Genomic DNA, 56120 nt, shown 5'->3' with positions numbered 1-56120 from the left:
AAAGTACGGCGATGCGGGAATGACGCGGGGATACGAGCTGTGCAAGGAGCTGATTGCCGACGGCGTGCCGTTTAGCGCCCTGTTTGCCTGTAACGACGATATGGCGCTGGGTGCGTCCAAAGCGTTACACCAGGCGGGGCTTAAAATTCCGCAGGATATTTCGCTGTTCGGCTTTGACGATGCCCCAAGCGCGAAATGGCTGGAGCCTGCGCTCTCGTCGGTTTATCTGCCCATCGACAATATGATTGTCACGGCCATCGATCAGGCGATCCGGCTGGCAAAAAACCAGCCGGTCGATGCCATCCCGCCGTTTACCGGCACGCTGGTCTTACGCGATTCGGTCACGACGGGGCCGTACTTTAATCAGATGAGTTCTAAAGCCAGCAGTTCCTGAATGGTCTGGCGACGACGGATCAGCCGTGCCTTGCCGTTATCAAACAGCACTTCCGGCAGCAGCGGGCGGCTGTTGTAGTTAGATGACATCGACGCCCCGTAGGCACCGGTATCATGCAGCACAAGATAATCACCCGGTTTGACCTCTGGCAGCGCGCGAGTCTCCACTTTGCCGCCTTCCTGCTGAGTGAACACGTCACCCGATTCGCACAGCGGCCCTGCAACGACCGTCTCAACCCGCGGCGCCTGCGTTAAATCGCGGCCGTCGGCAGCCAGGGCGGTAATGTGGTGATAGCTGCCATACATGGACGGACGCATCAGATCGTTAAAGCCTGCGTCAATCAATACGAAGTGCCGAGACCCCATCTCTTTCACGCTGCGCACCTGTGAAACCAGCACACCGGCTTCCGCCACCAGGAAACGACCCGGCTCAATTTCCAGCTTCACCGCGTGACCAAGATGCGCGGCAATTTGATCGCGCGCGGCGCTCCACAGACCGTAATAGTGATCGGTATCGATCGCCTCTTCCCCTTCGCGATAGGGAATGGATAGACCGCCACCGGCAGAGATCGCCTCCAGATCCTGACCGAAGTCGACAACCTGGCGCACCATCGCGCCGCACACCTGCTCCAGGTGGCCGTAATCGACGCCAGAGCCAATGTGCATATGAATACCCACCAGCTTCAGATTGTAGCGCTGTAATACTTCCAGCGCGGCAGGCATATCGGCATACCAGATCCCGTGCTTGCTGTTTTCGCCGCCGGTATTGGTTTTTTGGCTGTGCCCATGACCAAAGCCCGGATTCACCCGCAGCCAGACGCGATGGCCGGGAGAAACCTGACCCAGCTGCTCCAGCATATCCACAGAACCGGCATTTACCGGGATCTTCAGTTCGTGGACGCGCGCAAGCGTCGCATCGTCGATCACATCGGCGGTAAAGACGATCGCGTCGCCGTCAGCTTTCGGATCGAATCCCGCCGCCAGCGCGCGCTCGATTTCGCCCAGTGAGACGGAGTCGACCTTCACGCCCTGCTCACGCATCAGGCGCAGAATATGGATATTAGAGCAGGCCTTCTGGGCAAAACGCACCACGTCAAACTGATGCAGGGCGGCGATCTTCTCGCGAACGATCTGCGCGTCGTAGACCCACACCGGGCAGCCAAACTCGGCGGGCAGGCGCAGCAGGTTGTCGGCGTTCAAATCGGTATCAGTCTGGTTCAGCGGGCGTGGCATGGTCTTCTCCGGATAAATGCGTTTTGATGATTACGCCACAGCGCGAAGAGAATAAAAAATATCGTTTTATCGCGAGTCTATGCAAAAATGATATGGACAGTAATCTGCTTTCAGGTGCCCTATGCCCGCCGTCAATTTACGCCACATCGAGATTTTTCACGCCGTGATGACTACCGGCAATCTCACCGAAGCCGCACAGATGCTGCATACCTCGCAGCCGACGGTGAGCCGCGAGCTGGCGCGCTTCGAGAAAGTGCTGGGGCTGAAGCTGTTCGAACGCACCCGGGGCAGGCTTCACCCGACGGTGCAAGGGCTACGCCTGTTCGAGGAAGTTCAGCGCTCCTGGTACGGGCTGGACAGAATAGTGAGCGCTGCGGAAAGCCTGCGCGAGTTTCGCCAGGGCGAGCTGTCGATCGTCTGCCTGCCCGTCTTTTCGCAATCTTTTTTGCCGATGCTGCTGCAACCCTTCCTGGCCCGATACCCGGAGGTCAACCTCACCATCGTGCCTCAGGAATCCCCCCTGCTTGAAGAGTGGCTTTCGGCTCAGCGCCATGATTTAGGCCTGACCGAAACCCTCTCCACGCCAGCGGGAACGGCGCGCACGGAGTTGCTCTCGTTAGATGAAGTGTGCGTTCTGCCCGCCGGGCATCGGCTTGCCGGTAAGGCGGTGCTCACACCGGAGGATTTTCACGGGGAAAACTACATTAGCCTGTCGCAAACCGACAGCTACAGACAGCTGCTGGATACGCTGTTTGCCGAGCATCAGGTCAAACGGCGAATGGTGGTGGAAACGCACAGCGCGGCTTCGATTTGCGCGATGGTGCGTGCAGGCGTCGGCGTCGCGGTGGTGAATCCGCTCACGGCGCTGGACTATGCCGGAGGCGGGATCGTCATCCGCCGCTTTAGCGTGTCCGTCCCGTTCACCGTGAGCCTGATCCGCCCGCTGCACCGTCCGGCTTCCGCGCTGGTGGACGCGTTCACCGAACACTTAACAGAGCACGCGCGTCAGGTGGCGCTTCGCTTACCTGACCTGCAAAACCCGTTATGACAGCATAAACGCCACGACATCCGCCGCATGTATGGCGGCGGTATCAAATACCGGGACAGGGCTTTGCTCGACGGGCACCAGTAAACCGATCTCGGTGCAGCCGAATATCACCCCTTCGGCCCCCTGCTGCGCGAGTTTATCAATGACGCTGACGTAATACGCGCGGGAAGAATCGCTGAAGGTACCAAGGCAGAGCTCGTCAAAGATAATCTGATTGATGCGCGCCCGATCCTCTTCATCAGGGATCAGGCTTTCGATCCCGAATTCACCGTGCAAACGTCCGCGATAAAAATCCTGTTCCATGGTGTAGCGTGTACCCAAAAGCGCTACGCGGCGCATCCCGGAGGCCGCAATCGCACGCCCGGTCGCGTCCGCGATATGCAGAAACGGCAGCGAGCAGCGGTCCTCAATGTGCGACGCCACTTTGTGCATGGTATTGGTACAAAGCACTATCCCCTCGGCGCCGGCGCGTTCCAGCCCCAGCGCAGCCTGGGCCAGGATCTCCCCGGCTTTATCCCACTCACCGCTCGACTGGCAGGCTTCGATTTCATGGAAATCAACGCTGTGCAGCAGCAGGCTTGCGGAGTGCAGACCACCCAGTCGCTGCTTTACCCCTTCGTTAATCAGGCGATAATAAGGGATTGTCGATTCCCAGCTCATTCCACCTAACAGGCCGATCGTTTTCATCATCCCTCCTTATCTTTGGTCTCTTTTTTTAACACAACCGATGCCCATAAAAAAAGGCGCTCTATTCAGCGCCTTTTTAAACTTCAGAATTTATTCCGTCACCGGCTCTGGCTTCGGAGCACGGGTGAGCATCGCCTCGCGCAGCAAAACGCTACCGCAGGCAAACAGGCCCCCCATGAGCGCCGCCAGAAGGACAATCAGAGCCTTGCTCGGGCCATCCTTTTTCACCGGCATGGAAGGCGAAAGCTGATACCTGAATGGCTCAAGTTTAACATCGGAAAAGGAGAGCTTTTTCAGCTGTGCGAGGTGGTATTCACGGTTCTGGAACTCTGCATTCAGCTCGGTCACGTCCTTCAGATTTTTTTCAATCTGCAGCTTTTGCGCGATCCCGTCAGCGCCGAGCGCAACGGAGTAGTCCGGGTCATCTTTTACGGCCTGCCCGTTGCTGTAAACCGGCTTTTTGATGCCTGCGGCATTTGCCACTTCCAGCGAATAATTCAGTCGCTGCAGGTTGGCATTGTGAACATTGGTCAGACGGACACGATCCAGTTCCAGCTGCTGCTCAACCACCTTCGTTTTCAGGGCGATCTGGTTGCGAATATTCTGCACCGTCTCTTTTTCAACAATAGCCGCGATATGACCGATATATCCCGACAGGACGGCTTGCGCATCTTCGGCTGTCGGAGCTGAGAAGCTTAATGTCCATGAAACATAAGGTGCGTTATCCACGTCTTTTGCCTGAACGTTATTCACCGCTTTCAGTCGGTCTGAAATGTTGTCTATCGCACGATGCAATTCTATGGGATCAACCTCGGCCCCATTCAACAGCGATATCACGTAAGGAGAGGTCGTCATGTACTCTTCGAACAATGACTGTGACTGGAACTTTTTAATAAACAGGTCAAAGAGTTGCGGACGGGTAATCTTCACGTCCACATCAAGTACCTGTAACGTCACCATCATTTGATGCAGCGGGTTCCACTGCAGCTGTTCTGCCGGGGTGATCACCGCTTTACTGGTCCAGTGCTGCGGCAGTAAAAATGAAAGGGCCAGCCCCGCCAACGCGAAAGCAAAGATAATGGTGGCGATACGTTTTTTCGCCGCCAGAAGGAGCGCAAAGAGTCCCAGAAGATCTATCTCTTTTTCGCTTAAAGCCGGGGCGGTATAACGGGGAAAGTCGAGGTCCGTACTTTTTTTGAAATCCATCTCTGACATAGTGATTCTTCTTTTTCCGGATGCAACGCATCTTTTCACAATTGATAGCGGTGGCCCGATAATACAACAACATAAGAAAAATCCTAATGCCAGATACCTCTCGCTGTCTACTCCCTACCAGAGTTAGTAGTGAGCTTAATCACATTATTATTGTGATTAAGCCACCTTTTCCTTTTCAGTTTCGGTAAGTATTAAAACCTTCGGTTAGGAAAAAGAATCACACACCGATGTTACGCAGTTTCTCCCCTGCCATCAGCCTGCGTTCGATGTGTTCCAGCGTCACGCCTTTGGTTTCCGGGATTAGCCAGAACGTGACGCCAATAAACGCGACGTTCAACACCGTGTAGAGCCAGAAGGTTCCGGCAGCACCAATTGAATCCAGCAGCGTCAGGAACGTCGCGCCGATGATCATGTTCGACACCCAGTTGGTGGTCGTAGAACAGGTGATGCCAAAGTCACGGCATTTAAGCGGCTGAATTTCGGAACACAGGATCCACACCACGGGCGCGGCGCTCATCGCGTAACCTGCGATACACATCATGGTCATCCCGACAGAAAGCCAGGAAAGCCCGCTTGAGGCCGTGCCGTTATCAAACTGCATCAGGCAGTAGCCGAGGATCAGCGTGCCGATCGCCATCACGCTGAAGCCGATTTTCAGCGCCGGTTTACGCCCGGCTTTGTCCACGGTGAATACCGCAATGAACGTGGCGAACATAAAGGTCAGCCCGACCACCAGAGTCGCGATCATCTGCTGTTCCGTAGTGGTAAACCCGGCCATTTTAAAAATGCGCGGCGCGTAGTACATGATGATGTTCATCCCGGTAAACTGCTGCATCGCCTGCAGCAGCATGCCGAGGAAGACCGCACGGCGCACGTTGCGGTTGATCTTAAACAGCGCCCAGCCCCCCTGCTTCAGCTTCAGGCTTTCGCGGATCTCGTTCAGCTCTTCGCGCGCTTTTTCCGAGGTATCGCGCAGCATGCGCAGGACCTCTTCTGCCTCCACGTGGCGCCCTTTTTGCGCCAGCCAGCGCGGACTGTTTGGCAGGAAAACCACCAGGACGATCAGCACCAGCGCCGGTAAGGCCAGCACGCCCAGCATCGCGCGCCAGTTGCCGCTGTAGCTGAAGTAGGTGTCAGACAGGAACGCCAGCACAATACCCAGCGTGACCATCAGCTGATACATGCTGATCATCTTGCCGCGCACGTTCTCGCTCGCCATTTCGGAGAGATAAAGCGGCGCGGTGTAGGAGGCAATCCCCACCGCTACGCCCAGCAGCACGCGGGAGAGCAGCAGCACTTCTACGTTTGTCGCAAACGCGGAGCCGATCGAACCCGCGACGAACAGGATTGCCCCGACCATCAGGCTGTATTTGCGCCCCAGGCGGAACGACAGCCAGCCGTTAAACAGCGCGCCGATGGCCGCGCCGAGCATCATGCTGCTCACCACCCACTCCTGCAGACGGTTACTGAGGGTAAAGTGATCGGTAATAAACGGTAATGCGCCGGCAATGACGCCGATGTCCAGTCCAAACAACAGGCCCGCCACGGCGGCGGCAATGGAGACAAACTGATTCATGCGCCGGGTGTCACGCAGCGCAGCGGGCATTAGGGTAGAGTCATTTATAGATGTCATATTTTTCCTGCCTCAACAGCAAAATTCGTTAACTGAAATTACGAGAAAGCGAGGAAAAGTGTCAGGCTGGAAATCGCGAAGTTATGGATTATTCCGCTACGGCATACGGTTCTGTGATGGACATTACAATTTCAACTCGTGGCGAATAATCACGTATTTTTACTAATCATCTAATATTTAAGCAATAAAAGTGTGATTGCCGTCATTTATGATTTTTCAGTATGGATTTTTCATCTTTAGCGATATGGACTAAGCCAATTTTTGCGCAAAAAAAACCTCCGCCCAGGGGCAGAGGTTCTTAATACAGGTGGAATTAACGCGCCAGCCAGCCGCCGTCTACAGCCACGGTGTAACCGTTGATGTAATCCGACGCCGGGGAGGCCAGGAAGACAATCGGCCCCATCAGATCGCTCGGCAGGCCCCAGCGTCCCGCAGGAATACGCTCCAGGATCGCCGCGCTGCGCTCTTCGTCTGCGCGAAGCTGCTGCGTGTTGTTGGTCGCCATGTAGCCCGGCGCAATCGCATTCACATTGATATTATGTTTCGCCCATTCGTTCGCCAGCAGGCGGGTCACGCCCATTACGGCGCTTTTGGACGCGGTGTAAGACGGCACGCGAATGCCGCCCTGGAACGAGAGCATAGAGGCAATATTAACGATCTTGCCGCCTTTCCCCTGCGCAATAAAATGCTTCGCCGCCGCCTGGGACATAAAAAATACGCTCTTGATGTTCAAATCCATCACGTCGTCCCAGTCGCGCTCGCTGAAGCTGATCGCGTCTTCGCGGCGGATCAGCCCGGCGTTGTTCACCAGAATGTCGATATGACCGAATTCAGCCACCGCGCGGTCCAGCAGTTCAGGAATGGCATCGATTTTACGCAGGTCAGCGGTCAGGCTCAGGAAACGGCGGCCCAGGGCCGTCACGCGTTCGATGGTGTCAGTCGGTTCAACGATATTAATCCCGACGATATCGCAGCCCGCTTCCGCCAGCCCTAACGCCATCCCCTGACCCAGCCCGGTGTCGCACCCGGAAACCACAGCCACTTTCCCCTGCAGAGAGAATGCATCCAGAATCATGTTTATTCCTTACTCTTTCAGAGCCTGTCACTCACAGGCAGGTTTATGCTTCACTGCCCGCGACTAGCGCAGATCGCCGACCGCAACATGGTCCATATCATCAAAGACCTGGTTTTCGCCCACCATTCCCCAGATAAAGGTGTAGGCTTTCGTCCCTACGCCGGAGTGAATAGACCAGCTCGGTGAAATCACCGCCTGCTCGTTGTGCATCACGATATGGCGCGTTTCCTGCGGCTGTCCCATCATGTGGAACACGCAGGCGTCATCATCCATATTGAAGTAGAAGTAGACTTCCATGCGGCGTTCGTGGGTATGGCACGGCATGGTGTTCCACAGGTTGCCCGGCGCCAGTTCGGTCAATCCCATGCTGAGCTGGCAGGTCTCCAGCACGTCCGGCACGAAGTATTTATTGATGGTGCGGCGGTTGCTGGTGAGGTTGTCGCCCAGCGTCACGGGTGCGACGTCTGCCGTGGTCACTTTTTTGGTTGGGTAGGTGCTGTGTGCCGGTGCACAGTTGTAGTAAAACTTCGCAGGCTTACTGCCGTCGATGCTGGCAAAGACCACGTCTTTCGCCCCTTTCCCAACGTACAGCGCCTCGCGATGGCCAATCTCATAGCACTGTCCGTCTACGGTGATGGTGCCCGGCCCGCCGATGTTAATCACCCCCAGCTCGCGACGCTCGAGGAAATAGCTCACGCCCAGCTGTTTACCGACCTCACCGCCCACGGAGACGCTGTTCGTGACGGGCATAATTCCGCCCACAATAATGCGGTCGATATGGCTGTAAACCATGGTGTACCTGTCGGCCTCGAATACCTGCTCGACTAAAAATGCATTGCGCAGCCCCTGAGTATCCAGCGTTTTGGCGTGCGCACTGTGGATGCTTTCTCTGACGTCCACGGTAACCTCCAGATGTGGTCATGCCCGAAGGCGGAAATAAACGAAACAGCGTTCCGTTTTTCATAATGAACACATACTATCGGCATAAAGCGGGCTTTTCAATTATATTTAAAACAACGTTTCATTTTTATTTTTGTTTATAACGAAAATGATGTTCGGATCACATTTAAGCCGCAGGGAGAAAAAGAACACGAAAAAAAACCTCCCGGAGGAGGTCATTTTCAATAAGGAGAGGTTAGCGTTCGATGGCCAGCGCCACCCCTTGCCCGCCGCCTATACAGAGTGTGGCAATCCCTTTCCGGGCGTTGCGCTTTTTCATTTCGTGGACCAGCGAAACCAGGATCCGGCAGCCGGACGCGCCGATAGGATGACCCAGCGCGATCGCGCCGCCGTTAACGTTGACCCGCAGGGGATCCCACTCCAGCATTTTTCCGACGGAGATCGCCTGCGCGGCATAGGCTTCGTTCACTTCGATCAGATCCACATCCGAAAGCTGCCACCCCGCGCGTTCCAGACAGCGGCGTGTCGCATAGACCGGCGCGATCCCCATTAACGCAGGATCAACCCCCACGCTGGCGAACGCCTTAATGCGGGCCAGCACGGGGAGATCGAGTTCAAGGGCTTTGCTTTCGCTCATCATCATGACGGCGGCAGCGCCGTCGTTAATGGAAGAGGCATTTCCCGCCGTCACCGAGCCCTGCATTTCAAACGCGGGATTCAGCCTCGCCAGGCCTTCCGCGCTGGCGTCGGTGCGCGGCTGTTCATCGGTATCCACGACGACAGGCTCGCCGCTCTGACGCTGCGTGCTGACCGGGACAATTTCGTCGCGAAAACGGCCGGAATCAATCGCCGCACGCGCTTTTTGCTGCGAGCTTAGCGCATAGGCATCCTGCACCTCACGGCTGATGCCGTACTCGCGCGCCAGGTTTTCCGCCGTCACGCCCATATGGTAGTCATTGAACGCATCCCACAGCCCGTCATGCACCAGGCTGTCGAGCAGCTGACTGTTGCCCAGCTGTGCGCCGGTACGGCTGTCGGTCAACACGTGCGGCGCGCGGCTCATATTCTCCTGCCCGCCGGCAATGATCACATCCGCCTCACCACACTGAATGGCTTGCGTAGCAAGATGCAGCGCTTTTAATCCTGAGCCACAGACGTCGTTAATGGTGATGGCGGAGACGGTATTGGGCAACCCGCCCTTCAGCGCCGCCTGACGCGCAGGGTTTTGCCCGGCACCGGCCGTGAGAACCTGTCCCAGAATCACCTCATCAACTTCATGTGCTGCGATCCCGCTACGTTCCACCAGCGCTTTAACCACTACGCTCCCCAGGTCAACCGCCGAGTGACGCGCAAGCGCTCCCTGAAAACAGCCGATAGCTGTACGCAACGCACCCACTATTACGACATCTTTCATCACGACCTCTGTGTTAAATGACATGACGATAGTAGAGGATTGTTACTGGCAATTATCTTAAATGTTTAAAAATAGTGAGTTTAATCACAAGGATCAGCGCGCATCCTGCAGATACTGCCGCAGCCAGCTTCCGGCAACGCCGGGAGGGGATCGTTTATTCCACAGCAGATCGATGCCGATCGCCCGCGGCCAGCCGGGAACATCAAGCTGTACCAGGGATTTCGCGGCGGCAAATTCATCCACCAGCGCACAGGGCAATACGCACCAGCCAAATCCCTGTACCGCCATACTCAAGAGTAACAGGTAATTCGGTGCTGACCAGACGGGCCCGCGCGCGATCTCAGCCTCGCGCTCAAGATAGGTGCTCAGCCGCAGCTCGCGCCATCCGTGCAGTTCGTCACGCTGGACGTCATGTTGTCCGGCCAGCGGATGCGTGGTCGCAACATAGATCGCCATGCGGGTCTGCATCGGCAGGCGGGTGACGCCAATATCCGTAGGGTAACCGTCTCGCGCCTCCGTCAGGCCAACCTGCGCTCGCTCCTTTTGCAGCAGATCGATCACGTCCTCTTCCTCACCAATCAGACATTCGAATTCCGTATGGGGAAAACACGCGTCAAACTGTTTCATCATATCTTCCAGCACGTCCGGGTTGAGGGTATCGGAAAGGACAAACGTCAGACGCGCCTCCGTTTGCGCCGTTAGCGACACCGCCAGCTCGTCCAGCCGCGTGCTGGCGGCCAGGATGGCCTGCACGTAGCCCAGCACCTGTTCTCCCTGGACCGTTAACACCGGCTGGCGCGCCGAGCGGTCAAACAGCTCGAAACCCAGATCGGCCTCAAGATTGGCAATGGACGTGCTGATCGTCGACTGGCTTTTACGCAGCCGGCGTGCGGCGGCAGAAAAAGAGCCCGCCGCAACGGTCTCGACAAACGCATTAAGGGCTTCCGGTGAATAGCGCATAACCTATCTATTTTTACGATGGATACTATCTTTAACATATCATCTTTAGCGATGAAAATAGGCAGCATCAACGCCCATACCGGTGAATTAATGAGGTCTATGACTATGCAACATCAGGATGCACTCCAACGTAAACTGCCGGAGCGGATCTTTCATGCTGTCTGTTTTGAAGGGATTGCAACGGCGATCCTCGCCCCTACGGCGGCGTGGCTCATGCAGCGTTCCGTGGTGGAGATGGGTGGGTTGACCATTATTCTGGCCACCACCGCCATGCTGTGGAACATTATTTATAACTTCGGCTTCGACCGTTTCTGGCCGGTTCAGCGCGTCAAACGTACGGCAAAAGTGCGTGCGCTGCATGCGCTGGGGTTCGAATGCGGGTTTATTGTGATTGGCGTGTCGATTGTCGCCGCAGTGCTTGGCGTCACCCTGCTTCAGGCATTCACACTTGAGATAGGTTTCTTCCTGTTCTTCCTGCCGTACACCATGTTCTATAACTGGGCGTACGATAACCTGCGCGAGAAATTTCTTAAGCGTCGCCAGCAACGGCGCGCCCTGGCAGGCTAAACCGCCTCTGGCCGGACGCTCGTTCCGGCCAAACGCCTTCGAAGCAACTGCGCTCTATGTGCATAACTATGGTAAATTACACTCCATTCCGATGGTTTGATAGTTGATACGTTGCTCTAATGTCGAAAATTTGGTCAAAAGATGAGACTCTCTGGAGTTTCGCTCTCTATGGCACGGCCGTGGGCGCAGGAACGCTGTTCTTGCCCATTCAGCTGGGCTCCGCAGGCGCTATTGTCCTGTTTATTACCGCCCTTGTGGCCTACCCCTTAACCTACTGGCCGCACAGAGCGCTGGCGCAATTTATCCTGTCGTCAAAAACAAAAGGCAATGAAGGGATCACCGGCGCCGTCTCGCACTACTACGGCAGGAAGATTGGCAATCTGATCACCACGCTCTATTTCATCGCCTTCTTTGTGGTGGTGCAGATTTATGCCGTGGCCATCACCAACTCGCTCACGGAACAACTGGCAAAACACCTGACGGTGGATACCGCCGTTCGCGTGCTGGTCAGCCTGGGGGTGGTGCTGGTTCTGAATCTGATCTTCCTGATGGGACGCCATATCACGATAAAAGTGATGGGCTTCCTGGTGTTTCCGCTGATCGCCTATTTCCTGTTTGTCTCGCTCTATCTCATCGGCAGCTGGCAACCCTCGCTGCTGACCAGCCAGATGGCCGTCGATCGTCACACCCTGCATCAGGTATGGATTTCGATTCCGGTGATGGTGTTTGCGTTCAGCCATACCCCGATTATCTCAACGTTTGCCGTTGACCGTCGTGAGAAGTTTGCCGACGGCGCCATGGATAAATGCAAGAAAATCATGAAGGTGGCGTACCTGATTATCTGCCTGAGCGTGCTGTTCTTTGTCTTCAGCTGCCTGCTCTCTATTCCGCCGTCGTACATTGTGGCCGCCAAAGAGCAAGGGGTAACGATCCTGTCCGCGCTGTCGATGATGCCTTCTTCACCGGCGTGGCTGGGCATTTCCGGAATTATCGTGGCGATTATTGCGATGTCGAAGTCGTTCCTCGGCACCTATTTTGGAGTGATTGAAGGGGCGACGGAGATCGTGAAGTCATCGCTCAATCAGGTGGGCGTGAAAAAGAGCCGCGCCTTTAACCGCGCGATTTCCATTATGGGGGTGTCGTTAATCACCTTTGCCGTCTGCTGCATTAACCCGAACGCCATTTCGATGATTTACGCCATCAGCGGCCCGCTTATCGCCATGATCCTGTTTATCATGCCGACGCTGTCGACGTATCTGATCCCGTCGCTGAAACAGTACCGTTCCATTGGCAACCTGCTGACGCTGATCGTCGGCGTGCTGTGCGTGTCGGTGATGTTTGTCGGCTAATCCCCTTTCCTGCCCGGCGCTCTGCCGGGCAGGCCATTCAGTTTTGGCCTGCTGCTTACAGCGGAAAAGGCCTGTCCTGCACCACCGTTTTCATGACAAGCGTTGAGCGAAGATGCTGCACGCCAGGCATGGCGGAGAGCTTCTCGTCGTAGAGCTTCTGGAAAGCCGACAGGTCGCGGGTCACGACGTGCATCAGATAATCGGGATCGCCAAATAGGCGCTGTGCCAGCACGATCTGCGGAATTTCCTCCACCGCCGCTTCAAACGCGCTAACCGCCTTGCGGTCACCCTCCTTCAGCGTCGCGAACACTATCGCCAGGAAGTTAAACCCCATTTTGGCGGGGTCGAGGCTGGCCCGGTATCCCGTTATGGCCCCGCTTTGCTCCAGCGCCCGCACGCGACGATGGCACGGCGAAAGGCTCAGGTTCACCCGCTCAGCCAGCTCGGTAAGCGACAGGCGGCCGTCAGACTGCAGCTCAGCAAGAATTTTTCGATCGATGCTATCCATGTGGAAGATTTTCTCATTTTTACCGTGTTATGAGCATAACATTGAAAGCCTATTTCGCAGGGTTAGCGATATTCTTTTTCGCAACGTATAACGCACTGCGGGAGTTTTCAGGACGATGGAAATGAGTATTGTGGCCGGCTTTTGGGTGGTTTCTTTTCTGCTCATCATGACCCCGGGCGCCGACTGGGCCTACGCCATTAGCGCCGGGATCAACGGCCGCCGCGTGGTACCGGCGGTGATGGGGTTGATGTCCGGGCATCTGCTAGCCACGCTGATTGTGGTGGCTGGCGTGGGGGTACTGATTGCTCAACATCCGCTGGCGTTAGCCGGGCTGACCGTGACGGGAGCCCTGTATCTCCTGTGGCTTGGCATAACGTTGCTGCGACACCCGGCCGCACCGGAAAAGGCCACCCAACACGCGGGAAACTGGACGCAGTGGGCGGTGAAAGGGCTCTGCATTAGCGGCCTTAACCCGAAAGTTTTTTTACTGTTCCTGGCCCTGCTTCCGCAATTTACAGACCCGACCGGAAGCTGGTCGATAGCGATGCAAATGTCCGCGCTTGGCGTGATGCACCTCATCACCTGTACGCTGGTCTACCTGCTGGTGGGGTATGGTTCGAAAGCGGTGCTGGCGACCCGGCCACAGGCGGCGCGTCTGGTAAGCAGGGCGTCGGGAGGGTTGATGGTGCTGATCGCGTTGGTGTTGCTGTTTGAGCAGGTGAGATAAAAAAACACCGGCCATCGCCGGTGTTAGTTACGCCCGAATATCGTCATATTCCCGCGTTTTATCAAACTCGTGTTTCGCGAACGGGCACAGCGGAATAATTTTACGGTTCTCGCCGCGCATCTTCTCCACCACTTTCGCCACCAGCTGTTTACCGACGCCCTGCCCTTTCAGGCTCTCATCCACATCGGTATGCTCGATAATGCTCAGGTGCTCGCCGGTCGGTACGAAGACAATCTCCGCGACCTGATTGCCGTTCGCATCATTCACGTAAAACTTGTTATGGCCTTCCAGAATATCCATAGTTCCTCGCTTATTTTTGGCGATACTTCAGCGCACCGCTCGGGCAGGTATCAATCACGCGTACAACCGTTTCAACGTCCACTTCATCGGGGATAATCCACGGCTTACGTTTCAGATTAAACAGCTTTGCGCTCCCACGCACGCAGTTACCCGAGTGTTTGCAAATCCCGGTATTGAAGTAAACGTCAATTTTCTCGCCGGTATAGGCCCGGTAACCCGCATCCAGTAGTTCTTTATCCATGACATTGCCTCTGTAATTATTATCGTGCTGAATGAAGCATAGCCCCACGGGATCCTGATGGCTATAAGGCCGAAAACGAAAAGCCAGGTCACAACTCTTTTCTCACCAGATTGCGTCCGCTATTGGCACATGTCAGGCTCCGCAAATATCTCTCTTTTACAGGGCTAGCGCAGGTTGAATGAAACGCAGACTCTCTTTTCAGGTAAAGCTGTTTTTAGCGCTGGTGTGCTTCTCCTGCCTGCTGTTAGTTCTGCTGGGAACAATCCTGTTTCATTTTATTGACCGACAGCTCCATCACGATCTCGGCCAGCGCGCCCGGGTTCAGGCCAGCCAGATCGCGCTGATGCCGGGTCTGGCGGCTATGGTTACGGCCAGAGATATCCCCGGCATCGCCCGATTAATTCAGCCCCTGCGCGCCGAAAGCGATGCCAGCTACATTGTGATTGGCGATACCGGGGAGCAGCACCTTTATCATTCGGAATCCCCGGAGCGTATTAATTTACCGATGATCGGCGGGGATAATGCGGAGGTGTTAAAGGGTAAAACCATTATTTCCGTGCGTCAGGGCGGGATTGGCGTGTCGCTTCGCAGCAAAGCTCCCATCTTCAACGCACAGCATCAGGTGATTGGCATTGTCTCGGTCGGCTATCTGACCTCGTATATTGCCAACATTAACGCCCGCATTCTCTGGCAGTCCGGGTTATACGGCGCAGGCCTTCTGCTGCTGCTGTTTATTTTCTCCTGGCTGTTTACCCGCAATCTCAAAAAACAGATGTTTCGACTGGAGCCAAAAGATATCGCTCAGCTGGTGTTGCAGCAACGCGCGCTATTAGAAGCCATGTACGAAGGGGTATTTGCCGTCAACGGCGAGAAGCAGCTGATTCTAATTAACCGCGCGGCGCGAGAAATGCTGGATATTCGGCAAAGTGAGAAAGACCTTATCGGCAAACCGCTGGAAGACATTTTGCAGACGTCGCCGGGCTTTTTATCCCAGCGCTACGCCTCGGTGAGCAGCGGGAGCCACGACCAAATTGCGGTGCTTAACCAGCGGGAGGTGATCGTCAACCGCGTAGCGATTGAGGTCGAACCGGGCGTTGAAAGCGGCTGGGTGTACAGCTTTCGCGACAAAAATGACATTAACACGCTCAGCAGCCAGCTTAGCCAAATCAAACGCTATGCGGATAACCTGCGCATCATGCGCCACGAACAGCTGAACTGGACCGCCACTCTCGTCGGGTTACTGCAGATGAAACACTATGACGAGGCGATCCGTTACATCCAGGTGCAGTCAGAAGGCGCGCAGCGCGTGCTGGATTTTGTCTCAGCCCATTTTGTCTCTCCGGCGCTGTGCGGGCTGCTGCTCGGAAAATACGTCAGCGCGCGCGAAAAAGGCATCGAGCTGCTGTTTGATCCCGCCTGCCAGCTCACACGCATGCCTGCCGCGCTGAGTGAAACGGAGCTGATGTCCATTATTGGTAATCTGCTGGATAACGCCGTGGAGGCGACCCTCAACGCGCCGGTCCACGCGCCGGTAGAACTCTACATTTCTGACCGTAACCAGGAGCTGCTGATCGAGGTGGCCGACCGGGGCTGTGGGGTGGACGATGCGATGAAGCCGCATATTTTCCGCCAGGGGTTCAGCAGCAAACCGGACAGCGAAAACGATATTGTGGGCACCGAACACGGTATTGGCCTGTTTTTGGTGGCAGGATATATCGACAAGGCCGGCGGCAGTATTGAGATTGCCGACAACACGCCGCAGGGCACTATTTTTTCCGTGTTTATTCCGAATGGGCAACAGCATGACCCGACCACTTGACGTTGTGATCGTTGAGGATGAGCCGCACCTGGCGGAGCTGCATCGCGAGTATATTGAGCAAAATTTTCATTTGCGCGTGGCGGGCATCGCCGCGTCGATTGAGCAGGCGTGCAGCCTGATTCGTCAGCATCAGCCGCGGCTTATCCTGCTGGACAACTATCTCCCGGACGGTAAAGGCGTGGAGCTCATCGATAACCCGCTGCTGAAAAGCTACGAATGCTCGGTGATCTTCATCACCGCCGCCAGCGATATGCAGACCTGCAGCCACGCCATGCGCAGCGGCGCGTTTGACTACCTGATTAAGCCCGTCTTTTTCCAGCGCCTGCACGCCTCGCTGGAGCGCTTTATGCGCTTCATCCACACCGTGCAGCAGGTGAAGGTTGTCGATCAGCATGCGCTGGATCGCCTGTTTAACCTGCCTGCTGCAGAAGCCTCCATTGCGCCGTCGACGAAGGGCATTGAGCCCCAAACGCTGGAACGGATTAAACGCCTGTTCGCCGAGCGTCCCGACAACGCAATGTCGGTTGAAGAGGTGGTGGATAACGTGGGGATCAGCAAAACCACGGGACGACGCTACCTTGAATACTGCGTGGAGAGCGGGTTAATCAGCGTCGAAATGCTGTACGGCAATATTGGTCATCCGCGAAGGTTATACCGCAAAGCGCCCGATAAACCGTAATCCAGAACCGTTCGTAGGCTAACGTTCGCGGATTTTATGGTGTTAATTGCTGAAACGACGGCGACAATCACACTTCGGAATCATCACCCGCTCCCCCCTATTGTGGGTGGAGCCCGATACGCTATGTTGACAATTAGTTCCTCAAATGTAACTAAAAGGTTAACTATAATGTCGAACACGTTCCGAATTTCTCTGCTTACCGCTACCGTACTGTTCTCTGCTTCTGCACTGTCAGCCCTGCCGCAGGGCTATCCTGCTGAGTATCAGAAAGTTGTTGATGCCGCAACGAAAGAGGGCAAGGTTGTTATTTACTCTACCACCGACATCAAAGCCGCCGGGCCGCTGATCCAGGGCTTCGAAAAAACCTACCCGGGCATTAAAGTTGAATACAACGATATGAACAGCACCGAGCTGTACAACCGTTTCATCAGCGAACAGGCCTCCGGTGGCGTGAGCGGCGACGTGGTCTGGAGCTCCTCAATGGACACCGGCCTGAAGCTCGCCACCGACTACGCCATGGAGTACAAATCTCCGGAGCAAAGCCAGCTGCCGAAATGGGCGGTCTGGAAAGATAAGGCATACGGTACTACCTATGAGCCGGTGGTCTTTATCTACAACAAGCGTCTGATCCCGGCCGGTGACGTGCCGGATTCTCACGCCGCGCTGGCGAAGCTGATTGCCAGCCAGACGGATAAATTCAAGAGCAAAGTCACCACCTACGACATCGAAAAATCGGGTCTGGGCTTTATGCTCTCGGTTCAGGATCACAACGCCGATCCTAATTACTTCAAAACCCTGGCCGACGTCGCCAAAGGCGGCTTATCGGTACAGTCGTCTACCGGCACCATGATGGAGCGCGTCTCCTCCGGTGAAAACCTGATCGGCTTCAACATCCTCGGCTCCTACGCGGAAGCGCGTGCGAAGAACGATCCGTCGCTCGGCATTTCCTATCCAAAAGATTACACCCTGGTGCTGTCGCGCGTGTCGTTCATCAGCCAGCAGGCGCAAAACGGCAACGCCGCGAAGCTGTGGCTGGACTATGTGCTGTCTGAACAAGGGCAGAACATTCTGGCCAATCAGGCAGACATTCCCTCCATTCGTAACGATATCGAAGGCAAGAATGATATCGACGGCCTGACCAAAATCCTCGGCAACGCGCTGAAGCCGATCCCGGTTGATGAAACGCTGCTGGAATACCTGCAGCCGAAAAAACGCCTGGAGTACATCAAAGAGTGGCGTACCGCCGCCGGTAAATAAGCGTCTGAGCGCGGCGCAGGCCGCCGCGCTCCCTTATCGACTGAGTTCGTTTTTCTGGGCTGCAACACCAGGGATACCCCATGAATACATTACGCAGAAAGTGGCAAAGCCTGCCGCGAGGCATCGTCGTGCTGATAACCGCCCTGGTTATCTACACGCCGCTGTCGTTTATCGTGATACAGAGCTTCCTGTCCGCCCCGTTCTTTTCGCCGTCAAAAGAGTGGAGCTTTGAATCATTTGAATTTATTTTCACCGACCCTGATTTTTATAAGGCCCTGAAAAGCGGCTTTATTCTTGCTTTCGGGCTGGTCTTTATCTCCATTCCGCTGGGCGGCGTGCTGGCGTTTCTGATGGTGCGTACCGACCTGCCCGGCCGTCGGTTGATTGAGCCGCTGATCCTGGTCCCGATTTTCGTTTCACCGATGGTGCTGGGCTTCGGCTACGTGGTGGCCGCCGGTCCGGTGGGCTTTCTCTCCCAGTGGGCTGAGGCGCTGATTGGCTTTGTGCCGTGGAATATCTACGACATGTCGAGCATTGTGGTCATTGCCGGCCTGACGCACGTCCCGCACGCCTATCTGTATATCTCGTCAGCGCTACGCAGCGTGGGCTCCGATGTGGAAGAAGCCGCGCGCACCGCGGGGGCGTCGCCCTGGCAGGTGATGACCTCCGTCAGCCTGCCGATGGTGCGCCCGTCCATTCTGTACGCCACCGTGCTGCTGTTCTTCCTGGGGCTGGAAGTGTTTGGCCTGATGCTGGTGCTCGGCGACCCGGAAGGCAACATGGTGCTGGCGACCTATCTCTATAAGCTGACGAACAAGATGGGCACCCCATCCTATAACCTGATGGCAGCGGTTGCCGTGGTGCTGATCTGCATCACCATCCCGCTGGTGATGCTCCAGCGTCGCCTGATGCGTACCGCCAACCGCTTCGTCACCATGAAGGGGAAAGCCTCGCAGGCCCGCGCGCTACCGCTGGGTAAATGGCGCTGGGTGGCTGGCGGGGTGATTGCCTTCTGGCTTACCGTCACCATCGGCGTTCCGCTGCTCGGCGTGGTATTGCGCGCGTTTATCTCCAACTGGGGCGTGGGCGTTTCGCTGTGGGACGAGCTTTCTCTGAACACCTTCCGCACCATCTGGGCGCAGCCCAACCTGCTGCGCGCCATCGTCAACTCCATGGCGATTGGCGTGATTGGCGGCGCGCTGGCCGTGGTGTGCTACCTGTTTGTCGGCATTGCCATGCACCGCAAGCCGGATAACACCACGCGTTTCCTGGACTACAGCGTGCTGGTGCCGCGCGCCGTGCCTGGCCTGCTGGCGGGTCTGGCGTTCCTGTGGGTGTTCCTGTTCCTGCCGATGTGGCTGGATAACTCGCTGAAATCCGGCTGGCTTTCCGGGTTCGCCTGGACCGACTGGATGCGCGAAAACGTCATCGTCTGGCTACGTTCGCTGCGCAGCACCATTTTCAGCGTCTGGCTGGCCTATACCGTGGTGTGGATGGCTTACGGGCTGAGGCTTATCTCTTCCACGCTGCTGCAGGTGGGGCCGGAGCTTGAAGAAGCGGCGCGCAGCACCGGGGCGACGCGCGGGCAGATCACCCGCCACGTCACCATTCCGCTCTCCCGCTACGGTCTTATCGGTTCGTGGCTGCTGATGTTCCTGATCTTTGAGCGCGAATACTCAACGGGTGTGTACCTGCTTTCACCCGGCACGGAAACCATCGGCTCGATGCTGGTTTCCCTCTGGGCCGCGGGTGCCATCGATATCGTGGCGGCGCTCTCTTTCATTAACATCCTGCTGGTCGTGGTAGGTCTGGGCATTGCCCTTCGTTTCGGAGTGAAAATACATGATTGAATTAGCGGTTGACGATCTGCACTTAACCTACGGCGACAATCCTGTTTTAAAAGGTGTCTCCATGAACCTGAAGCGTGGCGAAGTGGTCTCCCTGTTAGGCCCCTCCGGCAGCGGTAAAACCACCCTGCTGCGCGCCGTTGCGGGTCTGGAAAAACCGACGCAGGGATCGATTGTCATTGGCAACAATAAAGTTTACGACGGCACGCCGCGCAGCGAGGTCCCGGCGGAAGAGCGTAACCTGGGGCTGGTTTTCCAGTCCTATGCCCTGTGGCCGCACAAGACCGTATTCGAGAACGTGGCCTATCCGCTCAAGCTGCGTAAAGTTCCGGCCAAAGAGATCCAGCAGCGCGTGCAGGGCGTGCTGGACCAGCTGGGTCTGGGCCATCTTGGTAAACGTCACCCGCACCAGCTCTCCGGTGGGCAGCAGCAGCGCGTGGCGATTGGCCGTGCGCTGGTGTACAACCCGCCGGTGATTTTGCTGGACGAGCCGCTCTCTAACCTCGACGCCAAGCTGCGCGAAGAGGCCCGCGTGTTCCTGCGCGAGCTGATTATCAAGCTCGGGTTATCGGCACTGATGGTGACGCACGACCAGAACGAAGCGATGTCCATTTCCGATCGTATCCTGCTGCTGAACAACGGCAAAATTGAGCAACAGGGCACGCCGCAGGAGATGTACGGCTCGCCGAAAACGCTGTTTACCGCCGAGTTTATGGGCAGCAACAACCGCCTGCACGGCAAGGTCACCGAAGTACGCGACGGCAAAGCGCGTATTGAAGGGAAAGGCTGGGTGCTGTGGGGCCAGGCCGGCGAAGGGGTGCAGAGCGGTGAAGAAGCCACGGCGGTGATCCGCGTCGAGCGCGTGGCGGTGGTCGAGGGGCCAGGGGAAAATCAGCTTGAGCTGCCGCTGCTCACCAGCATGTATCTCGGCGACCGGTGGGAGTACCTGTTCCGCACGGTGGGAGATGATTTTGTCATTCGCGCGTATGGGCATGAGGTTCGGGATCCGCAGCACTGCCATCTTTCGCTGCCGGAGAAGCATGTTTGGGTGTTTCCGAAAAATTAAAAAAACGACGGGTTATTGGTCGGGTAAGGCAATGCCTTCACCCGACGTTTATCGACTAATTAGACAACCCTTGCCCGGCAGCGCTGCGCTTACCGGGCCTATCAAAACTTAAGACGTCCCGTTAAATGGACGCTTCCTGGCGATTACTCAAGGTCAGCGTGTCTCTTAAACATCGTGTCGCTGGTTTCGCCGAGCTGGGCCATCAGCTCAAGCACGATTGCGTCATAGGCGATAAAGCAGAGCTGCTCAAAAGCCGATCCCATGGGTTGGGAAAAAGCACCGTCTTCACGATCGTTGTCTTCTTTTACGGTGCCAGGCAACACAAGCGTGCTTTTGGCCAGTTTGCCGATTGTGGACTCGGCTTTCATCGTAACAAGCGCCACATCCACGCCGCAGGCTACGGCCTTCTGCGCCAGGCTCACAAGACTGCTGGTCTCACCGCTGCCGGAGCCAATAATGACCAGGTCGCCCGGTTTCGTATGAGGAGAAGAAATTTCGCCTACAACGCTTACTGAAAAACCGAGGTGGAGAAGACGGTTTGCAAAGCCGCGGATGGCGATGCCGCTACGACCCGCGCCCTGCAGAAAGATATGCCTGGCATTCTTAATCTGTGCGACAAATTGGGCTGCCTGGGCATCATCAATTTTCATCGCATTTTGCTGCAGCTCGCTCAGGATATTTAAGGTATTTTGTTGAACGCTCATGTGATTCCCTCCCTTTAAGCGATGGTACGGCCACCATCCATCAGAATGGTTTGCCCCTGGATGTACGAGTTGTCTTTATCCGCCAAAAAGATTGCCAGGTTAGCCACATCGTCAATGGTGCCAAGGCGGCGCACCGGAATTTTTTCCAGAACAGCATCAAGATCGGCCTGGGTAGGATAATTGACGCGCATCATTTCACCGGTATCAATCAGGCGTGGAGCGATAGCGTTAACATTGACACCCTTAGGCCCCAGTTCTTTTGCCAGGCCGCGAATCAATCCCTCACCGCCTGCTTTACTGGCCGGGTAACTTACACCGCCACCAGTGCCGGAAAGCGCGGAGCCAGATGAGATATAAACGATAGATCCACGGTTAGTGGTGAAGTCGTCGTAGAACGCCTTAACGGTGTTAAACAGGCCTGTAAGGTTAATTGCAATTGTTTTATTCCACTCTTCAAAAGTGATGTTATTAACCTTATTAGCAAACGCCACGCCCGCGTTTAATACCAAAATATCAATACGTCCGAAGGTTTGAAAAACCTGCTCGCGAACGTTTTCCAGAGCCTTCGGATCGGATACATCGGTTTTAACGAATAAGGATTTAACATTACCGAAAGTTAACTCTTCGGCCGTCTTTTTACCATTTCCTTCATTGTAATCGACAATGACAGTATGAGCCCCACGGTCAGCGAATTGCTTAGCAATACCTTTACCGATTCCATGTGCCCCACCGGTTACTAGCGCGACTTTACCTTCAAAATTACTCATTTCACTATACTCCTCAAAATCTCAGGAAAAAGGGGAGGACAACTCCCCTTTCAGGCAATTGGTGATTTAATTAATGCTAATAATAGCGTGCAGGGTTACTGGGTTTATTTGGTACCAAACTGCTATTGGATCGCTACCCTTAATTCCTGATAGCTTTCTCGGGGTGCATCATTAAATAATGCACCACCAACAACAATTAAATCAGCACCCGCTTCTTTTACCTTTTTAGCAATTTCAGCGTTAACGCCGCCATCAACTTCAATCTGAATATTGCGTCCGGCGACCATCTGTTTAGTGTTTCTGATCTTCTCCAGGCTTTTTTCAATAAATGTCTGGCCTGGCTGACCTGGGTTAATGGTCATAATTAAAATGTAATCAATATCATCGAGAAGATATTCAATTACGTGTTCCGGCGTCCCCGGATTGAGTACTACGCCAGCTTTGCGCCCCGCTTTTTTGATCTTCTGAATAATATAATGCACGTGTGGCGTTGATTCATAATGAACAGAAATCATTTCCGCGCCGGTTTTAATAACATCATCAACATGTCTTTCCGGATTAGCCAGCATCATATGTACATCAAATATCATTGAGCTGGCTTTTTTCATTGCCGCAATTTGATTAGGACCGAAAGCAATATTACTTACGTAAGTGCCATCCATTAAATCAACATGCAGAATTTCGGTATTTTCCGTTTCCAGAAACTGAAGTTCTTCCTGCAAACGTAATATGTTTGCACCAAATATTGATGGTAAAATTTGTGCCATTTTAGTCAACTCCGTAAATTAATGGGTAACCGTGCTCAACCAGTAGGTGAGAATCTCCCAAGGGCCGGTTAATACGAAGTCCGTACCCTGACCATTCAGGCCGACGCCAGCACCGCTCAGGAACTGAGTTGCACCGGGCGCGACATATCCCCCCAGATACATAACCACCACGCAGAACAGTAAGGTTGAGATAATCGAGCGAATAACGTTGCCGTTACTGACCATGACCGTCATGGTCGTCATGTAGATAATTGACATCAGCACGCCGATTGGGAATATCTGAATACCCGGTAAAACCAGCGCACAAAGCATTGTCAGAGGGATGGTAATAACGGTGACGGTAACCGTCGCTGGGTCGCCAAGCGCCAGGGCGCAGTCCATCCCGATATTCAGTTCCGCATCTTTACCCATCTGCTTTTGCATGATTTCTTTAGCGCTCTTACCTATCGGGTTAAGCCCTTCCATAAGGACCCCAACCACTTTTGGCAACAGCACCATGACGCCAGCCACGCCCATCGCCATTGGCACGATGGTTGTAATAGGTTGTTTGGTTAACAATCCCAGGAGACAACCGACAATCACGCCGATGATTGCGGGTTCACCGAATACACCCAGTCGCTTCTGAACGCTCTCTAAATCCACATCCAGCTTGTTTAAACCTGGAATGAAATCGATAATTTTGTTAACAACCCATGCAAATGGAAGTGTCCATCCGATGTGGATCATCGTGGTACAGGTCGTTCCCTCCAGGCCGTAGTATTTCTGCCATCTTGGCGCAATAAGATCGCCAATAAACAGCGCGGCTACGCTAAGAGCCACGGCGACACCCAGCCCAAGGAAAAAGCTGTCAAAGACGAAATACGCAAGCGCCCCCGGAACAAGGAAATGCATGTAGTTCCAGATGTCCACATTGAGAGTTTTGGTAAGCTTCAGACGAACCAGGATCAGGTTCAGGATAATGCCAATAGGAATAACCATTGCGGCAAACGGGGCAACCCACGCAGCTGCGCCAACGGCAGGCCATCCAATATCAGCCACGGTGAATCCGCTGCCAATTTTTGAGTAATACGCAATTGCTGGCTGCAGGGCTGTGTTTAGCAACCCAACAACCAGTCCCAGACCGATGAAACCGATACCGACAGTGATGCCAGATTTAATGGCAGCACCAATTTTCATTCGAAAAACCAGACCTAAAAGGAAAATAACAAGCGGCAATATTGCTGTAGCGCCCATGCTTGTAATAGTAAACATGATGCTTTTTAACATTTCCATTTAACCATCCCCCGTCTTTTTCAGACTTTAGCCTTTGGAAATTTCGCTTAACAGTTCGCCTAATTTTTGACGCAACGCGGCTTCGTTAATACCGGTAATAAAACCTGCGACGCTCATGTGCGGCTTACCAATATCGCCTTTATAATTATTCGTTGTCAGGACAACATCAGCGCTTTGCATTTCAGAGGCCAGTTCGGACATACTGCATTTATTAATCTTAACGTTGGCAATGCCGTATTCAGCACAAACCGATTTAACTTCATCAGCGGCTAGTGTGGAGGTTGCTACACCGCTTCCGCAGGCTACGAGGATAGTAATCATGGTAAAATCTCCGGGTAATTGTTATTTAATTATCGTGTTAATAAACAATGCCTGTGCTTCTTCAGCAGGAAGCTCCAGCATCTGGTGGTAAAAATCAGTTAGCTGAAGATGGTTAAACAGCGCCTTCAACAATTGCAGTTGATCTGCAGGTTGAGTAACAACCAGGTTGACAACCAGGCGAACCCATAATTTTTCATCGCCATCTGCCTGATTAACTTCAATTTCTTGTGGCAAACGGATGATATATATTGCCGGGCTGACGGCGTGCTGGCTATCGCAATGTGGAATGGCGACAGCATAGCCATCAAGTAAAATCCCGGTTGGGTAATCGGCTTCACGTTCACGCAGCGCCTGGAGGTAAGTCTCTTTGACGATCCCCTCGGCCTGATGTTTCTTGTGAATGTGCTCCAGCACTTCATCATACGTTTTGTATGCCGCCCCATCCGCGACACTGATAGAAATTGTACCCACTTTTTTCTCCTCACCTTATCAAATGCTCATGTGAGCACTTAACTAATCACATGAGCAGTTATAGCACATCGGTGATTTGCTAAAATGGGGAGCTTGCAAAAGTTATATCTTGATCACAATAAATCACATAAGCGCACAATAAGATGCGCTCATGTGAGCATTAATTGGCGAGAGACAATCCGGGAAAAACATGTAAGTTAATGATATTTATCGGATTTCATTAACTCACTTTATGCTGGAGAGACTTTTAAGATAGCGATACGCAAAATGCTCTTATGAGCAGAGCGTCAGGTTGATGTTGTTTCTGCGGGACAACGGCACATACTATGTACCGTTAATGGAGTTATTGGATTAAAAATCAGCAGGTTATTACTGTCGTATGCTTCGCAACCTCGGCAATACCGTCTTTATCAGCAATATCATTAGTGATCAGCGCGGTAATCTCAGACCAGTCGCAGATCTTAAACAAGCTGCTTCGCTGGAACTTAGTGTAATCGCCTAAGATATATTTCTTCTCGGAATGGGCAATGATCGTTCGATCAAGAAAGGCATCCGAAGAGGATGGAGTGGACGGGCCCGTCATATTGTTGAAGCCGTCGGTACCGATAAAGCAGAGATCGACGTTAATATCATTAATCATTGACACAGCCCACCCGCCAAAGACAGAAGAGCTTTTCTTCCTCAGTTCTCCGCCGAACAGAAAGACCTGGTTATCTGACTCGATCAGCACGCTGGCCACCGGGAGAGAATCGGTAAAAATTTTAAAGCCAGATTTCATGCACAACAGATTGGCCAGTTCATAGTTAGAGCTCCCTGTACCAATGATCATTGAGCTATTGGGGGGAATAAAGTCCAGCGCTTTCCTGGCTATAGCTTGTTTGAAGGTACTGTTTTCTTTTTCCCTGACCTGGAAAGGATGCTCGACAGCCCCCTGCTTTAAGGTTGCCCCTCCATGGCTTTTAACCAGCAGCCCTTTTTTTTCAAGATAAGTGAGATCTTTGCGGATGGTTTCATAAGTGACTTCATACTTTTTGGCCAAGTCGCTCACGTACACGGTACCCGCCGAAATAATCTCTTCCAGGATCAATTTTCTCCTTTCTTCAACCAGGTACATCCTTCCCCCTATAACCTTTCAGCTCAATGCAATGAAACGAATCATAGCACAGAAGATGCAAACTAAAACAAACACAAGGAGAGGACAAATAGCACTGGGTCTAGGAACCGTCGTTTCTGAGAACAACAGTAAGGATTTAATAAAAAACAATAAAATCAATAAATTAATTAAAACCCATCAATTTTCATCGCTACAGTCTGTAAATCCCCTTTTCCTGATCAACACTGAAACATTGGTTAAAATTAGCTTTTGTTTGTTTTTATTGGCTTTTAAGTTCAATCAAATCAATATGTTATAAACTTTGTGATTTAGATCTCAGTTGACAACCAATATTTACCAACCTCATACTTGGCTTAAGTTCTTTATGACAGGTTAGATGAGATGAAAACGAAAATTGCAATCGCATGTGATGATGTGGGATTTGATCGTAAGGAGGAGATTAAAAAATACCTCGAAGAAGAGAAAAATGCCGAGGTCGTGTACGATCCCGTTAAACGAAAAGAAGACGGTTTCAACAACTTCGCTCGTCTTGCGGATGAAATGGCAGGTGTTATTCAGCGGGACGAATGCCGCCTTGGTATCTACATTTGCGGAACCGGAATTGGCTTTACTTGCCAGATAAATAAGCACTGGGGGATTCGTGCTGTCGCCGTCACCAACCCGTACTCGGCCAAGCGAGCAAGACTCAGTAACAATGCGCAGGTGATTGGACTTGGCTGCAGAGTGAATGATCTTGAATACACAAAAATGATCGTTGATGCCTGGTATGACAATGCATTCGACTTTGCCACCGCGAGGGAAAATTCCAAAAAGAATCTACTGGAAGCCGAACGCAGTGACAACGCATTGCTGACGAAACCTGAAGATGTTCGATGGAATATGGGTTTCAGACCAGATGATGAGAAATCTGAGGGCTAATAAATGGAACTGATCACACAGTTTATCAATGACCTGGGTAATTTTATTTTTATACCGGTCATCTTCCTTATACTGATGAAACTTCTGGGGCGCCCCCTGTCGGAATGTATTTCATCAGCCATTAAAGTCGGCATTGGTTTTATTGCATTAACCATGACCATCAAGCTGATGCTTGAAAAAATGCAGCCAGCGGTGACGGGGCTTGCGGAGGCCACCGGCTCCTCACTGAGCGCCATTGACGTTGGCGGCGCAGCCACCGCCGTCATGGGTTTTGGCTCAAGCATGGGGGCGATTATTATCCCTCTGTGCGTCGCGGTGAATATTGCCATGCTGGTAGCCCGTCTGACGGACTGCGTAAACGTTGACGTGTTTAACCTTCATCAGAATGCCTCAATGGGTGCCATTGTTGGCGCTTACTCCGGCAGCTTCCTTTACGGCGTTCTTACGGCTGCATTGTTCCATGTCTGGGCGCTTATCGCGGCTGACCTCGGTGCCAAAAACAACGAGAAATTCTTCAACCTGCCAAAAGGCGTTGCCATCTCTCACCCGGTTGCAAATACCTATTTGCTGTTCGCTTATCCGTTTAACTGGATTTACGATCGTATTCCTGGATTCCGTAACCTGAACGTCACGGCGGAAAGCATTCAGAAACGCTTTGGTATCCTTGGCGATCCGACCATGGTTGGTTTCATTATTGGTATTCTACTTGGCTTCTGTGGTTATGGTTGGGAATCTCCGTATCACACCATTATCGCCAGCCTGCAGCTGGGTATGTACCTTGCCGCCGTGATGCTCCTGCTGCCGCGCATGACCTCAATCATGATGGAAGGTCTGGTACCACTGTCCAACGTGGCACGTAAGAAACTGGTCAAACGTTTCCCGGATCGCGAGATCACTGTCGGGATGGATACCGCGCTGATTGTTGGTCATCCTTCAGTTATCGCCCCTGCACTGCTGCTGATCCCGGTCATTGTTATCCTCGCAGTTGTCCTTCCCGGCAACCGAGTGATGCCTCTGGGGGACCTCTCGCAGTTCGTATTCTTTATTGCATGTATGGTACCTGTTTTTAATGGCAACATTATTCGTACCTGGGTGACTTCCATCATCCTGTTTGGCGGCGGCTTATACATCGCTTCCTGGATGGCTCCGGCAACAAATGAAGTATTCCAGAAATTCGGCACCAATCCCGATGCCAGCGTGATGTACTCATCGCTTAACCCGTCAGCTAACCCTTTCACCGGTCTCTTTGCTGGACTCAGCCATGTTGGCATCGCCGGCTATGCTCTCGCCGCTGTGTTGCTGTTGTCCGTAGGCTATTTACTCAAACAGAAAGCGCGCTGCCAGTTGAAAACTGAGGCAGAAAAAACGGCTTAAAACTTCAGAAGGTAATTAAAAATGAAAAAGATTTTAGTTGTATGCGGAAACGGTATTGCCTCCTCTTCCATTATGGTTTCTGTCCTGCAGGATTACCTGAAAGAACAGAACATCGAAGCGCAGGTAGATAAATCCTCTTTAATGGCCTGCACCACGGACACGTTTAACAGCTATGACCTGATTGTTTCTTCAACCAAGCTGGATAACCCAGGCATCACTACTCGTGTGATTGTGGGAGCGGGCCTGTTAACGGGTCTGGGCGAAGATGAGATTTTTGATGCTGTTAAAGAAGAAATGCTTAGTCAGGAGAAATGATGAAACTTGAGATTCTGGTAAACGATGTCGAGGGTACGATCGCTGACTGGCATGCAGCAATTGAGTTTGCAGGCCAGAAGCTGTTGGAAAAAGGCTATATCACTCCCGAGTATATTCAGGCTTGCCTGGAGCGTGAGAAGACTTATCCAACTGGTTTATTAATGGCGAACGGTCAGGGCATTGCCATCCCACATGCAGACTATACGCTGGTAAAAACTAACAGCATAAGCATTGTGCGTTTTGATAAAGGGGTCGTGTTTGGTCAGATGGAAGATGCTGACCTCACAGTGGAATGCGGCATTATGTTTAATCTCGCCTTCGCAACCAGCGATCAGCATATGTCTGTGCTGCGCCGCCTCTTTACGCTCTTCCAGGATATTTCGTTCATCGAGTCGTGCCGTAACCTTAAAACGCACGAAGTCGGGAAATATGTTGAAGAGATGCTTGTAGCCTCCTGATAAACAAAAGGCAGATATCCCTTATCTGCCTTTTTCAAATCAGGAAGGAAGCAGTGCATATATGAAACACAATGCGGCGCAAAATGAATTCAATGTGACCATTAATCCAGAAGTTTTATAGCCGTATCAAAATCAGTAATCAGCACATTCAGAAGACCTGATTTGAGAGAGGCAACTATACCTTCATATTTTTCGTCCCCCCCAGCAACCCCAATCAGTTTCTTTGTGGCCCGCAATTGTTCTGTCGTAATGCCGAACCCCAGGCGGTTCAGCGGGCTATCAAGTATTTCGCCTTTGCTATTTACCAGGGTTACGCATACATCAGCAGTAATGTCCTGACTAAGTAAAGTCTCACGCCACGCTTGAGGGAATATATCGCATAAACTGGAAGAGCCGGTTTTCCAGGCCCCAATGCCCGTAATAACGACATCCATATTTGAGTAAAACTTTTGCGTATCCTGAACAGCCTGATCGACTGCGAGTTTCTGGGCTAAACTTTCGTCATCCACCCACATGGGTACATACATCGGGTGCGCTCTTCCGTGGGAAATGGCAGCGACTTTGTGAATTAAATCAATCGGCCCCTGACTAAATTCAATGCCTGGATGAACGCCAGAAAGCTGAACCACATCCAGCACGGGTAATGTCGTCAGTTGACTCACAGTACTTGAAAGAACCCGACCCCAGGCGAGACCAAATTTCATACCCTCTTTGAGGATCTCACTCAGGTAGGTCGCCGTTATCCCTCCCAGCTTGACGTTTAGCTGTTCCTGGGAAGACCAGGACTCGGAAACGGAGAGCACAACGGCATCCTGCAATCCGTATTTTTTGCAGAGATTTTGCGCTATTTCCTCGTCCAGAGCCTGCTGTTTAGGGAAGGTAAATTTTACATACTCTTGCGCAATGGCTTCATCAATCAGGCGTGCAACTTTGAAGCGAGACAGACCGAGCTCCTCGGCGATTTCTATTTTCGTCTTCATTTCAGAGAAATAACGCTTAACAACAAGAGAGTAGATAAAACGGGGATCGTAGTTGCGCAGCTTTGGATTTTTGTTCTCTTTTGGCATAGCGGTTATCCATATATAACGAGAGGCATCACAAGTCATTTGAGCGGCATGCTCAGATGCCATACTCAAAAGAGTACACTTTTAATCGCTCATCAGATACGGGACCCTGGCGGAATTTTGTGTTTTGTGATGCAAAACGTCCTGGCAGGGTAAATTATAAAGGGTGGAAATGGTTGAGAAAGATAATCTGAAAAACCAACCACGTTTTGCAACGTAATGTTCACTCCAGCCGTTACCCGACTTACTCTATGAACTTACCGGCGTGCAGAAACCGCGCGACTTCATATGCTGCAGGATCCGCTCTACCGCCTCTTCGGCGGTCAGCATGGAAGTGTCCAGAGTCAGGCTAGCAGAACGCCAGGGTTCGTATTCACGGGTAATCACCTTTTGCCAGTCCGGCAAAATATGGCCGCTAATATCCGCAGTGCGGTTTTCAACGCGATATCGATGCTGGGTTTGGTCGGAGCAGGTAAATTCTATCTCCAGAAAAGGCACGGCATTCACGGTCGCGACCTCTCTCCAGGCCTGGCGGGTAATGGCAATGGGATTGACCGAATCAGCAATCACCAGGTTACCCAGCCTGAGGTTATCCTCGGCTAGGGAGTACGCCACCAGATAGCCGGCGGGCCCCATATCCTGCGTAGTGACGGTTTTGGCGCGAATCAGCGCCTGCTCAATCGAATCAATGCGTAACCAGACTGCATCCAGCCTTGCGGCAAGCAGGCGAGCAATGGTTGATTTCCCGGTGCCAGGCAGACCGCCAAAGATCAGTAACATAGTTATCTCGTTTTGGAATGCTGAGACTGCTGATTTATTCTGGGAAAAATGAGTGTAGTAGACTTGAAACTGGAGCGGGCGAAGGGAATCGAACCCTCGTATAGAGCTTGGGAAGCTCTCGTTCTACCATTGAACTACGCCCGCTTTGAGGTGCGTAAGGCATTATAGACCTTACACACCTTCATACAAGCCTCTTCGCAACTAACCGGCGATAAAATAATCACTTAGCACTTCGGTTTGCTGCCTGCCGCAGGAAGATAACGCTGCGGATCGATGGCCGTCGCCTTATAGCGAATCTGGAAATGCAGCTTCACCGCGTCCGTGCCGGTGCTGCCCATGGTGGCAATCTTCTGCCCGGCTTTGACGTTCTGCCCGTTGTTGACCAGCATCGTGTCGTTGTGCGCATAGGCCGTGATGTAGTCTTCGCCATGCTTAATCATGATCAGGTTACCGTAGCCGCGCAGCTGGTTACCGACATACACCACCTTCCCTGCCCCGGAGGCATAAACCGGCGTACCGCGCGCAGCGGCGATATCGATACCTTTGTTCCCCCCCTCAGACAGGGAGTACGGCAGCACCACTTTGCCGCTGGCAGGCCAGACCCAGCAGCGTTGACCGACCGGCGGCCAGGACGACTGCGGCACCGCGTAAGACGGCGTCACTTTGGCGGTTTTGCCTTTCGAAGAGGATTTTTTACCCGAGGACGATCCGCCGCTAACCTTCAGCTGCTGCCCCACCTCGATGGTGTAGGGCGGCGAGAGATTGTTCAGCCGCGCCAGATCCTTCACGCTGGTCCCCGTTGCGCGCGAAATCCGGTACAGCGTATCCCCGCGCTTAACGGTATAGACCGAACCGGAATAGCTGCCCATATCCGACGATTTGCTTCCTGAACAGCCCGCCAGTAATAGCGTCAGCGTCAGGCAAAAAATGGCGGTGATGGGGTTTCTCGTCAGGCTTCCTGCAAACAAAACAGATCCTCGGTCAGCGTGAATGGCGCACTATGATAACAGCCAAAACGAATATGGGTCATGCCCTTTTCCGCTCTACGAGCCAAACCGTTCGTATAAGAATGCCGTATAATGATCCGGCTGATGGTGCTGAACCACTCGGCAATTTGGCACTGGAGCATCAATGAGTATTCAAGAACACGTTATTTTGGTAAACGACCAGGGAATGGTGATTGGCACTCAGGAAAAATATGCCGCGCACACCTTACATACCCCGCTGCATCTGGCTTTCTCTTCATGGCTTTTTAACGCAAACGGCGAATGTCTGATCACCCGACGCGCCTTAACCAAAAAAGCCTGGCCTGGCGTCTGGACCAACTCGGTCTGCGGCCACCCGCAGTCCGGCGAAGAGACGATACAGGCGATAATCCGCCGCTGCCGCTTTGAAGTGGGCGCTGAACTGACCGACATCACCGCCGTCGCCCCTGAATTTCGCTATCGGGAAGCCGACCCGTCCGGGATCGTAGAAAATGAAATTTGCCCGGTATTCGCTGCCCGCATCACCAATGACGTGACGATAAACGAAGATGAAGTGATGGACTATCAGTGGGTTGAGCTGGACGCGTTATTCCGCGCGCTGGACGCGACGCCCTGGGCCTTTAGCCCGTGGATGGTCATGGAAGCGACAACTGCCCGCGATAAACTCAAAGCCTTCGCGGCGCAATAAAAAAGCCCCTTTCGGGGCTTTTTTTACATCTTAACGCCTTATTTCACCGGGCGCATCGCCGGGAACAGGATCACGTCGCGGATGGTGTGGCTGTTGGTGAACAGCATCACCATACGGTCGATACCAATCCCCAGACCCGCCGTTGGTGGCAGGCCGTGCTCCAGCGCGGTCACGTAGTCTTCGTCGAAGAACATCGCTTCGTCGTCGCCTGCCGCTTTCGCGTCAACCTGATCCTGGAAGCGCTGCGCCTGGTCTTCCGCATCGTTCAGCTCGCTAAAGCCGTTGCCGATTTCGCGGCCGCCGATGAAGAATTCGAAACGATCGGTGATTTCCGGGTTCTCGTCATTACGACGCGCCAGCGGGGAGACTTCTGCCGGATATTCGGTGATGAAGGTCGGCTGAATCAGGTGCGCTTCCGCCACTTCTTCGAAGATCTCGGTCACGATACGGCCCAGACCCCAGCTCTTCTCAACCTTGATACCGATGCTTTCGGCAATCGCTTTCGCAGAGTCGAAGTTATCCAGATCCGCCATGTTGGTTTCAGGACGGTATTTCTTGATCGCTTCGCGCATGGTCAGTTTTTCGAACGGCTTGCCGAAGTCGAAGACTTCTTCACCGTAAGGGACCTGCGTGGTGCCCAGAATATCCTGCGCCAGGGTGCGGAACAGGGATTCGGTCAGTTCGATCAGATCTTTGTAATCCGCGTACGCCATATAGAGTTCCATCATGGTGAACTCGGGGTTATGACGAACGGAGATACCTTCGTTACGGAAGTTACGGTTGATTTCGAACACGCGGTCGAAACCACCGACCACCAGACGCTTCAGGTACAGTTCCGGCGCGATACGCAGGTACATGTCCAGGTCCAGGGCGTTGTGATGGGTGATGAACGGACGCGCAGACGCGCCGCCAGGGATCACCTGCATCATCGGGGTTTCAACTTCCATAAAGTCGCGGTTGACCATGAACTGGCGGATACCGGCCATGATCTGGGAGCGAATTTTGAAGGTCTTGCGGGAGTCATCGTTAGAGATGAGATCCAGGTAGCGCTGACGATAGCGCGCTTCCTGATCCTGCAGGCCGTGGAATTTGTCTGGCAGCGGGCGCAGGGCTTTGGTCAGCAGACGCAGCTCGGTGCAGTGGATAGACAGTTCACCGGTTTTGGTTTTGAACAGTTTACCTTTCGCACCCAGGATATCGCCCAGGTCCCACTTCTTGAACTGCTCGTTGTAGATGCCTTCCGGCAGGTCGTCACGGGAAACGTACAGCTGAATACGGCCGCCAACGTCCTGCAAGGTCACGAAGGAGGCTTTACCCATGATACGACGGGTCATCATGCGGCCTGCAACGGCCACTTCGATATTCAGCGCTTCCAGCTCTTCGTTCTCTTTAGCGTCGAAGTCAGCGTGCAGTTGGTCTGAGGTGTGGTCACGACGAAAATCGTTCGGGAACGGCACGCCCTGCTCGCGCAGCGCTGCCAGCTTCTCGCGGCGGGTTTTCAGTTCGTTGTTAAGATCGACTACCGCGTCAGCGCCCTGTGCTTGTTGTTCAGACATGTTGGTTCCTCATAACCCTGCTTTCAAACTTGCTTCGATAAATTGGTCCAGGCTGCCGTCCAGCACCGCCTGCGTGTTGCGGGTTTCAACCCCGGTACGCAGGTCTTTGATGCGGGAGTCATCAAGGACGTAAGAACGGATCTGGCTGCCCCAACCGATGTCGGACTTGTTGTCTTCCATCGCCTGTTTCTCAGCATTTTTCTTCTGCATCTCCAGCTCATAAAGCTTCGCTTTCATCTGCTTCATGGCCTGGTCTTTGTTCTTATGCTGGGAACGGTCGTTCTGGCATTGCGTTACCGTGTTGGTTGGAATGTGGGTAATACGCACCGCAGATTCCGTACGGTTAACGTGCTGACCACCCGCACCGGATGCGCGGTAAACGTCGATACGCAGGTCCGCCGGGTTAATTTCGATATCAATATCTTCGTCAACTTCCGGGTAAACAAACGCGGAGCTGAAGGAGGTATGACGGCGGCCACCGGAGTCGAACGGGCTCTTACGCACCAGGCGGTGAACGCCGGTTTCGGTACGCAGCCAGCCGTAGGCGTAATCGCCAATGATCTTGATGGTGACGGATTTCAGACCCGCGACTTCACCTTCATACTCTTCTATAATTTCGGTTTTGAAGCCGCGCGCTTCTGCCCAACGCAGGTACATACGCGTCAGCATGCTGGCCCAGTCCTGCGCTTCGGTGCCGCCAGAACCGGCCTGAATATCGAGATAGCAGTCAGCGCTGTCGTATTCGCCGGAGAACATACGGCGGAACTCAAGCTGCGCCAGCTTCTCTTCCAGCACGTCGAGTTCTGCCACGGCTTCGTTAAAGGTTTCTTCGTCGTCGGCTTCGACGGCCAGCTCCAGCAAACCGGAAACATCTTCCAGCCCCTGGGCCATTTGATCCAGCGTATCTACGATAGCTTCGAGAGAGGAACGCTCTTTACCCAGCGCCTGTGCGCGTTCAGGTTCGTTCCAGACGTCCGGCTGTTCCAGCTCGGCGTTTACTTCTTCAAGACGCTCTTTCTTGGCATCGTAGTCAAAGATACCCCCTAAGAACGTCAGAGCGCTCCGTGAGGTCCTGAATACGGTTTTTTACCGGATTAATTTCAAACATGGTCTGTTTTCTTTTATGGACTTGTCAAAATGCGGTGATAAGAGCGGGATTGTACCGAATCCACGCCCTTTTTTATAGAGATTACTGCCGCTAAATTGGCCAGATATTGTCGATGATGATCTGAAGGGTGCGGTTACCGCGAAACTCGTTGATGTCCAGTTTGTACGCCAGCTCAACCTCGCGCACGCCGTTGTCCGGCCATACCGCCGTGTCAACGTTGAAGGCGATGCCGTCCAGCAGCGGGCCACCGCCCACGGGTTCGACCATCACTTTCAGATGACGTTCGCCGACGATACGCTGCTGCAGCAGGCGGAAACGCCCGTCGAACAGCGGTTCCGGGAACATTTGCCCCCACGGACCGGCATCGCGGAGCATTTGAGCCACGTCCATCGTCATCTCAAGCGGTGAAAGCTCGCCATCGGACACCACTTCCCCCTGCAACAGCGCCGGGTCGATCCAGTCGGTGACCAGCTCACCAAACAGACGCTGAAACTCGTCGAACTTCGCCTCTTCCAGCGACAGGCCAGCCGCCATCGCGTGGCCGCCAAACTTGATCATCAGACCCGGGTGAAGCGTATCAAGACGCTCCAGCGCATCGCGCATGTGCAGACCCTGAATCGAACGGCCAGAGCCTTTCAGCGTGCCGTCGCCCGCGGGGGCGAACGCGATCACCGGACGGTGGAAACGCTCTTTAATGCGCGACGCCAGAATACCGACGACGCCCTGATGCCACTCAGGATGGTACATCGCCAGGCCGCCCGGCAGCGTATCGCCGCTGCGCTCAAGCTTTTCGCACAGGGTCAGCGCTTCGGCCTGCATCCCCTGCTCAATCTCTTTGCGGGTCTGGTTCAGCGCGTCCAGCTCGTTGGCCAGCACGCGTGCTTCACCAATGTTATCGCACAGCAGCAGCGCCACGCCGACGGACATATCGTCCAGCCTTCCGGCTGCGTTAAGACGCGGCCCGAGGGCAAAGCCCAAATCGCTTGCCGCCAGCTTGAGCGGATCGCGGTTGGCAATCTCCAGCAGCGCCTTGATCCCTGGACGGCACTTGCCTGCCCGGATGCGGCTTAAGCCCTGCCAGGTCAAAATGCGGTTATTGGTATCAAGCGGCACCACGTCCGCGACGGTACCCAGCGCCACCAGATCGAGATATTCGGCCAGGTTCGGTACGGCAATACCGCGGGAGTCGAACCAGCCCTTGTCGCGTAACAGGGTACGCAACGCCAGCATCAGATAAAACGCCACGCCCACGCCTGCGAGGGATTTCGATGGGAAATCGCAGTCGCGCAGGTTGGGATTAATAATCGCTTCCGCATCAGGCAGCGTTTCGCCCGGCAGGTGGTGATCGGTGACCAGCACAGGGATCCCCAAAGCGTGAGCATGATCGACGCCCGCATGGGAAGAGATCCCGTTATCGACGGTCATGATCATCTGTGCACCACGGGCGTGGGCCTGATCGACCACTTCCGGGCTGAGGCCATAGCCGTCTTCAAAACGGTTTGGCACCAGATACGTGACGTTATCGCAGCCCAGCGCGCGCAGGCTGAGCACGCTCAGCGCGGTGCTGGTTGCGCCGTCGGCGTCGAAATCGCCCACCACCACAATCCGCGTTCCCTCACGAAGCGCGTTGTAGAGCATTTCAGTGGCTTTTTCGATACCGCTCAGCTGCTGCCACGGCAGCATCCCTTTCACGCTGCGTTCAAGATCCTCAGCGCTACGCACGCCGCGGCTGGCATAGAGGCGCTTAAGCAGCGCCGGGAGATCGTCTGGCAAATCAACCGGTTCAACCGCCTCGCGGCGGCGCAATTTTATTGGGGCTTTCACGCGGATTATTTACCACCAAACTGTTTCTGGTGCGCGTCGAGGAACTCTTTCATCTCTTTCGGTCCCTGATAGCCCGGAACGACATAGCCGTTGCTCAGGACAATCGCAGGCGTACCGCTCACGCCAAACTGCACGCCGAGCGCGTAGTGGTTAGCGATATCAATGTCGCAGGAGGCTGGCTTAACGCCTTTGCCGTTCATGGCGTCGTCAAACGCTTTGTTGCGATCTTTCGCACACCAGATCGCCTTCATGTCCTGCTCTGGCTGGCTCTGCACGCCCGCGCGCGGGAAGGCCAGGTAACGCACGGTAATGCCCAGCGCGTTGTAATCTTTCATCTCTTCATGCAGCTTGTGGCAGTAGCCACAGGTGATGTCGGTGAAGACGGTAATGACGTGTTTTTCCTGCGCCGCTTTATAGACGATCATCTCTTTTTCGAGCGCGTTCAGGTTTTTCATCAGCAGCTGGTTGGTAACGTTTACCGGCTGCGCGCCGCTTACGTCGTACATTGGCCCCTGAATAATGTGTTTGCCGTCTTCGGTGACGTACAGCACGCCGCTGTTGGTCAGTACCGTTTTCATGCCGGCAACCGGGGCAGGCTGAATATCGCTACCGGTGACGCCAAGCTTAGCCAGCGACTGTTTGATGGCGGCGTCGTCCGCATGGGCGAAACCGGTAAATGAGGCTGCCAGCAGGGTGAACAGCGCGAAAGACTTTTTCATATGTGATCCTGTTACAATTCGTCGGCACTCACGCACGAGGGTGGTGCTGTTGGTGTAGCTGCCGCAGGCGTTCCGTCGCGACATGGGTGTAAATTTGCGTCGTGGAAAGATCGCTGTGCCCCAGCAGCATCTGCACCACGCGTAAATCAGCGCCGTGGTTTAACAGATGCGTCGCGAAGGCGTGACGCAATACGTGCGGCGAAAGCTTTTCACTGTCGATACCCGCCAGTGTGGCGTAATGCTTGATGCGATGCCAGAACGTTTGCCGCGTCATCTGCTGGGCGCGCTGGCTCGGAAACAGGACGTCGATAGACGTACCATTGAGCAGCCATGGACGACCGTGCTCCAGGTACGTTTCCAGCCAGTAAACCGCCTCTTCACCCAGCGGAACCAGCCTTTCCTTGTTTCCTTTACCGATGACGCGCACCACGCCCTGACGCAGGCTGATGTCGCTCATCGTCAGGCCAACCAGTTCCGAAACGCGCAAGCCGGTAGCATACAATAGCTCAAGCATGGCTTTATCGCGTAACTCCAGCGGCAGGTCAACAGCCGGTGACTGTAATAATCTCTCAACTTGTGCTTCGCTGAGGTCTTTCGGTAGCCGCTGCGGAAGCTTAGGGGATGCCAGCAGCGCGCTGGGATCGTCTTCGCGAATCTTCTCACGGTAGAGGTGCTGGAACAGCCGACGCATGGCGCTGAGCAAACGCGCGGAACTGGTGGCTTTGTAGCCCCCCGCGATACGTTCCCCAAGCAGCGCCTGCAGGTCGTCACGCTGTGCGCTCGCAAGGGATAACCCCCGGTGCGCAAGCCACTCCACCAGCATGGTGAGATCGCGACGGTAGGCGCTGAGGGTATTCTCGGCCAAATTTTTCTCCAGCCACAGCGCGTCGAGAAACTGTTCGATCAGTGCGAGATCCTTTTCCACATCAGCCCCTTTGATTCTGCAGTCAGGCCATTATGCCTGATTGCGACCGGTTTCTGGTACACTACGCGCATAGTCAAAGCAAGAATTGAGATAGTTACGCGATGAATATTGGTCTGTTCTATGGTTCCAGCACCTGCTACACCGAAATGGCGGCAGAGAAAATTCGCGACATCATTGGCCCGGAACTGGTGACGTTGCATAACCTGAAAGATGACGCGCTTACGCTGATGGAGCAGTATGACGTGCTGATCCTCGGTATCCCGACATGGGATTTCGGCGAGATACAGGAAGACTGGGAAGCTATCTGGGACCAGCTTGATACGCTCAACCTCGACGGCAAAATCATTGCCATGTACGGCATGGGGGACCAGCTGGGTTACGGGGAATGGTTCCTGGACGCGCTCGGCATGCTGCACGACAAACTGGCGCCGAAAGGGGTGTCGTTTATCGGCTACTGGCCAACCGAAGGTTACGAGTTCACCAGTAAAAAACCGATTATTGCCAACGGCGAGCTGTTTGTTGGACTCGCGCTGGATGAAACCAATCAGTACGATCTCAGCGATGAACGCCTGCAAAGCTGGTGCGAGCAGATCCTGGGCGAAATGGCAGAAAAGTTTAGCTAACGCGCGTTACCCCTGCGTCGTCTGTTGCAACAGCATCCGGCGCAGGTCTCGCCACTCGGCAGCATCCATACTGTCAGCCGCCAGCCACAGATGCTGGCAACGCCCGCCGTCCACCTTGCGTAACCGTAACATCATGCCGCAGTTGAGCATCCAGGGCATACCGAGAATATCCCACTCTTTCCCCTGCCAGCGCAGGCGGGAATCCATCAGTAATTTAATCTCTCCCTGGCGGGCATTAATGCGACGCTGGCTGCGAACGCTGTCAAAAACGACAAACGACAGTAACAGCAGCCACAGAGGCGTATAGCTCAGCGGCCACGGCATCAGTAACACAAAGGCCGCGACCAGGCCGTGGAGCAATAAAGACATCCACTGCGAGCGCCACGAGACGCGAAGATCAGATTGCCACAGGACCACGTTCCCGATTCCGTGTTTGAATTAATTGCACCATCCGTTGCAACTCGGTGTCGGCGGGTTTGCCGTGGTTCATCAGCCAGTTGAACAAATCCGGATCGTCAGACTCAAGCAGGCGAACAAACAGACGCTTATCGTCATCGCTTAAGCTGTCATACTCATATTCGAAGAAAGGCATGATGGAAATATCAAGTTCACGCATGCCGCGACGGCACGCCCAGTGAATACGGGCCTTGTTGTTAATATCCATGTTCAGTTTCCTGCATTACGTTTGGCACAGTCGGTACCCCGTTCAGTGTTCTTTATTTCTCTACGGGGACACCAGCTAGTGTAACGTGTTTTTGACCGTTTCATTACTGGAATATTGCGATCGCCGAGCAGGCTTCCAGAATAATCCCTACAAAGACAGCGGATTACATTATTTTGCGTAGCGCTACGCATAACCGGTTTATGGCACAAATGGTCTGTTGAAAGCGCTTGCATTGCCTGCAGGCTCTTTTACCATTAGGCATTATCAAAGCGTTAAGCAATTCAGGATATCGTTATGGCATTTACACCATTTTCTCCTCGCCAGCCCGCCGCCTCTGCGCGTCTGCCGCTGACGCTTATTTCTCTTGATGACTGGGCGCTGGCAACGCTCACCGGTGCCGACGCCGAAAAATACCTGCAGGGCCAGGTGACCGCCGACGTCAGCCAGATGACAGAACACCAGCACCTGCTGGCCGCGCATTGCGACCCAAAAGGCAAAATGTGGAGCAATCTGCGTATCTTCCGCCGTCAGGACGGCTTTGCCTTTATTGAGCGCCGCAGCCTGCAAGAGGCCCAGCTCAAAGAGCTGAAAAAGTACGCGGTCTTTTCCAAAGTCACGATCGCCCCGGACGACGAACATGTCCTGCTGGGTGTGGCCGGTTTCCAGGCGCGTGCGGCCTTGAAAAATCTCTTCAGCGATCTGCCGGATGCTGAAAAGCAGATGGTCAGTGAAGGCGCGACCTCCATCCTGTGGTTTGAACACCCGGCGGAGCGTTTCCTGTTAGTCACGGATGCGGCAACCGCCGAACGCGTGACCGAAGCGCTGCGCGGCGAAGCGCAGCTTAACAACAGTCAGCAGTGGCTGGCGCTGAACATCGAAGCGGGTTTGCCGGTGATTGACGCCGCAAACAGCGCGCAGTTTATTCCTCAGGCAACCAACCTGCAGGCGCTGGGGGGCATCAGCTTTAAAAAAGGCTGTTACACCGGCCAGGAGATGGTGGCGCGTGCAAAATTCCGCGGCGCAAACAAACGCGCGCTGTGGACGCTGGCGGGCCATGCCAGCCGTGTACCTGAAGCCGGTGAAGACTTAGAGCTGAAGATGGGTGATAACTGGCGCCGCACCGGCACCGTGTTAGCCGCCGTACAGCTGGATGATGGACGTCTTTTGGTTCAAGCCGTTATGAACAACGACATGGAAGCCGACAGCGTGTTCCGCGTGCGTGACGATGCGAATACGTTGAGTATTGAGCCGCTGCCGTATTCTCTGGAAGAGTGATGCTGTATCGCCCGGTGGCGCTGCGCTTACCGGGCCAACTTATCCCGTAGGTCGGGTAAGGCGAAGCCGCCACCCGACAAAAAAACTACGCCTGCCCTACATACAGATAAATCGCCAAAAAGTGGCACACGCTGCCGCCCAGCACAAAGCCGTGCCAGATGGCATGGTTGTATGGGATGCGCTTGCAGACGTAGAAAATCACGCCGAGCGAGTACACCACGCCACCTAAGGCCAGAAGCGTTACGCCCCCTACCGACAGTTTGACCGCCAGTTGATACACCACAATCAGCGATAGCCAGCCCATAGTCAGATAGGTGACCAGTGACAACACCTTAAACCGGTGCGCTATGGTCAGCTTAAACAGGATCCCCAGCAGTGCCAGGCTCCAGATAACAATCATCAGGCCACGCGACAGCGGTGAGTTGAGCCCCACCAGCAAAAAAGGCGTGTAGGTGCCTGCAATAAGAAGATAGATAGCACAGTGGTCAAATTTCTTGAGCCACGTCTTGGCCCGCTGATGCGGGATCGCGTGATACAGCGTCGACGCCAGGAACAGCAGGATCATACTCCCGCCATACAGGCTGTAGCTGGTAATGGCCATCGCGCTGGCATTGGTGTCCACCGCCTGCACCAGCAATAATACTAAACCGACAATCCCAAACACCAGGCCAATGCCGTGGCTGATGCTGTTGGCTACTTCCTCAGCCAGCGAATATCCCTGTGCGATTAATGGTCTGCTCACCATACAAAACTCCGGGAAAACAAAAGATGATTATTCATCGCATAACTATGCTAACTGAGAATGATTCCAGTGAACACCTGTTAGCTAAAAAAAATTCACTTCAAAATTTATACCTAAAAATCATAGATATAAAGAAATCTTTCACCTAACAATTGTTCACATAAAAATTTAATCATTATGAATCAAGAGCATAAAAATGGATCCTGCCGTCCGGGTGCATGTTATGATGTGACGATGAGGTCAGAATGAGAGTTATGCCATTGTGAGTATGTTCACCCACTCCGCCATTGCCAGTCTCAATAACCTGGAGATGATGGTCTACAACTATGTCATAAAAAATCGTGACAAAGTCATGTATATGACCATCCGCGAGCTGGCGGATGCGGCAGACGTCTCAACCACCACTATCCTGCGCTTTTGCCGCAAGCTTAACTGCGAAGGCTATTCTGAATTCCGCGTGCGCTTTAAGCTTTATCTTGAACAGAACGAGCCCCAGCAGGCGAACTTCGGTGCCAGCGAAATTATCAGCTTTTTTAAAAGTGTTAATAATGAAGAGTTCGACGCGTTATTAGATAATGCGGTAGATATTATTTTATCGTCAGAGCGAATTATATTTGTCGGTGCCGGGACATCGGGTTCGCTGGCAAAATATGGCGCACGTTTCTTTTCTAATATCGGGAAATTCAGTAACCATATTGATGACCCTTATTTCCCGGTCACCAACGATATGGCGAAAAATGCGCTGGCGATTGTGCTCTCCGTCTCGGGCGAGACCGAGGAGATCCTGCGCTTCGCCAGCCAGTTCAGCCTGCATCACTGCAAGGTGCTCTCCATTACCAGCCACGAGCACTCGCGTCTCGCAAAACTGGCGGATTTTAATCTCTCCTGGCATGTTCCTCAGACGCGTATTGCAGGCGTCTACGACATCACTACGCAAATTCCCGTCATTTATATTCTGGAATCTCTCGGACGTAAGCTGGCGAAGAAACTCACAGAATAAAACACCCTGTTTTTTTGATGTAACAAATCACATTTACTGTGAATTGTTATATCGTGACATTTAATTTCGCTTTGCTAGACTCGATGCCAATAAGCCATTTATTGAGAATAGCAGCGATGAAAAAATTGACCTTACCAAAAGATTTTTTATGGGGCGGCGCGGTTGCGGCTCACCAGGTTGAAGGCGGCTGGAACAAAGGCGGCAAAGGGCCAAGCATTTGCGACGTATTGACCGGCGGCGCACACGGCGTGCCGCGCGAAATCACACAGGACGTGGTGCCGGGTAAATACTACCCCAATCATGAAGCTATCGATTTCCACGGCCACTATAAAGAAGACATCAAGCTGTTTGCCGAGATGGGCTTCAAGTGTTTCCGCACCTCTATCGCCTGGACGCGCATCTTCCCGAAAGGTGACGAAACCCAGCCAAACGAAGAGGGTCTGAAGTTTTACGACGACATGTTCGACGAGCTGCTGAAGTACAACATCGAACCGGTGATCACCCTCTCCCACTTCGAAATGCCGCTGCACCTGGTGCAAGAGTACGGTAGCTGGACCAACCGTAAAGTGGTCGATTTCTTTGTACGCTTCGCGGAAGTGGTCTTCGAGCGCTACAAAAACAAGGTCAAATACTGGATGACCTTCAACGAAATCAATAACCAGCGTAACTGGCGCGCACCGCTGTTCGGTTACTGCTGCTCGGGCGTGGTCTATACCGAACATGACAATCCGGAAGAGACCATGTACCAGGTCCTGCACCACCAGTTTGTGGCCAGCGCCCTGGCGGTGAAAGCCGCGCGCCGCATCAACCCGGAGATGAAAGTCGGCTGCATGCTGGCGATGGTGGCGCTCTATCCGTTCTCCTGCAAGCCGGAAGACGTGATGTTCGCCCAGGAATCCATGCGCGAGCGCTATGTCTTTACCGACGTCCAGCTGCGTGGTTACTACCCGTCCTACGTGCTGAACGAGTGGGAGCGCCGCGGGTTCTCCATCAAGATGGAGGCAGGCGACGAGCAGATCCTGCGTGAAGGTACCTGCGACTACTTAGGTTTCAGCTACTACATGACCAACGCGGTGAAAGCAGAAGGCGGTACCGGCGATGCCATTTCCGGCTTCGAAGGCAGCGTGCCGAACCCGCACGTGAAGGCGTCCGACTGGGGCTGGCAGATTGACCCGGTGGGCCTGCGTTATGCCCTGTGTGAACTGTACGAACGTTATCAGAAGCCGCTGTTCATCGTGGAAAACGGGTTCGGCGCCTACGATAAGGTGGAAGAAGACGGCAGCATCAACGATGACTACCGCATCGACTACCTGCGTGCCCACGTGGAAGAGATGATCAAAGCCGTCACCCACGATGGCGTGGATCTGATGGGCTATACGCCGTGGGGCTGCATCGACTGCGTGTCGTTCACCACCGGCCAGTACAGCAAGCGCTACGGCTTTATCTACGTGAACAAGCACGACGACGGCACGGGCGATATGTCGCGTTCCCGCAAGAAGAGCTTCGAGTGGTATAAAGGCGTGATTGCCAGCAACGGCGAGGCGCTGTAATTTTTTGCCCGGTGGCGCTGCGCTTACCGGGCCTACTATTCGTGTAGGCCGGGTAAGGCGAAGCCGCCACCCGGCTTATTTCCCACCGGCCAACTCTAAAAAACTGCCCGTTACGTACGACGCCTTCTCGCTCAGCAGCCAGACAATCGCCTGCGCCACCTCTTCCGGCTGGCCGCCGCGCTGCATCGGCAGCAGCGACTTAACGCGATCCACCCGCCCCGGCTCTCCGCCGGACGCATGAATATCGGTATAAATTAGCCCCGGACGCACGCAGTTGACGCGAATGCCCTGCGCCGCCACCTCCAGCGATAGCCCGGTTGTCAGCGAATCCACCGCCCCCTTAGACGCGGCATAATCCACATATTCACCCGGCGCGCCCAGGCGGGACGCCGCGGAAGAGACATTCACTATCGCCCCACCCTTGCCGCCATGCTTGAAGGACATGCGTTTTACCGCTTCCCGACAGCAGAGAAAGTAGCCCGTGACGTTGGTCGCCAGAACGCGGTTAATGCGCTCAGCGGAGAGATTCTCGATAGTGGATTGCTCAAACAGAATGCCCGCATTATTGACCAGCGCCCGAAGCGGCTCGCCTTCACGATCGAGGCTGTCAAACATCGCCAGCACCTGGGCTTCATCACTGATATCTGCGCGGACGGCAAACGCTTTACCCCCCGCATCCACAATCTGCTTGATGACATCCGTCGCGGCTTTAATGTTGTGGTGATAGTTCACCGCCACGGTGTAGCCTTCGCGCGCCAGCTGCAGCGCGGTGGCTTTCCCAATGCCCCGGCTCGCGCCGGTGACCAGTGCAATTGCCATTCGCTTCTCCCAATAAAAAAGCCGGGTGGCGGCTTCGCCTTACCCGGCCTACGTTACTACATCAGCAATATTACTGGTATTCGCTCATCGGCACGCAGGAGCAGAACAGGTTACGGTCGCCGTAGACGTCATCAAGACGCTTCACGGTCGGCCAGTATTTGTTTGCCACGCCTGCCGGGAAGACCGCCAGCTCGCGGGAATAGCCGTGGTTCCACTCTGCCACCATCTCGTGCTGGGTGTGCGGGGCGTTGACCAGCGGGTTATCTTCCAGCGTCCACTCGCCGTCCTGCACGCGATCGATCTCCATGCGGATCGCCAGCATCGCGTCGATAAAGCGGTCCAGCTCGGCTTTGCTTTCAGATTCCGTTGGCTCCACCATCAGCGTACCCGCAACCGGGAACGACATGGTTGGCGCGTGGAAGCCGTAGTCGATCAGACGCTTGGCGATATCCAGCTCGCTAATGCCGGTCTGCTCTTTCAGCGGACGAATATCGAGGATGCACTCGTGCGCCACGCGACCGTCGCGGCCGGTGTAGAGCACCGGGAAGGCGGACTTCAGGCGAGTCGCAATATAGTTGGCGTTCAGGATCGCCACCTGGCTCGCCTGCTTCAGCCCTTCCGCGCCCATCATGCGGATGTACATCCAGCTGATTGGCAGGATAGAGGCGCTGCCGAACGGTGCCGCAGAGACCGCGCCCTGACGGGTCAGCATGCCTTCAATCTGCACCACGCTGTGGCCCGGAACAAACGGCGCCAGGTGCGCTTTCACGCCGATAGGCCCCATGCCCGGGCCACCGCCGCCGTGCGGAATGCAGAAGGTTTTGTGCAGGTTCAGGTGCGACACGTCCGCGCCGATAAAGCCCGGAGAGGTAATGCCCACCTGAGCGTTCATGTTTGCGCCGTCGAGGTAAACCTGACCGCCGTACTGGTGCACCACTTCACACACTTCGCGGATGGTCTCTTCGTACACGCCGTGGGTAGACGGGTAGGTCACCATGATGCAGGAGAGCTTGTCGCCCGCCTGCTCGGCTTTCGCACGCAGGTCGGCCAGATCGATGTTGCCGTTCTTATCGCACGCTACAACCACCACTTCCATGCCCGCCATCTGGGCAGAGGCCGGGTTGGTACCGTGGGCGGAGCTTGGGATCAGGCAGATATCGCGGTGACCTTCGCTGCGGCTTTCGTGGTAATGGCGGATCGCCAGCAGGCCCGCGTACTCGCCCTGCGCGCCGGAGTTCGGCTGCATGCAGAGCGCGTCATAACCGGTCAGCTTCACCAGCCAGTCGGAAAGCTGGTTGATCATCATGTGATAACCTTCCGCCTGCTCTGGCGGGCAGAACGGGTGCAGCTCGGAGAATTCAGGCCAGGTGATTGGGATCATCTCTGCCGCGGCGTTGAGCTTCATGGTGCAGGAACCCAGCGGGATCATCGCCTGGTTCAGCGCCAGATCCTTGCGCTCCAGAGAGTGCATGTAGCGCATCATCTCGGTTTCGCTGTGATAGCGATTAAAGACCGGGTGCGTCAGGATCGCATCGTTACGCAGCATGCTTTCCTGAATGGAGCGGCTGTCGAGCGCGACCTCTTTGTCGAGCGCGTCAACGTCCAGACCGTGCGCGTCACCCAGCAGCACGCTGAACAGGTTCAGGATATCGTCGCGGGTGGTGCTTTCATCCAGCGTAATGCCGACGGCGTTGTGGATGTCGCTGCGCAGGTTGATCTCTGCCGCATTCGCGCGCGCCAGCACGGCCGCTTTGTCCGCCACGTCCACACACAGGGTGTCGAAGTAGTGGGCATGGCGCAGCTTAAGGCCTTTCTGCTGCAGGCCGCAAGCCAGAATATCGGCCAGGCGGTGAATGCGGCTGGCAATGCGCTTCAGGCCAGCCGGGCCGTGGAACACGGCGTACAGGCTGGCGATGTTTGCCAGCAGCACCTGAGAGGTACAGATGTTGGAGTTCGCTTTTTCGCGGCGGATGTGCTGCTCGCGGGTCTGCATCGCCATGCGCAGCGCGGTGTTACCGGCAGCATCTTTTGAGACGCCGATAATACGGCCGGGCATGGAGCGTTTGAATTCATCTTTCGCGCCGAAGAACGCCGCGTGCGGGCCGCCGTAGCCCATCGGCACGCCGAAGCGTTGCGCCGAGCCGAAGACAATATCCGCGCCCTGTTTGCCCGGCGCCGTCAGCAGCACCAGCGCCATAAAGTCGGCGGCAACGCTGACAACCACTTTGCGGGATTTCAGCTCGGCAATCAGCGTGCCGTAGTCGTGAACTTCGCCGGTGGTGCCTACCTGCTGCAGCAGCACGCCGAAGACGTCCTGGTGATCCAGCACTTTGTCAGCGTCGTCGACGATCACGTCAAAGCCGAAGGTTTCCGCACGGGTGCGCACCACGTCCAGCGTCTGGGGATGCACGTCCGCCGCCACGAAGAAGCGGTTGGCATTTTTCAGCTTGCTCACGCGCTTAGCCATCGCCATTGCTTCGGCGGCAGCGGTCGCTTCATCCAGCAGCGAAGCGGAGGCGATATCCATCCCGGTCAGATCCAGCGTCACCTGCTGGAAATTCAGCAGCGCTTCCAGACGGCCCTGAGAGACTTCTGGCTGATATGGGGTGTAAGCGGTGTACCAGCCCGGGTTTTCCAGCATGTTACGCAGGATAACCGGCGGCAACTGCACGTTGGTGTAGCCCATGCCAATGTAAGACTTATAGCGCTTGTTCAGGCCTGCGATAGCCTTCAGCTCCGCCAGCGCGGCGAATTCCGTAGTGGCTTCCCCCACCTGTGGCGGCGTGGCAAGCTGGATGTCTTTTGGCACAATCTGGCCGATCAGTGCGTTTAATGAATCCGCGCCAACTGTCTTCAGCATCTCCTGCTGTTGCTGAGCATCCGGCCCAATGTGACGTTCAATAAAGGCGCCACGGTTTTCAAGCTGGCTTAAAGTCTGTGTCATGAGCGATGGTTCCTGAAACGTGCAGTGAATCGTAGTTATCTGTAACGCTGTTGCCCGGTGGCGCTAACGCTTACCGGGCCTACGTTGACCTGTAGGCCGGATAAGCGCAGCGCCATCCGGCACAACGTTATTCGTCTTCCAGTAGTGCTTCGTACGCGGTCGCATCCAGCAGCGCGGCAATCTGAGATTCGTCGCTGGCTTTGATCTTGAAGATCCAGCCGCCTTCATAAGGCTCGCTGTTCACCAGCTCTGGCGAATCGCTCAGCGCGTCGTTGACGGCAACGATTTCGCCGCTCACAGGGGCGTAGATGTCAGATGCCGCTTTTACGGACTCCGCTACGGCGCAGTCGTCGCCCGCGCTAACGGTCGTGCCCACGTCAGGCAGGTCAACAAACACCATGTCGCCCAGCAGCTCTTGCGCGTGCTCGGTGATCCCGACGGTGTAAGTGCCGTCCGCCTCTTTGCGCAGCCACTCGTGTTCTTTGCTGTATTTCAGTTCTGCTGGCACATTGCTCATTGAAGTTCTCCTGATAAAAATGATTAGGCGACCGGCTTACCGGCGCGAACAAAAATCGGTTTGGTTACGTTGACCGGCATTTCGCGGTTGCGGATTTGCACCACCGCCGTTTCGCCAATACCCGCCGGCACGCGTGCCAGTGCAATACTGTAGCCCAGCGTCGGGGAGAAGGACCCGCTGGTGATCACGCCTTCACGAGGATTGCCGTCAGCATCGGTAAAACGCACCGGCAGTTCACCGCGCAGCACGCCCTTCTCGGTCATCACCAGACCCACCAGCTGTTCAGTGCCCTTCTCGCGCTGCATCTCCAGTGCTTCACGGCCAATAAAGTCGCGGTCAGCCGGTTCCCACGCGATGGTCCAGCCCATGTTGGCGGCCAGCGGAGAGACGCCTTCGTCCATCTCCTGACCGTAGAGGTTCATCCCCGCTTCCAGACGCAGCGTATCGCGCGCGCCCAGACCCGCAGGCTTCACGCCCGCTTCCACCAGCGCACGCCAGAAATCAGCGGCCTTCTCGTTCGGCATGGCAATTTCGTAGCCCGCTTCACCGGTGTAGCCGGTGGTGGCGATAAACAGATCGCCCGCCTGCACGCCGAAGAACGGCTTCATGCCTTCGGTTGCTTTGCGCTGCTCGTCGTTAAACAGAGACGCGGCCTTCGCCTGCGCGTTCGGCCCCTGCACGGCGATCAGCGACAGATCGTCACGGACGGTGATGTCGATGGCATAAGGTTCGGCGTGTTGGGTGATCCAGGAGAGGTCTTTTTCGCGGGTGGCGGAGTTTACAACGAGGCGGAAGAAATCTTCAGTGAAGTAATAGACGATAAGGTCATCAATCACGCCGCCCGAGGCATTCAGCATGCCGGTATAGAGCGCTTTACCCGGCGTCTTCAGTTTGGCGACGTCGTTTGCCAGCAGATAACGCAAAAACTCCCGGGTGCGGCTACCGCGCAGATCGACAATCGTCATGTGGGACACGTCGAACATACCGGCATCGGTGCGCACCGCGTGGTGCTCATCAATCTGCGAGCCGTAGTGCAGCGGCATCATCCAGCCGTGGAAGTCCACCATGCGGGCGCCGCATAACACGTGTTGTTCGTACAAAGGAGTCTGTTGAGCCATCTTGTCCTCGTTGAAAAATTCACCGTGAAACCCGGTATCGGCCCCGTTTCCTGGCGCCGACGCAAACGTTCTCTTTTACCTGAACTTACCACCGAACCCGGCGGTTAACCATAAGGTAAAACGGGTCATCACATTAGCTTATGACCAAAAAACGCTGAAAAGCCTACAGAGTTATTCACTGGAAAAATGCGATTAACCCCGCACAAAATTAACAATGATCTAACAGGATTTAGCAGATGGTGATATTTCGTGCGGAAAAACGGGCCGAATTTCCGTAACGACAAAAACACGACATTAGATTATCTAATGCGAAAAATGACGTGAAATTAGAATATTTCAAACGAGGGGATTTCCCCGGCTCAGAGGCCGGGAAAATAAAGTGTGACGGGTGTCTAAATTAACGTAGCCAGTCCGGCAGGTCGTTAAGACCCATCGCCTGACGAAGAAGTTGAGGTTTAACACCCGGAAGGGTGTCGGCCAGCTTGAGGCCAATGTCGCGCAGCAGTTTTTTCGCCGGATTCGCCCCGGCAAACAGTTCGCGGAAGCCCTGCATGCCCGCCAGCATCATCGCCGCGCTGTGCTTGCGGCTGCGCTCGTAGCGACGCAGGTAGAGATGCTGGCCGATATCTTTGCCTTCGCGGTGCAGGCGACGCAGCTCCTCGACCAGCTCCGCCGCGTCCATAAAGCCAAGGTTAACGCCCTGCCCGGCCAGCGGATGAATGGTATGCGCCGCATCGCCCACCAGCGCCAGACGGTGCGCCGCAAATTGACGCGCGTAGCGGCCGGTTAACGGAAATACCTGGCGCTCGCTTTCAAGCGTGCACAGGCCAAGGCGGTTATCAAACGCCACGCACAGCGCCTGGTTAAAGGCGTCCGGCGTCGCCTCCTGCATATGCTGGGCTTTTTCCGGCACCAGTGACCAGACAATCGAGCACAGGTGCGGATCGGAAAGCGGCAGGAACGCCAGAATGCCGTCGTTGTGGAAAATCTGCCGCGCCACGCCGCCGTGCGGCTCCTCGGTGCGGATCGTTGCCACCAGAGCATGATGGCGGTAATCCCAGAACGTCAGCGGGATATCGGCCTTATTGCGCAGCCAGGAGTTGGCACCGTCAGCGCCCACCACCAGACGCGCGGTCAGCATGTCGCCGCTTTGTAAGGTGATAAACGCCTCGTTTTCACCCCATGCCACCTGCTGGATCTGCGCAGGCGCAATCAGGGTCACATCGCTGCACTGCTGTGCTTTCTGCCATAGCGCGTGGTGGATCACCGCGTTTTCGATGATATGCCCCAGATGGCTATAGCCCATGCTTTCATCATCAAAAGCAATATGACCAAAGCTGTCTTTATCCCACACCTCCATGCCGTGATAGCAGCTGGCGCGCTGCGCCACAATATCTGCCCAGACGCCAAGGTGCGTCAGCAATTTCTCGCTGGCGGCATTGATCGCCGAGACGCGGAGTTCCGGCGGAGCATCTGGTGCAACGGGCTGAGGCTGCTTTTGCTCCAGCACCGCCACGCGCAGGCCGCTGCCCTGTAAACCACAGGCCAGCGCCAGTCCGACCATACCGCCGCCAACGATGGCGACATCAACATTTTGCACGGTGATAACTCCTTAACGCGCGACCCAACCAAGAGTCCGATGCGCCAGCACGTCACGTGCCGGAATGAATAATTCCATCGCCATCAGCCCGAGGTTGCGACCTGCAACCAGCGGCCCCCAGCGATTGGCAAAGAGATGGACTAAGCCGTCGGTGACGCCAATCGTCGCCTCTTTATCGGCCTGGCGTCGCTTCTGGTAATGGCTGAGTACCGGGTATGCGCCACAGTCTTTTTGCTCGCCCCACGCCTGCGAAAGGGTTTCCGCCAGGCTCATGACATCCCGCAGACCAAGGTTGAACCCTTGCCCCGCGATGGGGTGCAGCGTCTGCGCGGCATTACCGACAAGCGCCAGACGATGGGAGATGGACTGAGAGGCTGTCGTCAGCGAAAGCGGGTAGACCGCCCGCTGGCCAGCATGGGTGATACGCCCCAGCCGCCAGCCAAAAGCTTTTTGCAGCTCGGTACAAAAACGTTCGTCTGACCAGGCTTTAACCTCTTCAGCCTTATCCTGCGGATGACACCAGACAAGCGAACAGCGCCCGTCCGACATCGGCAGCATGGCCAGCGGACCGTGCTGCGTAAAGCGTTCAAACGCCCTGCCGTGGTGTTCTGCTGCGGTAGAAACGTTCGCAATGACCGCAACCTGCCCGTAAGGCTGCTGCCGCCACTCGACGCCACACTGGGTGCCGAGCGACGAGCGCGAGCCGTCCGCGGCGACCAGAAGCTGGCCGTCAAGGACGGTGCCGTTTTCCAGCGTCACGCTGACCGAGGCCTCACTGCGACTCACGCTGGCCACGCGCGCAGGACAATGCAGCGTGACGCCCGGCGCATCCTGGAGCAGGCGGAACAGACGCAATCCGACGTCGTGCAGCTCAACAACCTGACCCAGAGCATCAATTCGGTAATCCTGCGCGTCCAGCGTGACAAAGCCCGCATGGCCGCGATCGCTGACGTGAACGGTTTTAATTGCCGTGGCGCAGTCGGCAATGGCCTGCCAGATGCCAATGCGCGACAGCTGCTGACACGTGCCCTGCGCGAGCGCAATGGCGCGGGCATCAAAACCGGGGTGGTTAGATGCCTCTGGCGCAACGGCTTCCACCAGGTGCACCGGAAGCTGGCCTTTCGTCAAATGCGAAATGGCCAGCGCCAGCGTGGCCCCGGTCATGCCGCCGCCAACGATAATCACGCTCATACGCGTGCCGCTGCCATCAGCGCCTCGATGTCGTCAGCGTTTTTCACGACGCTCGCGGTCAGGTTTTCGTTACCGGTTTCGGTAATAACGATGTCGTCTTCAATACGAATGCCAATCCCGCGGTACTCTTCAGGCACGTCGGCGTCCGGCGCGATATACAGACCCGGCTCCACGGTTAACACCATGCCCGGCTCCAGCACGCGCGAACGGTCCGTGCCGTACGCGCCAACGTCATGTACATCCAGCCCCAGCCAGTGGCTCAGGCCGTGCATGAAATACGGTCGATGCGCATTTTCAGCAATCAGGGTGTCGACATCCCCTTTCAGGATCCCGAGCCTGACCAGACCGGTAATCATGATGCGCACCACTTCACCGGTCACTTCCTGAATGGAGGTTCCGGGGCGATACAGCCTGAGCGCGGTCTCAAGCGACTCGAGAACGATGTCGTAAATCGCGCGCTGTGCCGGTGAGAATTTACCGTTCACCGGGAAGGTACGGGTGATGTCGCCCGCGTAGCCCTGATATTCGCAACCGGCGTCAATCAGCACCAGATCGCCGTCGCGCAAAGCGCTTTCGTTTTCGGTGTAGTGGAGAATGCAGCCGTTCTCCCCACCGCCAACGATGGTGTTGTAGGAGGGATAACGCGCGCCGTGACGGTTAAATTCGTGGTGAATTTCGCCTTCCAGCTGGTATTCGAACAGCCCGGGACGGCATTTCTCCATGGCGCGGGTGTGCGCCAGGGCGCTGATTTCGCCCGCACGGCGCATCAAATTCAGCTCTTCTTCAGACTTGAAGAGGCGCATCTCATGCACCACCGGACGCCAGTCCGTCAGCGTCGCCGGCGCGGACAGGTTCTGCCGCGAGCCTTTGCGCAGCTTATCCAGCGCGGTGAAAACAATCTCATCGGCGTACGCATATTCGCCCTGCGCGTGATAGAGCACGTCGAGGCCGTTAAGCAGCTGATAGAGCTGCTGGTTGATTTCGCTAAACGCCAGCGCGCGGTCAACGCCCAGCTTCGCCGGTGCGGCCTCCTGGCCTAAGCGGCGGCCAAACCAGATTTCAGCGGTTAAGTCTCGCACGCGGTTGAAAATCACGCTGTGGTTGTGGGTGTCATTGCTCTTAATCAGCACCAGCACCGCTTCCGGCTCGTTAAAGCCGGTGAAGTACCAGAAATCGCTGCTCTGACGATAGGGATATTCGCTGTCGGCGCTGCGCGTAACTTCGGGCGCAGCAAAAATCAGCGCGGCGCTGCCCGGCTGCATTGTTGCCAGCAGCGCCTGACGGCGGCGCGAATACTCTTGACTCGAGATAACCATGACACCCTCCTGTGCGTTATTTTTCTTAATGTAAGGTTGGCTTGCGGACTTCCGGCGCGGTCGGCTGTGAGCGCGTGAAGTTGTCGTGGCACAGCAGTGCCGCCACGCGCACGTACTCAATAATCTCTTCAAGCGACATTTCCAGCTCTTCCTGGTCTTCGTCTTCATCGTAGCCAAGCTGGGCGATGTTGCGCAGGTCGTCGATCGCTTCACCCGCTTCGCCGGTCACTTTATCCAGTTTAGGCTGCGTCACGCCCAGCCCCAGCAGATAGTGGTTTACCCAGCCGGCCAGCGCATCGGCGCGATCGAACACGCTAACGTCGTCGCCTTCAGGCAGATAAAGCTGAAAAAGGAAGCCATCGTCTTCCAGCGAATCGCTGGTGGCGGCATGCATTTTACGCAGCGCTTCCGCCAGCTCGTGACCAAACGCCAGCCCTTCATTCGTGAGGTCGTGGATCAGCGGCTGCCATGAGCTGTCGCTGTTTCCGCCGCACAGCATGCCGCTGATCAGACCGTGCATTTCGGCAGGGGTTAAACCGACTCCCTGCTGGTTCAGTAACTGGTTTAAATCCTTGTAACCAGGCATTTCGTTCTGTATAGACATGAGCATTCGTCATCAAAGGGGGGAAGTTTCATGATATGCTACCACTTTGGACCCTGGTGATACCAGAAAAGGGCTTGTATCTTCACATCAGGGTAGCTATAGTGTCGCCCCTTCGCAGCCCCCGGGGCAGTAAGCGAAGGCAGCGCAGTCAATCAGCAGGAAGGTGGCATGTCTGCACAACCCGTCGATCTCCAGATTTTTGGCCGTTCACTGCGAGTGAATTGTCCGCCTGAACAAAGGGATGCTTTGAATCAGGCAGCGGACGATTTGAATCAGCGGTTGCAAGATCTAAAAGAACGCACTAGAGTCACAAATACTGAGCAGCTGGTTTTCATCGCCGCGTTGAACATCAGCTATGAACTGACTCAGGAAAAAGCGAAGACCCGCGACTACGCGGCAAGCATGGAGCAACGCATTAAAATGCTCCAGCAGACCATAGAACAGGCATTGCTTGATCAAGGTCGCAATCCCGAAAGACCGGGACCAAAGTTTGAATAACACTTCTCAGTTGACTATGGTAGAGTAACTGTGAAGACAAAATTTCTCTGAGATGTTCGCAAGCGGGCCAGTCCCCTGAGCCGATATTTCATACCACAAGAATGTGGCGCTCCATGGTTGGTGAGCATGCTCGGTCCGTCCGAGAAGCCTTAAAACTATGACGACACATTCACCTTGAACCAAGGGTTCAAGGGTTACAGCCTGCGGCGGCATCTCGGAGATTCCCTCTCTTTTCTTCTACCAACTACCATGACTCAATTCCCTGAAGTTTCTGCTTCACGCCAGGACATCCGTCAGTTAATTCGTCAGCGCCGCCGTGCGTTAACCCCCGATCAGCAAGCGCATTTTGCCCAGCAGGCTGCCGCCCGTATGATGGCGTATCCCCCTGTCGTGATGGCGCACACCGTTGCGCTGTTTCTGTCGTTTGATGGAGAGCTGGATACCCAACCGCTGATAGAGCAGCTCTGGCGCGCCGGGAAGAAGGTCTATCTGCCGGTGCTGCACCCGTTCAGCGACGGTAATCTGCTGTTTCTGCACTACCATCCGCACAGCGAGCTGGTGGTGAATCGCCTGAAAATCACCGAGCCGAAACTCGACGTGCGCGACGTGC

At 54.8% G+C, this 56120-nt stretch carries 58 protein-coding genes, 1 tRNA gene and 1 other RNA gene (2 of these 60 cut by a window edge); 22 read left to right on the top strand and 38 right to left on the bottom strand.

From position 1 onward, the window contains the following. On the top strand, nt 1-394 hold the 3' portion of the coding sequence (locus tag AB8846_RS07015) for a LacI family DNA-binding transcriptional regulator (RefSeq protein WP_370732379.1). The gene continues 644 nt to the left of window position 1, outside the view; the window shows 394 of its 1038 coding nt (coding positions 645-1038); its start codon lies beyond the left edge, outside the window; its stop codon occupies nt 392-394. On the opposite strand, the gene lysA is transcribed toward AB8846_RS07015, so the two are convergent. Further along, entirely contained in the window at nt 364-1626 is a 1263-nt protein-coding gene (gene lysA, locus AB8846_RS07010) for a diaminopimelate decarboxylase (protein WP_370732378.1), read from the bottom strand. The two genes, AB8846_RS07015 and lysA, sit on opposite strands and share 31 nt — an antisense overlap. A 121-nt stretch (nt 1627-1747) precedes the next feature. Here lysA and AB8846_RS07005 point away from each other — a divergent pair, with 121 nt between their 5' ends. Continuing rightward, entirely contained in the window at nt 1748-2674 is a 927-nt protein-coding gene (locus AB8846_RS07005; protein WP_370732377.1) for a LysR family transcriptional regulator, read from the top strand. On the opposite strand, the gene AB8846_RS07000 is transcribed toward AB8846_RS07005, so the two are convergent. From AB8846_RS07000 to AB8846_RS06970, 7 genes are all read right to left on the bottom strand, one after another. After that, nucleotides 2669-3361: an aspartate/glutamate racemase gene (locus AB8846_RS07000; protein ID WP_370732491.1), complete on the bottom strand. Its 693-nt coding sequence runs from the start codon at nt 3359-3361 to the stop codon at nt 2669-2671. The genes AB8846_RS07005 and AB8846_RS07000 overlap by 6 nt on opposite strands. 90 nt (nt 3362-3451) lie before the next feature. Then, complete coding sequence (wzz(fepE), locus tag AB8846_RS06995; RefSeq protein ID WP_370732376.1) at nt 3452-4576, bottom strand: LPS O-antigen length regulator Wzz(fepE); 1125 nt, start codon at nt 4574-4576, stop codon at nt 3452-3454. A gap of 217 nt (nt 4577-4793) precedes the next feature. Beyond that, nucleotides 4794-6209, bottom strand: a complete 1416-nt coding sequence (locus tag AB8846_RS06990) for a sugar porter family MFS transporter (protein ID WP_370732375.1) — start codon at nt 6207-6209, stop codon at nt 4794-4796. A gap of 313 nt (nt 6210-6522) precedes the next feature. After that, complete coding sequence (kduD, locus tag AB8846_RS06985; RefSeq protein WP_063144684.1) at nt 6523-7284, bottom strand: 2-dehydro-3-deoxy-D-gluconate 5-dehydrogenase KduD; 762 nt, start codon at nt 7282-7284, stop codon at nt 6523-6525. A gap of 63 nt (nt 7285-7347) precedes the next feature. Continuing rightward, nucleotides 7348-8184 carry a 5-dehydro-4-deoxy-D-glucuronate isomerase gene (gene kduI, locus AB8846_RS06980; RefSeq protein WP_370732374.1) on the bottom strand — a complete coding sequence of 279 codons (837 nt, stop codon included), beginning with the start codon at nt 8182-8184 and terminating at the stop codon, nt 7348-7350. Between the two features lie 235 nt (nt 8185-8419). Further along, nucleotides 8420-9598 (bottom strand): acetyl-CoA C-acetyltransferase, encoded by a 1179-nt coding sequence (locus AB8846_RS06975; protein ID WP_023333286.1) that lies wholly within the window; start codon nt 9596-9598, stop codon nt 8420-8422. A gap of 93 nt (nt 9599-9691) precedes the next feature. Then, a complete protein-coding gene (locus AB8846_RS06970; RefSeq protein WP_370732373.1) occupies nt 9692-10558 on the bottom strand; it encodes a LysR family transcriptional regulator in 867 nt (288 codons plus the stop codon). A gap of 105 nt (nt 10559-10663) precedes the next feature. Here AB8846_RS06970 and AB8846_RS06965 point away from each other — a divergent pair, with 105 nt between their 5' ends. Together AB8846_RS06965 and AB8846_RS06960 are read left to right on the top strand one after the other, a co-directional pair. Beyond that, the gene (locus tag AB8846_RS06965) at nt 10664-11125 is read left to right on the top strand and encodes a multidrug/biocide efflux PACE transporter (RefSeq protein ID WP_047072221.1); all 462 of its coding nucleotides are present in this window, start codon (nt 10664-10666) and stop codon (nt 11123-11125) included. Nucleotides 11126-11244: 119 nt separating this feature from the next. Beyond that, entirely contained in the window at nt 11245-12474 is a 1230-nt protein-coding gene (locus AB8846_RS06960; RefSeq protein ID WP_023309066.1) for an amino acid permease, read from the top strand. A 55-nt stretch (nt 12475-12529) separates the two neighbouring features. On the opposite strand, the gene AB8846_RS06955 is transcribed toward AB8846_RS06960, so the two are convergent. Further along, nucleotides 12530-12982 (bottom strand): Lrp/AsnC family transcriptional regulator, encoded by a 453-nt coding sequence (locus tag AB8846_RS06955; protein WP_029742214.1) that lies wholly within the window; start codon nt 12980-12982, stop codon nt 12530-12532. 115 nt (nt 12983-13097) lie between these two features. Between AB8846_RS06955 and AB8846_RS06950 the strand changes: the two genes are divergently transcribed. After that, the gene (locus tag AB8846_RS06950) at nt 13098-13709 is read left to right on the top strand and encodes a LysE family translocator (protein ID WP_370732372.1); all 612 of its coding nucleotides are present in this window, start codon (nt 13098-13100) and stop codon (nt 13707-13709) included. 27 nt (nt 13710-13736) lie between these two features. Here AB8846_RS06950 and AB8846_RS06945 read toward each other — a convergent pair whose 3' ends face one another. Together AB8846_RS06945 and yjdI are read right to left on the bottom strand one after the other, a co-directional pair. Further along, nucleotides 13737-14009 (bottom strand): GNAT family N-acetyltransferase, encoded by a 273-nt coding sequence (locus tag AB8846_RS06945; RefSeq protein WP_008499687.1) that lies wholly within the window; start codon nt 14007-14009, stop codon nt 13737-13739. Nucleotides 14010-14019: 10 nt separating this feature from the next. Then, nucleotides 14020-14250 carry a 4Fe-4S mono-cluster protein YjdI gene (yjdI, locus tag AB8846_RS06940; RefSeq protein ID WP_008499689.1) on the bottom strand — a complete coding sequence of 77 codons (231 nt, stop codon included), beginning with the start codon at nt 14248-14250 and terminating at the stop codon, nt 14020-14022. A 178-nt stretch (nt 14251-14428) separates the two neighbouring features. Between yjdI and AB8846_RS06935 the strand changes: the two genes are divergently transcribed. From AB8846_RS06935 to AB8846_RS06915, 5 genes are all read left to right on the top strand, one after another. After that, a complete protein-coding gene (locus tag AB8846_RS06935) occupies nt 14429-16069 on the top strand; it encodes an ATP-binding protein (RefSeq protein ID WP_370732371.1) in 1641 nt (546 codons plus the stop codon). Then, the gene (locus AB8846_RS06930; RefSeq protein ID WP_370732370.1) at nt 16053-16748 is read left to right on the top strand and encodes a response regulator; all 696 of its coding nucleotides are present in this window, start codon (nt 16053-16055) and stop codon (nt 16746-16748) included. Before AB8846_RS06935 ends, AB8846_RS06930 begins: the two co-directional genes overlap by 17 nt. Before the next feature lie 168 nt (nt 16749-16916). After that, nucleotides 16917-18005, top strand: a complete 1089-nt coding sequence (locus AB8846_RS06925) for an ABC transporter substrate-binding protein (RefSeq protein WP_063144675.1) — start codon at nt 16917-16919, stop codon at nt 18003-18005. Between the two features lie 80 nt (nt 18006-18085). Then, nucleotides 18086-19855: an iron ABC transporter permease gene (locus tag AB8846_RS06920; protein ID WP_047646297.1), complete on the top strand. Its 1770-nt coding sequence runs from the start codon at nt 18086-18088 to the stop codon at nt 19853-19855. Further along, complete coding sequence (locus AB8846_RS06915) at nt 19848-20918, top strand: ABC transporter ATP-binding protein (RefSeq protein ID WP_370732368.1); 1071 nt, start codon at nt 19848-19850, stop codon at nt 20916-20918. The genes AB8846_RS06920 and AB8846_RS06915 overlap by 8 nt, the downstream gene beginning before the upstream one ends. 143 nt (nt 20919-21061) lie before the next feature. Here the strand turns inward: AB8846_RS06915 and hxlB are convergent, their stop codons facing one another. The 7 genes from hxlB to AB8846_RS06880 all read right to left on the bottom strand — a co-directional run bounded on the left by hxlB (nt 21062) and on the right by AB8846_RS06880 (nt 26334). Beyond that, entirely contained in the window at nt 21062-21622 is a 561-nt protein-coding gene (gene hxlB, locus AB8846_RS06910) for a 6-phospho-3-hexuloisomerase (protein ID WP_370732367.1), read from the bottom strand. A 14-nt stretch (nt 21623-21636) separates the two neighbouring features. Further along, nucleotides 21637-22389 (bottom strand): SDR family NAD(P)-dependent oxidoreductase, encoded by a 753-nt coding sequence (locus tag AB8846_RS06905; RefSeq protein ID WP_331411323.1) that lies wholly within the window; start codon nt 22387-22389, stop codon nt 21637-21639. A 122-nt stretch (nt 22390-22511) separates the two neighbouring features. Continuing rightward, nucleotides 22512-23156, bottom strand: a complete 645-nt coding sequence (gene rpe / locus AB8846_RS06900; protein WP_370732366.1) for a ribulose-phosphate 3-epimerase — start codon at nt 23154-23156, stop codon at nt 22512-22514. An 18-nt stretch (nt 23157-23174) separates the two neighbouring features. After that, nucleotides 23175-24428 (bottom strand): PTS transporter subunit IIC, encoded by a 1254-nt coding sequence (locus AB8846_RS06895; RefSeq protein ID WP_370732365.1) that lies wholly within the window; start codon nt 24426-24428, stop codon nt 23175-23177. Between the two features lie 27 nt (nt 24429-24455). Further along, complete coding sequence (locus AB8846_RS06890) at nt 24456-24749, bottom strand: PTS sugar transporter subunit IIB (protein WP_131633626.1); 294 nt, start codon at nt 24747-24749, stop codon at nt 24456-24458. Between the two features lie 21 nt (nt 24750-24770). Continuing rightward, nucleotides 24771-25220, bottom strand: a complete 450-nt coding sequence (gatA, locus tag AB8846_RS06885) for a PTS galactitol transporter subunit IIA (RefSeq protein ID WP_331411318.1) — start codon at nt 25218-25220, stop codon at nt 24771-24773. Between the two features lie 358 nt (nt 25221-25578). Further along, entirely contained in the window at nt 25579-26334 is a 756-nt protein-coding gene (locus AB8846_RS06880; protein ID WP_331411317.1) for a DeoR/GlpR family DNA-binding transcription regulator, read from the bottom strand. A 381-nt stretch (nt 26335-26715) separates the two neighbouring features. On the opposite strand from AB8846_RS06880, the gene AB8846_RS06875 reads away from it, so the two are divergent. The 4 genes from AB8846_RS06875 to AB8846_RS06860 are packed head-to-tail and all read left to right on the top strand — an operon-like array spanning nt 26716 to nt 29399. After that, the gene (locus AB8846_RS06875; RefSeq protein WP_004105507.1) at nt 26716-27252 is read left to right on the top strand and encodes an RpiB/LacA/LacB family sugar-phosphate isomerase; all 537 of its coding nucleotides are present in this window, start codon (nt 26716-26718) and stop codon (nt 27250-27252) included. Nucleotides 27253-27255: 3 nt separating this feature from the next. Continuing rightward, nucleotides 27256-28626: a PTS galactitol transporter subunit IIC gene (locus AB8846_RS06870; protein WP_370732364.1), complete on the top strand. Its 1371-nt coding sequence runs from the start codon at nt 27256-27258 to the stop codon at nt 28624-28626. A 21-nt stretch (nt 28627-28647) separates the two neighbouring features. After that, a complete protein-coding gene (locus tag AB8846_RS06865) occupies nt 28648-28941 on the top strand; it encodes a PTS sugar transporter subunit IIB (RefSeq protein WP_131633623.1) in 294 nt (97 codons plus the stop codon). Then, nucleotides 28941-29399, top strand: coding sequence for a PTS sugar transporter subunit IIA (locus AB8846_RS06860; RefSeq protein WP_004105511.1), 459 nt, complete (start codon nt 28941-28943; stop codon nt 29397-29399). The genes AB8846_RS06865 and AB8846_RS06860 overlap by 1 nt, the downstream gene beginning before the upstream one ends. A gap of 101 nt (nt 29400-29500) precedes the next feature. Here AB8846_RS06860 and AB8846_RS06855 read toward each other — a convergent pair whose 3' ends face one another. The 4 genes from AB8846_RS06855 to actS form a co-directional block, all read right to left on the bottom strand. Then, nucleotides 29501-30466, bottom strand: a complete 966-nt coding sequence (locus AB8846_RS06855) for a sugar-binding transcriptional regulator (protein WP_370732363.1) — start codon at nt 30464-30466, stop codon at nt 29501-29503. 246 nt (nt 30467-30712) lie between these two features. Further along, nucleotides 30713-31243, bottom strand: coding sequence for an AAA family ATPase (locus tag AB8846_RS06850; RefSeq protein ID WP_131633621.1), 531 nt, complete (start codon nt 31241-31243; stop codon nt 30713-30715). Nucleotides 31244-31313: 70 nt separating this feature from the next. Continuing rightward, nucleotides 31314-31387 (bottom strand) — tRNA-Gly (locus tag AB8846_RS06845). Between the two features lie 80 nt (nt 31388-31467). Then, the gene (gene actS / locus AB8846_RS06840) at nt 31468-32211 is read right to left on the bottom strand and encodes an amidase activator ActS (RefSeq protein ID WP_370732362.1); all 744 of its coding nucleotides are present in this window, start codon (nt 32209-32211) and stop codon (nt 31468-31470) included. A gap of 163 nt (nt 32212-32374) precedes the next feature. On the opposite strand from actS, the gene idi reads away from it, so the two are divergent. After that, nucleotides 32375-32917 (top strand): isopentenyl-diphosphate Delta-isomerase, encoded by a 543-nt coding sequence (idi, locus tag AB8846_RS06835; RefSeq protein ID WP_331411305.1) that lies wholly within the window; start codon nt 32375-32377, stop codon nt 32915-32917. Between the two features lie 38 nt (nt 32918-32955). On the opposite strand, the gene lysS is transcribed toward idi, so the two are convergent. From lysS to xerD, 5 genes are all read right to left on the bottom strand, one after another. Then, the gene (lysS, locus tag AB8846_RS06830; RefSeq protein ID WP_023333300.1) at nt 32956-34473 is read right to left on the bottom strand and encodes a lysine--tRNA ligase; all 1518 of its coding nucleotides are present in this window, start codon (nt 34471-34473) and stop codon (nt 32956-32958) included. Between the two features lie 9 nt (nt 34474-34482). Continuing rightward, nucleotides 34483-35581 (bottom strand): peptide chain release factor 2 gene (gene prfB, locus AB8846_RS06825; protein ID WP_370732361.1). Its coding sequence is split into 2 segments (ribosomal slippage): nt 34483-35505 and nt 35507-35581, totalling 1098 coding nucleotides; the frame shifts between segments, so codons are not numbered across the junction. 90 nt (nt 35582-35671) lie between these two features. Then, complete coding sequence (recJ, locus tag AB8846_RS06820; protein ID WP_063144938.1) at nt 35672-37405, bottom strand: single-stranded-DNA-specific exonuclease RecJ; 1734 nt, start codon at nt 37403-37405, stop codon at nt 35672-35674. A 5-nt stretch (nt 37406-37410) separates the two neighbouring features. Further along, nucleotides 37411-38124 carry a bifunctional protein-disulfide isomerase/oxidoreductase DsbC gene (gene dsbC / locus AB8846_RS06815; protein WP_029740340.1) on the bottom strand — a complete coding sequence of 238 codons (714 nt, stop codon included), beginning with the start codon at nt 38122-38124 and terminating at the stop codon, nt 37411-37413. Nucleotides 38125-38152: 28 nt separating this feature from the next. Then, entirely contained in the window at nt 38153-39049 is an 897-nt protein-coding gene (gene xerD / locus AB8846_RS06810; RefSeq protein ID WP_023309098.1) for a site-specific tyrosine recombinase XerD, read from the bottom strand. A gap of 101 nt (nt 39050-39150) precedes the next feature. On the opposite strand from xerD, the gene fldB reads away from it, so the two are divergent. Beyond that, nucleotides 39151-39672 carry a flavodoxin FldB gene (fldB, locus tag AB8846_RS06805; RefSeq protein ID WP_370732360.1) on the top strand — a complete coding sequence of 174 codons (522 nt, stop codon included), beginning with the start codon at nt 39151-39153 and terminating at the stop codon, nt 39670-39672. 6 nt (nt 39673-39678) lie between these two features. On the opposite strand, the gene AB8846_RS06800 is transcribed toward fldB, so the two are convergent. Then, entirely contained in the window at nt 39679-40089 is a 411-nt protein-coding gene (locus tag AB8846_RS06800) for a protein YgfX (protein ID WP_021242050.1), read from the bottom strand. Continuing rightward, on the bottom strand, nt 40070-40336 hold the full coding sequence (gene sdhE / locus AB8846_RS06795) for an FAD assembly factor SdhE (protein WP_010435322.1): 267 nt from the start codon (nt 40334-40336) through the stop codon (nt 40070-40072). The genes AB8846_RS06800 and sdhE overlap by 20 nt, the downstream gene beginning before the upstream one ends. 294 nt (nt 40337-40630) lie before the next feature. Here sdhE and ygfZ point away from each other — a divergent pair, with 294 nt between their 5' ends. Continuing rightward, a complete protein-coding gene (gene ygfZ / locus AB8846_RS06790; RefSeq protein WP_370732359.1) occupies nt 40631-41611 on the top strand; it encodes a tRNA-modifying protein YgfZ in 981 nt (326 codons plus the stop codon). A gap of 85 nt (nt 41612-41696) precedes the next feature. Here ygfZ and AB8846_RS06785 read toward each other — a convergent pair whose 3' ends face one another. After that, entirely contained in the window at nt 41697-42356 is a 660-nt protein-coding gene (locus AB8846_RS06785; RefSeq protein WP_024906580.1) for a hemolysin III family protein, read from the bottom strand. Between the two features lie 265 nt (nt 42357-42621). On the opposite strand from AB8846_RS06785, the gene AB8846_RS06780 reads away from it, so the two are divergent. Both AB8846_RS06780 and bglA read left to right on the top strand, forming a co-directional pair. After that, nucleotides 42622-43353 (top strand): MurR/RpiR family transcriptional regulator, encoded by a 732-nt coding sequence (locus tag AB8846_RS06780; RefSeq protein WP_063144934.1) that lies wholly within the window; start codon nt 42622-42624, stop codon nt 43351-43353. A 116-nt stretch (nt 43354-43469) separates the two neighbouring features. Continuing rightward, on the top strand, nt 43470-44903 hold the full coding sequence (gene bglA, locus AB8846_RS06775) for a 6-phospho-beta-glucosidase BglA (RefSeq protein ID WP_370732358.1): 1434 nt from the start codon (nt 43470-43472) through the stop codon (nt 44901-44903). 75 nt (nt 44904-44978) lie between these two features. Here the strand turns inward: bglA and AB8846_RS06770 are convergent, their stop codons facing one another. The 8 genes from AB8846_RS06770 to AB8846_RS06735 form a co-directional block, all read right to left on the bottom strand. Then, entirely contained in the window at nt 44979-45722 is a 744-nt protein-coding gene (locus AB8846_RS06770; protein ID WP_121424594.1) for an SDR family oxidoreductase, read from the bottom strand. Between the two features lie 70 nt (nt 45723-45792). Next, nucleotides 45793-48666: an aminomethyl-transferring glycine dehydrogenase gene (gcvP, locus tag AB8846_RS06765; protein ID WP_063144931.1), complete on the bottom strand. Its 2874-nt coding sequence runs from the start codon at nt 48664-48666 to the stop codon at nt 45793-45795. A gap of 127 nt (nt 48667-48793) precedes the next feature. Next, nucleotides 48794-49183 (bottom strand): glycine cleavage system protein GcvH, encoded by a 390-nt coding sequence (gcvH, locus tag AB8846_RS06760; protein WP_193052904.1) that lies wholly within the window; start codon nt 49181-49183, stop codon nt 48794-48796. Nucleotides 49184-49206: 23 nt separating this feature from the next. Then, on the bottom strand, nt 49207-50301 hold the full coding sequence (gene gcvT / locus AB8846_RS06755) for a glycine cleavage system aminomethyltransferase GcvT (RefSeq protein ID WP_159514856.1): 1095 nt from the start codon (nt 50299-50301) through the stop codon (nt 49207-49209). A 397-nt stretch (nt 50302-50698) separates the two neighbouring features. Further along, the gene (gene ubiI / locus AB8846_RS06750; protein ID WP_370732357.1) at nt 50699-51901 is read right to left on the bottom strand and encodes an FAD-dependent 2-octaprenylphenol hydroxylase; all 1203 of its coding nucleotides are present in this window, start codon (nt 51899-51901) and stop codon (nt 50699-50701) included. A 12-nt stretch (nt 51902-51913) separates the two neighbouring features. Continuing rightward, nucleotides 51914-53092, bottom strand: coding sequence for a 2-octaprenyl-6-methoxyphenyl hydroxylase (gene ubiH / locus AB8846_RS06745; protein WP_370732356.1), 1179 nt, complete (start codon nt 53090-53092; stop codon nt 51914-51916). Then, nucleotides 53089-54402, bottom strand: coding sequence for a Xaa-Pro aminopeptidase (pepP, locus tag AB8846_RS06740; RefSeq protein WP_370732490.1), 1314 nt, complete (start codon nt 54400-54402; stop codon nt 53089-53091). The genes ubiH and pepP overlap by 4 nt, the downstream gene beginning before the upstream one ends. Nucleotides 54403-54433: 31 nt before the next feature. After that, on the bottom strand, nt 54434-55012 hold the full coding sequence (locus tag AB8846_RS06735; protein WP_029739212.1) for a YecA family protein: 579 nt from the start codon (nt 55010-55012) through the stop codon (nt 54434-54436). Between the two features lie 168 nt (nt 55013-55180). On the opposite strand from AB8846_RS06735, the gene zapA reads away from it, so the two are divergent. The 3 genes from zapA to AB8846_RS06720 all read left to right on the top strand — a co-directional run. Then, nucleotides 55181-55510 (top strand): cell division protein ZapA, encoded by a 330-nt coding sequence (gene zapA / locus AB8846_RS06730; RefSeq protein WP_006811891.1) that lies wholly within the window; start codon nt 55181-55183, stop codon nt 55508-55510. A 41-nt stretch (nt 55511-55551) separates the two neighbouring features. Continuing rightward, nucleotides 55552-55735: non-coding RNA, 6S RNA (gene ssrS / locus AB8846_RS06725), on the top strand. Nucleotides 55736-55759: 24 nt separating this feature from the next. Next, nucleotides 55760-56120 carry the 5' portion of a 5-formyltetrahydrofolate cyclo-ligase gene (locus AB8846_RS06720; protein WP_024906570.1) on the top strand. Its footprint extends 236 nt past the window's final position, so only the first 361 of its 597 coding nucleotides appear in the window; its start codon is at nt 55760-55762; its stop codon lies off the right edge, out of view.

The sequence above is a fragment of the Enterobacter sp. KB-221C9 genome (assembly GCF_041320715.1).
Lineage (GTDB): Bacteria > Pseudomonadota > Gammaproteobacteria > Enterobacterales > Enterobacteriaceae > Enterobacter > Enterobacter asburiae_D.
This window is presented reverse-complemented; position numbering and strand designations above follow the sequence as displayed.

What these genes read in the sequence shown, in the direction of transcription:
- AB8846_RS06915 (WP_370732368.1), top strand. Translation starts at nt 19,848, where the DNA reads ATGATTGAATTAGCGGTTGACGATCTGCACTTAACCTACGGCGACAAT.
- AB8846_RS06780 (WP_063144934.1), top strand. Translation starts at nt 42,622, where the DNA reads ATGTTCACCCACTCCGCCATTGCCAGTCTCAATAACCTGGAGATGATG.
- bglA (WP_370732358.1), top strand. Translation starts at nt 43,470, where the DNA reads ATGAAAAAATTGACCTTACCAAAAGATTTTTTATGGGGCGGCGCGGTT.
- rpe (WP_370732366.1), bottom strand. Translation starts at nt 23,156, where the DNA reads ATGGCACAAATTTTACCATCAATATTTGGTGCAAACATATTACGTTTG.
- gcvT (WP_159514856.1), bottom strand. Translation starts at nt 50,301, where the DNA reads ATGGCTCAACAGACTCCTTTGTACGAACAACACGTGTTATGCGGCGCC.
- AB8846_RS06960 (WP_023309066.1), top strand. Translation starts at nt 11,245, where the DNA reads ATGTCGAAAATTTGGTCAAAAGATGAGACTCTCTGGAGTTTCGCTCTC.
- lysA (WP_370732378.1), bottom strand. Translation starts at nt 1,626, where the DNA reads ATGCCACGCCCGCTGAACCAGACTGATACCGATTTGAACGCCGACAAC.
- AB8846_RS06770 (WP_121424594.1), bottom strand. Translation starts at nt 45,722, where the DNA reads ATGGCAATTGCACTGGTCACCGGCGCGAGCCGGGGCATTGGGAAAGCC.
- kduD (WP_063144684.1), bottom strand. Translation starts at nt 7,284, where the DNA reads ATGATTCTGGATGCATTCTCTCTGCAGGGGAAAGTGGCTGTGGTTTCC.
- AB8846_RS06955 (WP_029742214.1), bottom strand. Translation starts at nt 12,982, where the DNA reads ATGGATAGCATCGATCGAAAAATTCTTGCTGAGCTGCAGTCTGACGGC.
- ygfZ (WP_370732359.1), top strand. Translation starts at nt 40,631, where the DNA reads ATGGCATTTACACCATTTTCTCCTCGCCAGCCCGCCGCCTCTGCGCGT.
- AB8846_RS06930 (WP_370732370.1), top strand. Translation starts at nt 16,053, where the DNA reads ATGACCCGACCACTTGACGTTGTGATCGTTGAGGATGAGCCGCACCTG.
- AB8846_RS06850 (WP_131633621.1), bottom strand. Translation starts at nt 31,243, where the DNA reads ATGTTACTGATCTTTGGCGGTCTGCCTGGCACCGGGAAATCAACCATT.
- AB8846_RS07005 (WP_370732377.1), top strand. Translation starts at nt 1,748, where the DNA reads ATGCCCGCCGTCAATTTACGCCACATCGAGATTTTTCACGCCGTGATG.
- dsbC (WP_029740340.1), bottom strand. Translation starts at nt 38,124, where the DNA reads ATGAAAAAGTCTTTCGCGCTGTTCACCCTGCTGGCAGCCTCATTTACC.
- AB8846_RS06880 (WP_331411317.1), bottom strand. Translation starts at nt 26,334, where the DNA reads ATGTACCTGGTTGAAGAAAGGAGAAAATTGATCCTGGAAGAGATTATT.
- AB8846_RS06860 (WP_004105511.1), top strand. Translation starts at nt 28,941, where the DNA reads ATGAAACTTGAGATTCTGGTAAACGATGTCGAGGGTACGATCGCTGAC.
- AB8846_RS06925 (WP_063144675.1), top strand. Translation starts at nt 16,917, where the DNA reads ATGTCGAACACGTTCCGAATTTCTCTGCTTACCGCTACCGTACTGTTC.
- AB8846_RS06965 (WP_047072221.1), top strand. Translation starts at nt 10,664, where the DNA reads ATGCAACATCAGGATGCACTCCAACGTAAACTGCCGGAGCGGATCTTT.
- AB8846_RS06970 (WP_370732373.1), bottom strand. Translation starts at nt 10,558, where the DNA reads ATGCGCTATTCACCGGAAGCCCTTAATGCGTTTGTCGAGACCGTTGCG.
- AB8846_RS06950 (WP_370732372.1), top strand. Translation starts at nt 13,098, where the DNA reads ATGGAAATGAGTATTGTGGCCGGCTTTTGGGTGGTTTCTTTTCTGCTC.
- sdhE (WP_010435322.1), bottom strand. Translation starts at nt 40,336, where the DNA reads ATGGATATTAACAACAAGGCCCGTATTCACTGGGCGTGCCGTCGCGGC.
- idi (WP_331411305.1), top strand. Translation starts at nt 32,375, where the DNA reads ATGAGTATTCAAGAACACGTTATTTTGGTAAACGACCAGGGAATGGTG.
- ubiH (WP_370732356.1), bottom strand. Translation starts at nt 53,092, where the DNA reads ATGAGCGTGATTATCGTTGGCGGCGGCATGACCGGGGCCACGCTGGCG.
- AB8846_RS06865 (WP_131633623.1), top strand. Translation starts at nt 28,648, where the DNA reads ATGAAAAAGATTTTAGTTGTATGCGGAAACGGTATTGCCTCCTCTTCC.
- AB8846_RS06735 (WP_029739212.1), bottom strand. Translation starts at nt 55,012, where the DNA reads ATGTCTATACAGAACGAAATGCCTGGTTACAAGGATTTAAACCAGTTA.
- yjdI (WP_008499689.1), bottom strand. Translation starts at nt 14,250, where the DNA reads ATGGATAAAGAACTACTGGATGCGGGTTACCGGGCCTATACCGGCGAG.
- AB8846_RS07000 (WP_370732491.1), bottom strand. Translation starts at nt 3,361, where the DNA reads ATGAAAACGATCGGCCTGTTAGGTGGAATGAGCTGGGAATCGACAATC.
- fldB (WP_370732360.1), top strand. Translation starts at nt 39,151, where the DNA reads ATGAATATTGGTCTGTTCTATGGTTCCAGCACCTGCTACACCGAAATG.
- zapA (WP_006811891.1), top strand. Translation starts at nt 55,181, where the DNA reads ATGTCTGCACAACCCGTCGATCTCCAGATTTTTGGCCGTTCACTGCGA.
- AB8846_RS06905 (WP_331411323.1), bottom strand. Translation starts at nt 22,389, where the DNA reads ATGAGTAATTTTGAAGGTAAAGTCGCGCTAGTAACCGGTGGGGCACAT.
- AB8846_RS06890 (WP_131633626.1), bottom strand. Translation starts at nt 24,749, where the DNA reads ATGATTACTATCCTCGTAGCCTGCGGAAGCGGTGTAGCAACCTCCACA.
- gcvP (WP_063144931.1), bottom strand. Translation starts at nt 48,666, where the DNA reads ATGACACAGACTTTAAGCCAGCTTGAAAACCGTGGCGCCTTTATTGAA.
- gcvH (WP_193052904.1), bottom strand. Translation starts at nt 49,183, where the DNA reads ATGAGCAATGTGCCAGCAGAACTGAAATACAGCAAAGAACACGAGTGG.
- AB8846_RS06870 (WP_370732364.1), top strand. Translation starts at nt 27,256, where the DNA reads ATGGAACTGATCACACAGTTTATCAATGACCTGGGTAATTTTATTTTT.
- AB8846_RS06920 (WP_047646297.1), top strand. Translation starts at nt 18,086, where the DNA reads ATGAATACATTACGCAGAAAGTGGCAAAGCCTGCCGCGAGGCATCGTC.
- AB8846_RS06935 (WP_370732371.1), top strand. Translation starts at nt 14,429, where the DNA reads ATGAAACGCAGACTCTCTTTTCAGGTAAAGCTGTTTTTAGCGCTGGTG.
- AB8846_RS06895 (WP_370732365.1), bottom strand. Translation starts at nt 24,428, where the DNA reads ATGGAAATGTTAAAAAGCATCATGTTTACTATTACAAGCATGGGCGCT.
- lysS (WP_023333300.1), bottom strand. Translation starts at nt 34,473, where the DNA reads ATGTCTGAACAACAAGCACAGGGCGCTGACGCGGTAGTCGATCTTAAC.
- AB8846_RS06855 (WP_370732363.1), bottom strand. Translation starts at nt 30,466, where the DNA reads ATGCCAAAAGAGAACAAAAATCCAAAGCTGCGCAACTACGATCCCCGT.
- AB8846_RS06990 (WP_370732375.1), bottom strand. Translation starts at nt 6,209, where the DNA reads ATGACATCTATAAATGACTCTACCCTAATGCCCGCTGCGCTGCGTGAC.
- hxlB (WP_370732367.1), bottom strand. Translation starts at nt 21,622, where the DNA reads ATGAGCGTTCAACAAAATACCTTAAATATCCTGAGCGAGCTGCAGCAA.
- AB8846_RS06945 (WP_008499687.1), bottom strand. Translation starts at nt 14,009, where the DNA reads ATGGATATTCTGGAAGGCCATAACAAGTTTTACGTGAATGATGCGAAC.
- AB8846_RS06785 (WP_024906580.1), bottom strand. Translation starts at nt 42,356, where the DNA reads ATGGTGAGCAGACCATTAATCGCACAGGGATATTCGCTGGCTGAGGAA.
- AB8846_RS06875 (WP_004105507.1), top strand. Translation starts at nt 26,716, where the DNA reads ATGAAAACGAAAATTGCAATCGCATGTGATGATGTGGGATTTGATCGT.
- AB8846_RS06975 (WP_023333286.1), bottom strand. Translation starts at nt 9,598, where the DNA reads ATGAAAGATGTCGTAATAGTGGGTGCGTTGCGTACAGCTATCGGCTGT.